Here is a 54,217-nt window from a genome sequence, read left to right as displayed (position 1 = left end):
CGCTCGACAGGCTCGGGTCGGACGCCTGGCGCAAGCGACGCGCCGAGGTGAGCGCGCAGATCGACCAGACCGCCGCACGCCTCGTCGCCCTGGCTGCGGAAAAGGCGAAGGCCGAGGCCGCGCCCATCGTCCCCCCGCGCCAGGCCTATGCCGCCTTTGTGGCGCGCTTCCCCTACCCGGAGTCCGCGGATCAGGCCACGGCCATCGGCGCCGTGCTCGAGGATCTGGCGAGCGGCCGGCCGATGAGCCGGTTGATCTGCGGCGACGTCGGCTTCGGCAAGACCGAGGTCGCCCTGCGCGCCGCCGCCGCCGTGGCGCTCAGCGGTCGTCAGGTGGCCGTCGTGGCTCCGACGACGGTCCTGGCCCGCCAGCACCATGAGACCTTCGTCCGTCGCTTCCGCGACACCGGCCTCCCGGTGGCCCATCTCTCGCGGCTGGTCGACGGCGCGGAGACCTCGGCCGTCAGGGCCGGCCTGGCCGACGGGTCCATCCGCATCGTGGTCGGCACCCATGCGCTCGCGGCCGATACGGTGGCCTTCGCCGACCTCGGCCTGGTCATCATCGACGAGGAGCAGCGGTTCGGATCGAAGATCAAGGATGCGCTGCGGTCCCGGGCCGACCATGCCCTGACCCTGACCGCCACCCCCATACCGCGAACCCTGCAGGCGGCCTTGGTCGGGCTGACCGAGGTCAGCGTGATCGCCAGCCCTCCGGCGCGACGCCGGCCCATCCGCACGGCCCTGACCGACTACGACGCCGCCTCCCTGCGGACCGCCCTGCTGCGCGAAAAGCGCCGCGGTGGGCAGACCTTCGTCGTCTGCCCGCGCATCGAGGACCTCGAGCCGATGCGCGACCGACTCGAAGCGCTCGTACCGGAACTGAGCGTGGTCGCGGCCCACGGCAAAATGCCGGCCGCGGAGGTTGACGAGGCCATGGTCTCCTTCGCCGAGGGCCGGGGCGACATCCTCCTGGCCACCAACATCATCGAAAGCGGTCTGGACGTGCCGCGCGCCAACACCTTGGTGGTCTGGCGTCCGGATCGCTTCGGCCTGACACAGCTGCACCAGCTGCGCGGACGCATCGGACGCGGCCGGGCCCAGGGCTTCGCCTATCTGGTCACCGAGCCGGACGACGACCTCGCCGACGCGACACGGGCCCGTCTCGGGGCGCTCGAGGCCTTCGACCGGCTGGGCTCGGGTTTCGCCCTCAGCGCCCGGGATCTCGACCTGCGGGGCGGCGGCGACCTGGTCGGCGACGAACAGGCCGGCCATATGAAGCTCATTGGCGCCAGCCTGTATCAGCGCGTCCTCGAGCGCGCGGTGCGCACAGCCCGTGGCGAAGAGCTTCCGCCCGATCTGTCGCCCCCGCGCATCGGAGACACGGCCTATCTGCCCGAGGACTTCATTCCCGACGCCACGATGCGCATCAATCTCTATGCGCGCCTGGCCCGCGTCGTCTCCTCGGCGGAGGTCGATGCGTTGGAGGACGAGGTCGGCGACCGGTTCGGCCCGCCACCCCCGCCCGTCACGACCCTGATCGCGGCCACGCGCCTGTCGGCCCTGGCCGCCGAAGCCGGCGTCACCAAGATCTCGACCGGCCCCAAGGCTACCGCCTTCACCCTGTCAGCCGCACGCGCCAAGGTCCTGCGTCCCCGGCTGCCGGACACGGGCGCACGACGCTGGGCGGACGACCGTCTCATCTTCGAGGCGTCCAGCAACGTCGAACACGACCACGCCTTCCTCACCGCCGCCCTGGCCGACCTTGCCGCCTGAACCAACATCCCGCGCCGGTCGGAGAGCCTGCGGGCGCCCGAGCGTCGCCCTCCGGTGCGGGACGCGCGCCTGGAATGCGGGGTCCACCCTCCGCGCAGCCTTTGTCGGAATCTGCGCTCTGAGCTCGCTCCATGTCCGGTTCTGAGCCCCTGATCGTCACCGCCGCCCTGGACGAGCGCTCCTTCGCGCGCTTCGAGGCGCTTCGCCAAGCGCACTTTCCGCGTGAGCGGAACCTTGTCCCGGCGCATCTGACCCTGTTTCACGCCCTGCCCCATGACCAGGAAGATCATGTCCGGCGAACGCTGGACGCGGCCAGCCGATCGCGGCCCTCCCTTCCTCTCGCGGTCCGCGGCCCCTGGTCGCTGGGTCGGGGGGTGGCCTACAGGCTCGCCGGCGGCGAGCTCGATCAGCTCCGCCATGAGCTGGCGGACGCATTCGGCGAATGGCTGACACGTCAGGACCGGCAGCCGTTTCGGCCGCACATCACGGTCCAGAACAAGGTGCGTCCGGAAGACGCCCGCCGTGTTCTGGCGCAGCTGCAGATGACGTTCGAGCCCTTCTCCGTCGTCATCGAGGGCCTGCTGCTCTGGCGTTATCGCGGCGGACCCTGGTCGCTGGTCGAAAGGTTCGACTTCGACCGAGCCGAGTCGTGTGGCCCAGCGTGACGACACCGGACGCCGATAAAGCGTCTCGGGACGCGAGGCCGCTCGGGACTGTGTTCGCCCGACGCCGGGGGCTTATCGTCAGACCGCTAGGGAACATCACCGGCGGGCCGCGGTTGCCGTCCCCTGAAGGGAGACGCTCATGCCGCACCAGAATGTTTCAAGTTCCAACGCCACCGCCCAGAACCAGGCCACCGATCCGGTCCAGCCGAACGATCGCGCCGACGCCTCCGCGCCCCGGGAGCCCAGGTCGTATGTCGATCAGGATTGGCGGCAAGCCAGCGTGGCCGCGCCGGCGGCGGGAGAGTTGGCCGATGACATGGACGAGGGCGATGCGGTCGCCGCGGAAGGCCTGCAGCAGGGTCGGAACCATGTAAATCGGCCCGAGCGCACCGAAGCCTCGCGAGGCCAGGGTCCGAAGACCGCCGCCGCCAACCGGGACCAGCTGAAGGGCGACCGCTAGCCCCTCCTCTGGAGCACTAACGGGTCCGGGTCCCGGCGTACCGGGCCGGACAGGCCGTCTCGGGTCGAGCCGCCCAAGGGACGTCTCTGACCCATCTTCAATGGAGAGTAAGCAATGGATTCCTTCCCCTGGCTCTTTGTCGTCCTCGGGGGCGCGATCCTTCTGGGCATCGCGCTGGCCTGGGGTCAGTTTCAATCGCGAAAGCGCGATGATCAGGTCGACCCCCACACGCCCGGAGACGACCCTTCCAAGGGCCTCTGAAAGCGATAGGCGGAACAGGGTTACGCAGAGCGGGTTGGTCCGCGTGAAAGGAAATCATCATGCCTCGCGGAGACAAGTCGAAATACACTGACAAACAGGAGCGCAAGGCCGATCATATCGCCGAGGGCTACGAGAAACGCGGCGTGTCGGAAAAAGAAGCCGAACGCCGCGCCTGGGCCACCGTCAACAAGGATGACGGCGGCGGTAAACAGCCGGGCGGCTCCGGCCGAGGCAAGAACACCGGTCATCCCGCCGCCAAGACGGGCGGCCGCAAAGGCGGCGACGCCTCGTCGGCGCGATCGAAAGCCGATCGATCGGCCGCCGCCAAAAAAGGCTGGGAAACACGCAGGAGAAAGGCGAATGGCTGAGCGACAGAGCGACGGACGCAAGCGAAACGCAGCCTCGCCAGGCGGCAAGCCGGATCCGACCACCCCGGACAAGGACGTTGTGAAGGTCGGACGCGAGGAAAGACGCTCCGCCGGGCCCGACGGACCGGACGCCACTGAGATCGGCGCCACGTTCAAGAACAGCCCGTAGTTTCCCGATCCCAGGCGCGGCGGATCATCCTCGCTGGACGCATCGGGGCGACAGGATTTCCGTATCCGAAGATGCTCTCGAGGTCCGCCGCGACCGCAGTCGTCCCGGCGGGGAACGGGGTTGAGCCCGCACCGTTCATCCTTCGGAGGTGAACCATGGCCGAAACACGAGGCAAGGGCAGTCACGCCGCCAAGCGCGCCAACGCGGCCGCGAAGAAGGACGGAGAGAGCAATCCGCGGAAGTCTTCAAGGGCGCAGGCCATCCTTGGGAAAAAGGGCGGCAAGACCGGCCGGTGACTGAGGCGACGCCGCCCGTGTTCATCCGGGTCGTTGACCTTGAAACCGCCGGTTCCGGGCCGGATGACGTCTGCGAGATCGGCTGGCAGGACGTGGAGCGAACGCCCTCCGGATGGCGTCTCGCGGACCGGTGCGGTGCCGTCTTCGTCAATCCCGGGCGTCCCATCTCGGCTGACACCATGGCGGTCCACCACATCCTCGACGAGCAGGTGAAGGACGCGCCCTTCTGGCGCGAAACCGCCGACAGTATCCTCCGGCCCGGCGGCGACCTGATCGCCCTCGCCGCCCATCGGGCCAGTTTCGAGCAGCGCTATTGTCGACCCCGGTTCACGGGGGGCGCGCCCTGGATCTGCACCTGGAAATGCGCGCTCCGGCTCTGGCCCGAGCTCCCGCGCTTCTCCAACCAGATGCTGCGCTATCTGCGCCGCCCGGAGGGCCTGGCGCATGAGAGGGGCCTTCCGGCCCACCGGGCCTTCCCGGACGCCTATGTCACCGCCCATCACCTCAGGGACATGCTCAACAGCGTCCCGGTGGATACTCTCATCGCCTGGAGCGGCGAGCCGGGCCTCCTGCCGCGCGTGCCGCACGGGCCCGACCGGGGGCGCTCCTGGGACACGCTCGACAGCAAAGCCCTCGATACCCTGGCGCTCGATCGCGATCCCGATGTCCGCTTCAGCGCCCGGACCGAACGCGCGAGACGCGGGGGTCGGGACGAAACCGAACGGCCGTCAGCCCAAGCCAGCCTGCTCTAGAACGGTCGCTTCGGACCGATGGAGATCACGCGACCGCAGGGATCTGAGGCGCCCGGATCATATCCCAGGGCGAACTGCGCCAGCGGCGGATCGCGATCGGCGACATTTTCGATTTTCGCCCAAAGCGTCTCCGCTCGTCCCAGGGCCACGCCATAGCCCAGATCAAGGCCCGGCCAGGAGCCGATGCGGTCGCGCATGACGCCGCTGCGGCCGTTGCGGTGGCCACGCGTGTAGCGCGCGGTCAGGATCACGCTGTGGCCGGCGCCGTCCCAAGCCAGATCAAGCCGGCCCTGATTGCGAGGCATGGAGCGAGCCAGGGTGTTGAGGTTCGTCGATCCGACCGCCGACTGCAAGGGCGCCCCGTCGGACATGCGGATATCGAATCGATCGATGTGGCAGACGCTCGCCGAGGCGACCCGCGACCGCCCAGCACGCCGCGCTCATAGCGCACCGTCAGATCCCATCCCTGCGCCTTGATCGCCGCGGCGTTGACGAACCTGAGCCGCAGGCCGGTGATCGCACCTCGAAGCCGCCCGTGATGCGGGACTGGGCCTCCGTTCCTTCGCGGCCCGCGAGCGTGTCCGCCCCGGCCTGATCGAGGATGGGCTGGGCCTGTTCGCGAACCATCAGGTCCCGGTAGTCCCCCCACCATCCGTCGAGGCCGACGCCTCGTCCGACCCGGACCTGTCTGAAGCAGGCTCAGCAGGCCTCCGACGGGGATCAGGCCGGCCCCACCGTCGAACTCATCGATCGCTCGGGCTTGAGGGCGGCTCCGCCGCTGGTCAGCCCATTGACGAACACGAAGGCGCCCCGGTCCAGCACGGAGGGCTGGGGCGCCTGCGATCCCCCGGTGACGATCACCGGTGCTCCAAATGATCTCACCAAGCCTGCGTGCAACATCGCGGCCCGGGTCCATGCGACGATTGCGTGGAACCGTCATCCCGGACTAGGCATGGCCCGCGGCTGCGGCCTCCAAGACCGCCAAGGGAAGCTGTCAATGATTGATGCGACACACCGCCCGCGCCTGCCGGGGTCGATCGATCCCGACTTCCTCAAGGGTGTCGGGATCGCGCTCGCGGCGGGTGTGGTGCTGGCCTTCACCGGGGCCTTCGGCATGACCGGAGAAGGGTTCGGTCACAGGCTTCTCTACTGGCTCCCCCTGATGCTGGCCGGCGCCCTGTGGGGTCACCTCTGCGCCCGCCTGCTCGACCGGTGGATCGACAGCGACCGGCGCCCCTGGTTGGCGTCCCTGGCCCTGACCCTGGCCATCGGCCTGCCGCTTACCGTCGTGGTCTGGGGCTACACCGTCTTCCTCTTTCAGGCCGGACGCCACCCCACGGTCGGCCGTCTCATCGCCTTCTTCCCGCCGGTCCTTGTGGTGACGGGCGTCGTCAGCCTGCTGAATGTCTTCCTCCAGCGGAAGCCGATCCAGACCCATGCCGGCGCGCTCGACGCGCCCGCCCCGCGCTTTCTGGATCGCCTGCCGCCCCATCTCCGCGGCGCGAACCTGCGCGCCGTCCAGAGCGAGGATCATTATCTGCGCGTGCATACCAATCGCGGCTCCGACCTGATCCTGATGCGCCTCTCCGACGCCCTCGCCGAACTCGAGGGCCTCGAGGGGGCCCAGACCCATCGCGGCTGGTGGGTGGCCCGGGACGCTGTCCGCCAAGTCGAGCGCGGCGACGGCCGGGCCACCCTCACCCTCGAGGGCGGGGTCAGGGCGCCGGTCAGCCGCCGCTATGCCCGCGCGCTGCGCGAAGCCGGCTGGTACTAGGTCGCCCAGGCGCCATGGAAGCCGGCGGGAAGGGCGACATCGGCCCTCCAGCTGACCACCGGCCCATCGGCGACCCGTCCGGCCTCGAAGGCGTGCAGTTCGGTCACGCCCTCGTCCAGATTGATGGACGGCGCGACCAGCCAGGCGTCGGCTTCGCCGTGCAGACCCGGCTTGGGAACCCAGACCGCCTCCTCCATGATCTGTCGATCGCCGAAGTCGAAGACATCCGAACGCCCGGTCTCCCAGTCCTGCACCGCCAGGCCGGTGGGCAGGGGCCGTCCGCCGGTCTCGCCCGCCACATGCGACGTGAGACGACGCGTCGACCCGGCCAGGCGCGGATTGGCCTTGGGAAACTCCGCCGTCACGCCCGAGGAGACGAACTCGGCCCGCCCGTCGGCGTGAAGCGTCACCAGCGACAGGGTGGCCGGGTCGCCCGGCACGGTCCCGCGCTGCTCGACCAGCACCCGCGCGCCCTCGAGGGCGAAGCGGACGTCGGAGGCGGCCGCCACATCGAAGCGAATCCCGCCCGACCCGTCCTCCCAGGCGTCTCCCAGATGGAAATAGCTGAAGGCCGGAAGCTCGAAGATCCGAGTCCGTGTCACATCCGCCTTGTCGATCACCATCACCTCCGTCCCCAGTTCCGGCTTCCAGGCGAAGCGGGTCATGAAGGGCATGGTGTCGCGGTCGAACACCCAGGGCTGAAGCACCACCACCAGATGGCGCGCCGAGGCGGTGAAGTCGTGCATATAGCTGGCGCGCGGAAGCCGGACGACGTCGGCGGACCTCAAGGTCCCGTCGGCGTTCAGCCTCCAGACGATCATCCGGTCCCCCGCCAGGCCGATGTTCCAGATCGTCCCGTCCGGATCGATGCGCGGATGGGCCTGAAACGGCATCCCCTTCAGGTCGTCGCGCAGGGTGACCACCCCCCGCGTCGTCAGATCGGACGCGTCCATGGCGACCGGCGAGCCGCCTTCCCACAGCGCCCAGACCGCGTCGCCCAGGGGCAGGACGGCGGTGTTCGCCGCATTGGCGTCGTCCGGTCCGCCGACCTGGGCGCGTGCGTCGCCCGCCGTTCCGAAGCCGGGGGTCACGACCGCGTCGAGAGCGGTCTCGTGGCGGCGCTTGGCGGTGTCGGCGAAGCGCGCCTCCAGGCTCGCCTCGCCCTCCCGGATCCGAAAGGCCCGCATCAGGCCGTCGCCGTCGAACCAGTGGGTGGCGCTGCCGCCCGGCCGACGAAACTTGCCGGGCCCGTTGCGGAACAGCGTCCCTTCCAGGCCATCCGGCACGCGTCCGTGGACGCGCCGCATCGCCCGCGGCGCCACATCGCGCTCCAGATCGGCGGTGGCCAGGGCCCAGTCGGCGGTCGCCTCGAGCGCGGCCAGGGCCCGCACCGTCTCCGGGGTGGCCACGGCGGCCGACAGAGCGGCGGCGCCAAGCAGGAAGGCGCGGCGTGACGGGATCATCGAACAGGCTCCTCGCTCAGGGGACGGGTTCAACGCAGCACGATGGTCTGGGCGACCGCGCCGTCGACAGCCACCCGGGCGCGGTCCCAGCTCGCCGGGCCCATATTGCCCACCGCGTTGTTGGTGAAGGCGAAGGGCTCGGTCGGCATGCCGAAGGGATTGCGGCCCATGGCGCCGTCGCCGTCCACATCGTGGAAGGTCTTGGCGGCATAGTCGCCGGCCGGCAGGTCGTCGAAGGCCGCGTCCCGGGCGCCTTCGGCCAGCTCCACCCGGGCGGTGCGGACCGGCTGGCCACCGTCATAGGCCGCCGCGCTGTCGTACAGCGCGACCATGACGACGCCAGCGTCCGTTCCCGTCTCGAAGGTCAGGGCGAGGCTCGACCTTCCCGGTTCGGCGAGCGCCGGAGTGGAGGCGAGACACAGGGCGGCGACGACGGCGGCGAGGCGGATCATGGCGGTCAGTCCCGAAGAAGGCCCCGACGGCCGGGGCTGGCCACACCCGGTCTAGCCGCGCGACTGCCGGCCGCCACCCCGGATGCGGCGTCGACCGCCTTCGTTTCGCCAATGACCACGCGTGACGTCTTGCGAAGCGCGAATGACCACTTCGCCGAGACGTCGAACTCCCGGCGGTGCGTCATGCAACCCGATCGCCCCGCGCCGGTTCTCCTTCGCCACTCGGAGCGCGCCCGCGATGTCCTATTTCTGCCTCGTCAACACGCCCGGCGTCGCCGTGCGGGACATCGTGGCGATCCAGGCGAAGGATGACGGCGCGGCAGAGCGAGAGCTCGCGCGGGTCGCCGGACTCTGGCCCGGCTTCGAGACCATCGCGCTTTACCAGGATGAACGGTCCGTCGCCGTGCTGTCGAACCCGTCGCTCGGTTTTGCGACCGAGGCGCTGGACGTGGGCGACCTCGCCGCTTGACGACGCCGTTGATCACCATGCTGGGCGACTCTCTGACGGCCGGCTACGGGCTCCGTCGCACCGAAGCGCTCCCCGCGCGCCTGCAGGCCGAGATGGAGACACTGGGCCGCCCTTGCGTGATGGTGAACGCCGGCGTCTCGGGAGACACCACGGCGGACGGGCTGCGACGCCTGGACCGCGACGTGCCCTTGCAGACCACCCTCTGCGTGGTCGCCCTCGGCGCCAACGACATGATGCAGATGATCTCGGTCGACCGCATCCGCGCCAACCTGGACGCCATCCTCGACAGGCTCACCGACAGGGGTATCCCAGCGTTCCTGTGCGGCATGCGCGCGCCGCCCTGGCTCGGCGTCTATGCAATGGTCTTCGACGGTCTGTTTCGTGACGCCGCCGACCGTTACGACGTGGCCTTCGATCCCTTCCTGCTGGAGGGCGTCGCTCTCGATCCGCGCTATGCCCTGGCCGACCGCATCCACCCCAATGCGGACGGCGTCGCCCGCATCGCTCGCCGACTGGCGCCCCGCGTCGTTGCGGCCCTCGCGCGCGCGCCCGATCCGATGAAGTAGCGCTCGCTCGATAGCGATCGGCTCGCTCCGACGGCGCCGGACGGCCTCGCCTCCTCGCGCGAGGGTCGGTCTCATGGCGCTGCGAGCGGCGTCGGCACCGGTCGAGAGCCGACACCTCCCAAAACGCCACGTCAGGCCGTGCCCGAGCGCGGTTCGGCAGCTTGCGGTGCTGTTCGGCCAGGACGGCCTGCCGAACTCGCATCGTCCACAGCATGGGAACGTAGCAGGAACATCTCAGCTTGCATCCGAACGGGCGGTCGGCCTATGCGCTCGGCGGGGTCGTGGCGGACCAGCCGGAGCCTGCTCGTGCGTCCTCCAGATAGCCGCCGGATCCCGTGCCCCCGCGCCGAGCGGGCGCGTTGCGATGCGCGCGGAGATATCGCCCCCCTATATCCGCGCTTCGCGCGTTGGCGCGCCGGACACGCCCTTGTCCCCGCCAGGCCGGGCGTGCGGCGCACATTTGGGAACGTGTCGGGCGCCTCGGCCCCCCTCATGGCCGACGGCCTGGGGGTCGAGCGGGGCGTAACAGTGCGGGTCCTGAGTGTCCGCGCGGCTTGGCTAGGGTTCCTGGTCATCGAAGGCGGTCGACCCGGGTTCGACCGTGTCTCCCCGGCCCGTGGAGGCGGATGATCCATGGCCGCCAACCCGTCGCGGGCCAAGCAGCTGTCCCGCGCCGAGGATCGTCGCCTCGCCGGCCTGGCCCGATACCAGGCTCCGGGCTGGCGACTGGACCTCGGACCGCCGGAGCGGTTCGTTCCTGACAAGACGCTGCTGGGCTTCCTGCAGCGGGGCCAGACCGTCCTGCTCAGATGTCAGCGGAAGGATTGCGGGCGGCGGGTCGAGCCGGACATCGAGGCCCTGGTCCGGAGCGGCTATGGCCACCTTTCGAGCGCCGTCCTTCAAGAGGCGCTGTCGTGTTCCCACCCGCTGGGATGCGGCCTGGCGCGGCCGGTCGAGGCCTATCCCAGGGGCGTCCCGCTCATCGCCTATCTGGGGCACGACGGCCTGATGATCTCGATCACGTGCGTCGGCTGTCGCCGCGCCGTCACCCTGACGGTTCCGGCCATGATCGATCGACTGATCGCCAGCGGACGCGGCGACGCCTCCACCGGGATGCAGGAGCTGGCGCGTTGCGTGAGGGGCCCGTGTCGGAACTGCGCCGGCGGGCTGTTCGAACCCGCGCTCCTCTGGCCCCAGGCGCCGGGGTCCGGCGCATGAAAAAGCCCCCACCGATGCGCTCGGCGAGGGCTTCACAGTCTCCAGGTCGAACGGTCGTACGGCTTAGCCGAACACCTTTCCGATCCAGGCCGTCACGCCGTTCGCCGCGCTGGCGGTCGAGCAGCGCTTGTCTGCCTGGGCCTGCCGGATCGCGGTGATGCGCTGAGTGATGGCCTTGTCAGCGTCGGAACGGGCCATCGCGTTCCCAATCCCAAAGTCACCGAGGAATCCGGCTGCCGAGCGCCAGTCGACATTGGCCGTGTCGGCGATCTGGGCCTGCACTTGCTCGGCGCGGATCAGCTCCAACCGGAGGTCGTCGCAATCCATGGCGGCGGCTTCGGCCGGCGTGAAGGTGGTCGCGATCGGATAGCGCTTCGTCGCGCAGGCCGAAACGGAAACGGCCGCGATGACGCAGCTGAGAATGATGGCGGTTCTCATAGATAGCTCCCCAAGCGGCCGCGCCCCCTGCGCGACCGAAATTCGGTGATGCCCGTTATTCGAGAACCTGTCCAGTATGGCCAAGCTTGTGTCCAATGCCCGACGCAAGTGTTCGAAACCGTGCACAAGTGTGATGGCGGCGCCCCTCCGCCCGCCGATTCATGGTTTAACTCACCTACGTAGATTCCCCAGGGAGGCGAACGTGGAGGAGGCGGCTCGGCTATCGCCTCGCGAGCGGGAGGCGCTGACCGGCGTCGTCCAGCTGCTGAAGGTGCTTGAGATCGCCCACCGAATGGGCGTCACCGAAAACACGGTTGAAACCCACCTCCGGAATGCGCGCGCAAAGCTGGGCGCCTCCAGCAGCCGCGAGGCCGCGGCCATGGCCCGGGCCCGCGGCCTCCTCACGGAAAAACCCGTAGCCGGACTTTCCGGGATGGGCGTCGGAGCCGAACCACCGCTGGATCGGGGGGTCCACGGAGAGCCCGATGCTTCAACCGCCCACCCCACCCCAGGAGATGCTCCAGGCCGGCCCCCGACCGGAGGACAGCTATCCTCTCCCGATCAGCTGGGAGGACATCGAGGTCGTTCTGGAGGACATGGCGCCGGAGACGGCCAAGCCGCTCGCGGTCGAGATGGTCCGCAACCTGCGCATGGTCAGCTGGGCGCTCAGTCCCATGGACCTGCTGCAGCAGGTGATCCTGACCGCCCAGGCGGTCTCGACTCCCGAACCGATCTCTCCGGGGGCGTGGGTTCACGCCTTCAAGGAGCCGCCGACGGAGATCCTGCCGCGTCTGCACTGGGACGACATCGAGACGGTCCTGCATCACTCGACGTCGGGCAAGGCTCGGTCGGCGGCCATGGCGCAGTTCAGCCGGATCTTCCAGGAGCGCCACCTGTTCAGCCGCACGAGAGACATGCTGCGCGTGCTTTTCTCGCTGGTCTTCGCCTTGCCGCGCGCCCGGCTCCGCCGGACGAACCCCTCACCCCCGGAACGGCGGCGCGCCGCCTGATCGAGGTCCTGGCGGCCGCCGTGGTCATCGGACTTCTGCTGATCCTGGCGACCGCCCTGACCTACGGACTGATGCGTCTCTTCTAGGTCCGTATTTCCCACAACCCAGCCACCGTCCCGCGTACCCGCGCGGAGGAAGGATGCTCCATGTCCACCGTTACGCCCGCCCCCATCCGTCGCAGCCAGGTCGGCGATCAGATCCTCGCCCAGCTGCTGCAGACCGAGAACGCCATCGACCAGGCCCTGATCGAAACCGCCACCTTCATGCACCTGCTGCCGTCTCTCCGTCTGCAGCAGAACTATTCGGCGGTGCTGGCCGCGCCCGCCATCGCGCGCATCACCCGCGCCGCCCAGGCGCTGAGCGAAAGCCGCACCGAAATGGTGGCCGCGCATGGTGACCTGGCGGCCGCCGCGCCGGCGATCGGCCTCGGCGCGTACGCCATGGGAACGGGCCAGCCCAAGGAGGAGCCGATCAAGACCGGCTTCATCGCCACCGGCTCTGGAGAGACGAGCCTGAGAGCCGTGGGTTGATGTTGCGGCCAGCGCGACCCAAGGTGGCGACCCGCCACCGCGAGGCCACCGATGAATTCGATGATCGGCGTCATCGCCTTCGCGACCGCCATCATCGTGTCCCTGTCGGCGATCCTGGTCGGAGGTCGTCCCCGGCCGGTCGGGATCGTCATCCTGCTGGGCTGGACGGCGACCCTTCTGGTGTCTCGCCAGACCGAGGTGCACCGGGTCCAGGAAGGCGTGCTGATCGTCGACAGCCTGGCCCTGGTCGCGCTGGCCGCCCTCTACATCGCTCGACCGTCCTGGTGGCGACTGATCATCGCCGGCGCCCAGGTGAATGCGGTCCTCAGCCACGTCGTGATCGGACTGGGCACCGGCATGGTCGGCTACGCCTATGGCTCCGCCGTCTGGCTCCTCGGCATTCTGCAGCTGGCGCCGCTGACCGTCGCCGCTTTCCAGACATGGCGGTCCCCACGCGGCCTGACGCGCCGCCCAGGATAGCCGCGCAAAACCATCCATGACCTGCGACCTCGACATCCGGGGCGGGCTCGCCCTCCTGCCCGACGACGAACTGCTGGCGCTTCTGATCTCTCCCGCGGGTCGGGGCGTCCGCGTCGCCCGTCGACTGCTGCGAGACTTCGGCGGCCTGGACCGCCTGGCCGCCGCCCGGCCCAATTCCATTCTCAGGGTGGCGGCGGGCTCGGCCATGGCGCCCGCCCTGATCCAGCGCCTGGCGGTGACCCGCGAGATCGCCAGACGGACGCTGGTGGCGCGCGGGGCACGCAGCCCGGCCCGGCCTGGCCAACGAGAGCTCGAGGCCCTGGCTGTCGAAGCCCTGGCCCATCACCGCGATCGCCGCTTCGTGGTTTTCCACGTGGATGCGACCGGTCAATTGATCAGCCAGCGCATCGAACCCTGGGACTGCGAGTTCGCACTCCATGCCAAGGGGCAGCGCGAGATCCTGGCCTACGCCCTGATGGTCGGCGCCCACGCCGTGATAACGGCCAGCCGGATGCCCTTGAAGACCGACGGAGCCGCCTTCGCAGACGCCCTGGCCGGCCTGCGCAAGGCCGCCGCGCTTTTCGAGATCGCGTTCGACCTTCACATCGCCATCGACGAGGACGGGGCCTGCTCGCGTGTGTGCGCCCAGGCGAACCCGTTCGACGTGTCCGCCGGTCCCTTTCCGCTCGCCGCCTAGCCGTGACCGCCGCGGAGGTCGCGAATAACGGATGGAGGTCAGGTCCAGGCGGGCTCACCTCCGTTCGCCGCCGAACGCCTTCCGGATTGGCGAGGAGACGCGATCGCCATGCCTGAAGAGAAAAAACGATCTCACGATCCGCTCCTTCCCCTCAGCCATCACCGCCTGATCGAATGGTTGGTCGAACCCATGCCGACGGAAGTCTCTCGAGACGAAAAGCGCCGGCTGGCCAGGACCTATTTTCCGGACGAGATGGCCTATGTGTTCCGCGAGGCCGAGCCCGGCCTCTTCACCATCGTATCGCCGATCGTGACCGAGCTCTCCATCACCGGCGTTCCGCCCGAGGTGTTCCGCGACAAGGCGGCGCTGACGTCGGCTCGACCTGTCGAGGACTACATCGACGGCGGGCCCCTCGAACGGGAATGACGGCCATGCGCCTGCGCCCCCCACGCGATCCTCTGGCGGCGCCCATCCTACTGTTCGGGATTACCTGGCTGATCGTTCTGGTCGTCGGACCCTTGCTCGGTCTGGCGTGGCCCTGACGCGGAAAGCGAACACCGCCAAGGTTGGCTAGGGGTGGAAAGCGGATCTCTCAGAAGGCCCGCCTCACCAACGGCTACAGGCCGAAGGTCACCAAGCCTCGCTCATCGATGCGCCATGTCGGGTTGAAAGCGATCTCCCAAGAATGGTTGTCTGGATCGGCAACGTAGCCTCTAAACCCTCCCTGTGGGGGCGCATCCGCCCGGCGAAGGATCCGACCGCCCGAGCTTGCTAGGCGGTCCATCAAGGGGGCGACATCGTCTCGGTTTCTTACGTTATGAGCGAGGCTGAAAGCTCCAGGACGCTTCAGTCCATCCCTCAGCATGTCGCCCTCCAAGCCGCCGTCGAGCCAGGTTCCCAGGATGAGGCCGTTCATTTGATAGAAGACGATCTCCTCGTTCTCGAAGATGGGCGACCATCCAAACCCGACTGAGTAAAATCGTTTCGATCTCGCCAAGTCGGCGACGCCTAGAGTGATGACTGAAATCTGCTGTTGCATGGTCCACGTCCTTTGCTCGCAGCTTGCACCATGCAAACCGCGTTGAAGGTCGGGGGACTCGCCACAAACAGCGACGGACAGACCCGCTTATGCGAGGATCGGGCTAACCACACCGATCTGCCTTTTTCGACGAGCTCACAGTAGTGCAATGGACTGCATGGGCAAAGTCCGCTCGGGGGTCGGACCAGGACATCGGCTCCATGCCTGAAGCCGGACGTTCGGCCCCTGGCCGAAGAGCGGACTTTACAACTTCTGCTGGGGCGAAGCGGAAGCTGCGCGATGCAGCACGAACGTAAAAAATGTTTGACATGCCCATGAATGACAGCCAGATGTGTCGAATATTTTTGACACAAGGGAGGACTGAATGTCGTTCAGGGAAAAGTCGGCCTGGTTTATGGGCGCGCTGATGGTGGGAGCAGGCGCCTTCTACGTGAACATGGCCCTCGCTGTCTCAGGCGAGGTCGGCGCTGCCGCGCCGCCAATAGCCATCTTCATCCCCTTTACGCTTCTAGTCGTGATCGCCTCCGTGGTCGGCCAGACGACCCTCGCCTTGTTGACTCCTCGGGCAGCCAACGCCCCCGCTGATGAGCGAGAGAAGCCATTGCTCGACCGGGCAGGCCATTGGTCCGGGCTCGTTCTGGCCGCCGGTACGGTCACATCGCTGCTTTACTTCTTCGATCATCAGAATGGACTGCTGCTGTTCCATACGATCATGGGCAGCCTGATCGTCGCGCAGATCGCGGAGTATGGGCTTCAGATTGCACTTATTCGTCGACCCTCCTGAGAATGGCCAAACGTCCGCCAATTACAAATCGCGTGAGAGAAATGCGCGAACAGCACGGCAATATCAGCCAGTCCGCGCTTGGAGAGGCAATCGGAGTTACGCGACAGACCATAATAGCAATCGAGCAAGGTCGCTATTCCCCAAGCCTCGAAAGCGCCTTCCGAATATCGAGGCTGTTTGGCGTTGGTGTTGAAGACGTGTTCGGTTGGGGTGAGGACAGAAAGTCGTAGTGACTGAGGGCGTCCGCAATGGGTCGCCATGCGAAGTTGGATCCCACCCCGAAATCGGACACCGGCGGTTAGTGCTGTGACCGGACCTTCCGGACTTCGGGAAGGGGTGGTTAGCGGAACGTCGAACGCTAACGCTGTGTTCTATGTTCGTTGAGACTGAGAGACCGTTCGATGACCAATGACGCCGTTAGGAAGCTGTTCGATAACTACGCCGACGTCTTCAACGCCGCGCTAAGCGGAAAGCCTGACTTAGCTGCCTTGGCTGATCTTTATGAAGACTCATTTATCGGTGCCGCGCCAGCGGGCGTGATGGTGGGTTCAAAAGGCAAGGAGTTCGAGGAGGCTATGTCTGCGGGTTTTGATCGGAGCCGAAAAATCGGCATGAAAAGCATGACCGTCCAGGGGGTGGATGTGGCGGACATCGACCCGATCCACGCCATGGCGCGCGTGGACTGGCAGGCGGCGTACGAGACCAGCACCGACGATACGCTGATCGACTTCACCAACGTCTATCTGGTTCGCGAGATGGATGGTCGCGCCCAGGTTTTTGGTTGGATTACTGGCGACGAAGAGGCCGAACTGAAAAAGCACGGTATCGTCTGATCAGGTTGACCCGCGCAACGTCTGCTTTGGGTCGAAAACAGTCTTTTGCCTGTCGCCGTAAAACGGACACCCCGTCGGCGTGTTGCGCTCGGCGGCTGAGCGGTCCAGCGTCGCATCCGATGTGCAATCTCTACAGCCTCCGCAAAGGCCCCCAGGCGATCCTCGACCTCGCCCGCGCGATGGCTTCGCACGTCGGCAATCTGGAACCCGGTTCGATCTATCCGGACTATGCCGCGCCGATCGTGCGGATGGAGGGCGAGCGCCGCATCCTGACCCGCGCCCGCTGGGGCATGCCGTCGTCGAAGAAGGCGCTGTTCGACGCCGCCACCAAGCGCGCCGACAAGATGCGCGCCAAGGGAGAGGACGTCGACTTTCCGAAATTGCTGGAACTGGAACCCGACAACGGCACGACGAACGTCCGCAACACCACCTCCGCCCACTGGCGGCCGTGGCTGGCGCCGGAGCACCGCTGCCTCGTCCCCTTCACCAGCTTCTCCGAGCCCGGCCGCGATGCCGAAGGCAGGTACCGGCCGGTCTGGTTCCGCCTGGCGGGTGAGGAGCCCGAGCCCTTGGCCTTCTTCGCCGGCGTCCACCTCCGCGACTGGACCTGCGTGCGCAAGAAGAAGACGGGCCTGGAGACCTGCGACCTGTTCGCCTTCCTGACGACCGAGCCATCGGAACCGGTGAAGTCGGTTCACCCCAAGGCCATGCCGGTGATCCTCACCACCGAGGAAGAGCGCGAGACCTGGATGCGGGCGCCCTGGGACGAGGCGAAGGCGCTTCAGAGGGCGCTGCCCGACGACGTCCTCGTGACGGCATGACCCGTCGTCGCTCCTGGCTTCTCGCCGTGGCCGTATGGCTGGTTACGCCCGGGTCGGAACACCCTGCCCTCACCGATCTCGCCTGGGCGGTCTGCGAGGCGACGAGCGGTGACGACAGCTGGCGATGCGAGGACAGCTGGCGCAAGTTCGGGAGCGGCACGCCCCCCTGATCTCAAGGCCGGCGCGGCCCGAAGCCTTCCCACACCCCCTCCGGCATCCCGAAGCCGGGCTTTTGCGCGGCCGCCCCAGGACGGCGCGGGCGACGGGCGCGCCGCCGAGATCGGTCAGCGCGCGCTTTCGCCGACGCTCCTTGTCAGCGCCTCCGCCTCGGCCTCGGGACCCGGGCCGCGTTGCGCCAGGGCGGCGCGGGCGCAGGCCTGCGGCAGAGACGCGGCGCCGGATGCCGGGCCGCCAGCCGGGACGCCCAGAGCGCCAGTTGGGAATGGGCCCCCACAAGCTCCGCCAGCTTCGCCTCTATGCCTCCAGCCGCCTCGCGTAGCGCGCCCCATGACATCAGAAGCTCCAGCCGCAGCCGCCGTTTGAACCCCGCATCACCCTCAGCGGCGACCAGGAGCAGCCTGACCAGTCGCGCCTCGTCGAGGCGCGCGAGATCGGCCTCCGAAACCGTCTTGGTCAGTGGGGGCTGAGCTGGCCATCGACGGCATGGTGGCCCATTCGGACCGCCGATCAACGCCCGTCACGGACACGACCCGCGATTGAACCCTCAGGACCCGCCGGCCATTGTCGAGCGATGCGATACCCCCGGCCTCCCCCGCCGCCCTGCGCGCCGCAGTCCGCGCCGCCGACACGAAGGCTCGGACCGCCGACGAGGCCTGCCACCCGTGGCCAAAGGCCCCCGGGGTGAAGATCGCCAGCTTCAACATCAACGGGATCAACCGCCGACTGCCCAACCTCGTCGCCTGGCTGGAGGAGGCGTCGCCCGATGTGGTCTGTCTCCAGGAGCTCAAGGCTCCCGACGGGCGCTTTCCCGCCGCCCCGCTGGAAGCCGCGGGCTATGACGCCGTGTGGCTTGGGCAGGCGCGCTGGAACGGCGTCGCCATCCTGTCCAGGATCGGCGAGCCCCTCGTCACCCGCCGCGCCCTGCCCGGCCCCCCGGATGGCCAGAGCCGCTACCTCGAGGCGGCGGTGCGCGGCGTGGCCGTCGCCAGCCTCTATGCACCCAACGGCAATCCATGGCCCGGGCCGAAATTCGACGCCAAGCTCGCCTGGTTTCGGCGACTGATCGCCCACGCGGCGGACCTGGCCGCCAGCGGCGTCCCGGTGGTGCTGGCCGGCGACTACAATGTCGTGCCCACCGACCGGGACATCTACAGTCCGCGGTCCTGGAAGGACGACGCCCTGCTCCATCCCGAGAGCCGCGCCGCCTTCGCCCGCCTCATGGAACAGGGCTGGACCGACGCCCTTCTCGAACGGTTTCCGCACGAGCCTCCGTGGACCTTCTGGGCCTATCTGCGCCAGGCCTGGGAGCGGGATGCGGGCCTGCGCATCGACCATCTTTTACTGAGCCCCGCGGCGGCCCGGCGCCTCACCGACGCGGGGGTCGATGCCGCCGTCAGGGGACATCCCGGCGCCAGCGACCATGCGCCGGTGTGGATCGAGCTTTCGGACTAGGCGGCCGGCCGTCACGCCCGCGACCAGTGACGCCGCGTCCCGGCGCTGATCGGATCGCCCTCGCAAAGGGTCTCGATGCGGGTGCGGAAGGCGTCGGCTTCCGCGTCCCCGAGCAGCAACCGGAGGCTTCTGATGATGCGGCTGATGCGCAGATGATTGTGGTCATGCGGGGCTCGCCAGCCGCCCGTCCGCTCATAGAAGCCGAGCATGCGGCGGCTGGACCGGGCCAGGGCCGTCCTCGCCGCCGTCGAGCGTCGGATGCGGGCGACGTCCTCGCCGGCGAGCACCGGAGCCGTCGCGACCGCCCGGCTCGGCGCGTCCAGCGGAAACAGCCACTGGATAAAGTCGTGAGATCGTTCCAGCGCGCCGTCGTCGCTCGCCAGCACCGTCTCAAGATCGCGCCCCGCGGCGTCGACCCCGACGCCTTCCAGGAAGTCCGCGACCGCGCTCACTGCGCGCGCCCCATGGCCCGATGGACCTGGGACAGGACCAGGTCCTCGTCCTCTGGACTGTATTCGATGTGGCCGGTCCCGCCCGCGTCGAGGCCCTCGACGAAGACGTCCTCGCTCACCTCCGCGCCGTCCAGCATGAACCGAACCTGGCCCCGGCCGAGCTCCGGATTACGGACGAGGTCGAGCGTGGCCAAGGGGCTTCTTCCTCAAGGGCGCTGGGCGTCAGGCGACGCCTCCATCCCCTGTCCGGCCTCATCCGAGCGACGCCTCCAAGCGGCGCCGCCCGGTCGCGCGGGCCCCGACGGCCGCGGCCGGCTTTCCCGGGCGCTCCGGTCCATGCTCTATGGCGGTCATGACCCGTGTCCGTCTCGCCGCCCTCCTCGTCGCCTCGATCCTGATCGCGGGCGGCTGCACCGGACCCTCCGCGCCTCTCCACGACAGTCCCATGTCGGCGGGCCTGACGATCGCCGCCTGGAACATGGAGCATCTCGCCGCCGCCAACGGCACGGGCTGCCGGCCGCGCGACGATGCGGACTATGCCGCGATGCGCGCCTACGCCGAGGCGGTGGACGCCGATGTCATCGCCTTCCAGGAGGTGGAGAGCGAGGCGGCCGCCTATCGCGTGTTCGATCCCGCGACCTGGGCGGTGGTGATCGAAGACCGCGCGGGATCCGCCGATCGGCCCGAATGTCGGGGTCGCCCCGGTCTCACCCTGAACGCCCAGCGCACCGGCTTCGCCATCCGGCGCGACCTGCCTTTCGAGCGGCTTCCCGATCTGACGGCGCTGCAGCTGGGAGATCCGGATCTTCGATCCGGAGTCGATATCCGCGTCACCCCCCGGAACGGCGCGCCCCTGAGGCTTCTGTCGGTGCATCTGAAGTCGGGCTGCAGCGCCGGCGCCGACCGGGACGCCTGTCCCGTGCTGTTCGACCAGGCGCCGGTGCTCGAGGCCTGGATCGACGACCGCGCCCGGGAGGACGACCGCTTCGCCCTTCTCGGCGACTTCAACCGGCGCCTCGCCCGACCGGGAGACATGGTCTGGTCGGGATGGGACGACGCCGACCCGGCCAACGCGGATCTCAGGCTGGCGTCCGACGACCGGGGCGCGCGCTGCGACCCGCGCTACGCCGATTTCATCGACTTCATCGTGCTGGACCGGCGCGCGGGCGCGCAGCTGCGGGACTTCCACGAGCACAGGTTCCAGACCGAGCCCCTGAGCGATCACTGCGCGCTCTCGGCCCGGCTGGCGCCCTAGGGACCGTCGCGCCTGACCCGTCCGCCGCCGATCGAAGCCCTCAGCCGCCGTCGCGGAGTTCCGTGGCGAGGTCGAGGATGATCCGCTGCTTGGCCGGCGACAGCCCGCCGACGATCTCGGCGACCTTGATGGCCGTCCGCGACATGGGGCGGAGGTCGCCGGAGGTCTCGCCGTCGCCCGGAAGATCCTGAAACAGCGCGCCGGCCTCGACCCCGAGGAAGGTCGCGGCCTGGGCCAGCTTCGACGCCGAGAACCGGTTGGCCCCGTTCTCGTACTTCTGCACCTGCTGGAAACTGACCCCGATGGCGGCGGCGAGCTGGGACTGCGACAGGCCAGCGCGGATGCGCACCTCGCGCACACGGCGCCCGATCTCGACATCGAAGGGGTGCGGCGACCGCGCCGTGGTCTGGGAAGGGGTGATGACGGCCTCCGTGATGGACGGGAGACCGGTCCGGCCTCTCCCCCGGACAATAGGATGTTCGGCGCCGGGCGGAAGACGTGACGGCCTCCCGGCGCCGTCTCTTCCACTCAATTTTTGCGTCGACGCCGATCCGCCCTAGTCTGGCCTCTCAACCGGAGGTGCGGATGCTCACGCCCCAGGAGACGGAATGCGTGCGGCTGGCGGGGCTTCGGCTCCGCAACAAGGAGATCGCCCGACACCTCGACATCTCCGAGGGCACGGTCAAGAACCATCTGTCCAACGCCTACGCCAAGCTCGGCGTGTCCGGTCGCCTCGCGGCGGCCGGGCGTCTGGGTCTTTTGGATACAGTGCCCGAACGGCCCATGGCGTCCGCCGCCGACGTGTCCGTCTCTGGGGCCGCCGCCGATGAGCCGTCCTCGTCGCCAGGCCATGATCCGACCGGAATCCGGCGGCCTCGCCGCCTGGACCTGGGAGCGCCCCCGCGATGGGGCGGAAGCCGACTGGGTCCCATGCTGTCGCTCGGCGCGCTGATCGCGCTCCTGCTCGGCGTGGCGAGCATGTCGCTGAGATCCTGCGCCGAGCTCGTGGACAGCGCCCTGCGGCGCCCTCTCGCCGTCAGTCAGGACATCGCCCATGACCCCCTCCATCCCGTCCCCTCCCGATCGCGATCGGCTCGCCACGACCGTGGCGGCCGATCTGCGCGCCGTCGAACGCTCCGCGGACGAAACCCTCGCCCGCCTCGGCGCCCTGCTCCAGACCCTGCCCGAAACCCGCCTGGCCGGCGGTCTCGCCTCCAGCGTGGGCCACGACGCCCTGGTGTCGGTGGGAGAAGCCACGCGGGACCTGGTCCGGTTCCGCGGCCGTCTGATCCAGACCCATTCCCGTCTGAGCCGCGCCGCCGGTCTCCTCGGCGCCCGACCGGATCCCGCCGTCCTGGGCCCCCTGTTGGAAAAGGGCGATATCGATGAGATCGGCACCACCCGCCCCCAGGGCGTCCGGAGCCGCCTGGAGGACAGGGGCGAGGTCGATCAGATCGGCGCCGCCCGCCCCCAGGGGGCCGTCGCGGTCCCGTGAGCCCCGGCGGTGAGCCCGGCCCAGTCCGTGATCCTCCTGGGCACGGTCGTGGTGCTCGCGGCCCTGTTCGGGCTTGGCCGCCGCGAAGATCGCGCGGCCGTGCTCGTGCTCGCGGCCGTGGTCCTGCTCGAGCCTCTCGTCCAACCGGTGCAGGTCGGCACCTGGCGAGCGGGCCTGTTCCTCGTCAATCTCCTGGGCCTCGCCGCGCTCTGGACACTGAGCGAGCGCTCGGACCGCTGGTGGATCTTCCTGGCCGGTGCGCTGCAGTCCACCATCGTCTGGACCCATCTCCTGCCGCTCGTGTCTCCGGACCAGTTCAACTGGACCCTGGCGACGGTGCGCCTCGGCCTCTGGTGCCTGATGCTCGCCCTCATGGGCGGCAGGGTCGCGGCGCTCATGCGCGCCGACCGCGAAGCTCAGCCCGTCGAGGCGGCGGAGTCGGACAGGCGACCCGCCGCTTCGATGCGGCGGTCATAGGCGCCCGCCACCGCCGTCCTGGCCTGACCGGTTCCCGCGGCCAGGGCCGCCGAGACCCTGCGATGCTCCTCGACGAGACCGTCGAGCCGGGCGGCCTCGCGGCGACGGACGCGCTCGAGGCGTCCGGTCGAGGCGAGCCAGGCGGCCAGGAGGGCGCGATCCCCCGTGCCGCGCACCACATCGCCCAGCAGTCCGGCCAGGGCTTCCGAGGCCTCTGCCGGAGTCGTGGGCGAGCGCGCCGAGACGGGCGGCGGGGCCAAGGCCAGGGAGGTCGCGACGAGCCGCGCCTGGAAACGATAGTGTTCGGCGATCTCGCCCGCGCCCAGATGGGCGACGCGATAACCGCCCCGGTGCACCCGTCGCACCAGACCCTCGCCCTCGAGCCGCGCCAACGCCTCGCGCAACGGCGTCGGGGACAGGTCGAGAGCCTCCGCCTCCAGCATGACCACGACCGGATCGCCCCCGTTCAGGACGCCGGAGGCGATCCGCTCCCGCAGGGCGGCCAGGGCCTTGGCGTAGGGCTCGTGATCTCTCGCCATCATCATCGGCGCCACGTTGCCCCGTCGATACAGGCTCGTCGCGCGTGGCGCGTCTTTCCGCGCCTTTTCGTCGCCCTCCCCGGCGCGACGCCTCAGGAACCGCGCCGCGGGGCGCCGGTGTGATGGCGCGCAGGCCCCGGCGCAGCGACGCCCAGCTCATCGGAGCCGCCGCCAGGGCCGTACGGCGCGAAAGAAAGCTGACGGTCCGGGAGGTCGCGGCCGCCATGTCTCTACACGAAAGGACCTATGAAAGCTTCGAGGGCGGAGCGAACAGGATCAACCTCGATCATGTCGAGCGGTTCGCCCGGGCCACCAACTCAGACCCCTACGCCCTCCAGGCCGCGCTGTGGATCGGATCGCCCGCCTTCGCCGCCCGCTGCGCCGACAACAAGCTGATGCTGGTGCTGAGCATCGCCCTGCAGCGGCTCGACAAGCGTCTCGGCGACGACCTGCGGACCCTCGACACGCGCCTGCTGATCACCGTCTTCACCGAGGCCTTCGACCGGGTCGCTTCGGAGGCCGTCACCCGCGCCGAGACCGCGCGGGCCTGGATGCGCGAAGGCGAAGCCGACCTGCGGGACGGGCGGCCCACGCCCGGCCGCTGACAATAGTTCAAGTATAGATTGCGGCGGTTCCAGCGGAGGTGTGGTCTGGCGAAGCCTCAATCCTGGGGCGCTTCTCCAAGGAGACACGCATGACCCGTCTTCGCATCATTCGGCTCGGACAGGTGTCCGAACTGACCCGCGGCGGCTTCGACATCACCGTGACGGAAGCCGACCTCCAGCCCTACCGGCCCATGGCCTGACGGGCGCGCAGGCGGGCGCAGGTCGCGCCCGCCTGCACCGGAGACTGCCCATGATCGCGTGGCTCACCGCCCACAGTCACATGGCGCGTTGCGATGACGACCTCATCGTCCTGGACGCCGCGCGCGACGCCTATCTCCAGATACCCGATCCCGGCCGCGCGCTACAGCCGGGCGCCGGCGGCCTGTTGACCGGTCCCGAGGATATCCTGACGGCGCTCGCGGCCGAAGGCCTGGTCTCGCGAAGGGGCCCGGCGCCCCGCCGGCCGCTTCCGCCCCAACCGACGGCGCCCCATCCCGCGATCGTTTCGTGGCGGCTCCCCCTTGATGTCTGGCGGGTCCTCGCGGCTGTCCGCGGCCCGGTCGCCTCCCAAGGCGACATCCCCACCGTTTCGCCGTCCCGCCGCGTGGCCGCCGTCGCCGACAGCGCCCGCACCGCCTCCGTCATCGCGACGTATCAAGGAATGCTTCCCTTCATCACCCCGCAGGGCGAATGCCTGTGGCGCGCCCGCTTGCTTGGCGCGGCCCTGGCCCGCTCGGGCGTGAAGGCGGACTGGGTATTCGGGGTCAAGACCTGGCCTTTCGCCGCCCATTGCTGGCTGCAGATCGGTCCATACGCGCTTGACGACGATCCTGATCGCATCGGCCTCTATACGCCGATCATGGCGGTCTGAACCGGTGCGCTACCTGCATCTCCACGCGCCATCCCCGCGGCGCCTCGACGACCTCATCGACAGGGCCAAGGCCCATGGACTGGTCACCGCCGACCGGGCGGCCTGCGGCTGGCTGGGCTTCAGCGCCTCGTCCCCGCCCCCTCTTACGCGATATCGCGACCTGATCGTGGTCGGCCAGTGGTTCGGCAACGCTCCCATGGCGCCGCCCGCCCAGCCCCGGGACCTGATCGAGCGGGGATGGGGGCGCTATATCGCCATGACGCGCGATGACACCGGCCGTATCGCTTCCGTTCTGCGCGATCCCAGCGGCGCCCTGGAGGCGGCGATCTGGACCGCCGACGATGTCCAGATTGTCGCCGACGCCGCTCCCGACTGGTTGTGGTCCCGCCTCCCCGGCCCCGTCCGGCTCGATCTTTCAGGGGTCGCGACCCTGCTGTCGGACCCGCTGGCCTGTCTGTCGGCGCCCGGCCTCACCGGCATCGCGGTGCTGGACGCGGGCGAAGTCCTCGACACGCGAACCGGACAGCGTCAGCTGGCCTGGAATCCCGTCGACTGGGTCGGTCGTGCGCGCCGCCGCAGCGCCGCAGCCCGCGGCCGCAGGCTGGTGCGACTGGTGGATGACTGCGTCCGAACGCTTCACCCCGACGGTGCGGCCGTCGCCGAACTTTCCGGCGGACTGGATTCCGCCATCGTCGCCAGCGCCCTGTGTCGCGCCGAAAGGCCGCCGAGCCACGCCATCACTGTCTGGGCGGAGGCCCCCGGCGCCGATGAGCGGCGCTGGGCTGGCCTGGCCGCCGATCATGTCGGGGTCGATCTGCGGGAGGTTGCCCGCCCCCTGCGACCTCCGGCCGCCGGCGATCTCATGGCGCTTGGCGGAGACCTGCGTCCGGCTCTCGGCCGGGCCGACGCGGGGTTCGACGCCGCGATCGCCGACGTCCTCACGGATCTCGGCGCCTCGACGCTGTTCACCGGCAAGGGTGGCGACGCGCTCTTCCATCAGGGCTGGGGTCCGGAGGTTCTCGCCGACCATCTCGGGCGGCGCCCGGTGACGGGCTGGATCTCCCGCCTGCCGTGGCGCCTGGCCAGGCTGACCCGCCGATCGATCTTCGATCTCAGCCGCGCGGCGCGGTCGGGCGGGCCGTCTCCGTCACCGCCGTTTGGAAACAGCTCCGGCGCCTCGACGCCCTCCGCTCCGGTCCATCCCTGGCTGCGGGACGAGGACGGCCTCAGCCTGGCGGAGCGCCTGCGTCTGCGCGCCCTGGTGTCCAATCTCGCCTATGTGACCGAGAGCCGGCGCGGCTCGGTGGCCGATGTCATCCATCCCCTGATGAGCCAGCCGCTGCTGGAATGGGCCCTGGCGACGCCGGTCTCGGTCCTCATGGACGGAACCTGCGACCGGAGCCTGGCCCGAGACGCCTTCTCGGCGCGACTGTCACCCCGAACCTTGGCCCGGCAGTCCAAGGGAGATCATTCCATTGTGCAGAGCCGGGAACTGTCCGCCGCCCTGCCGCTGTTCCGGACCCATCTTCTCGACGGGACACTGCGCGCGCTCGGCCTGATCGACGCCGCCGCGGTGGAAGAACAGCTCGACCGCGACCGGCTGGCCTGGCAGGGCGGATCGGCGGCGGTCATGCGGCTGGTCATGGTCGAGAGCTGGGTGCGTCGCTGGTCGGGTCGTCAGGGCCCGGCATCCCGAAGGCCTGTCTGAAGAAGCCGAGGATCTCGGCATGCATGTGGCGGATGTTGGCGGGAGAGGACGGGACATGGCCCTCTCCCCGATAGACGACGAGGCGAACCGGCCGGTTCAGCCGCCAGAGCGCCGAATACATCGCCTCCGCCTGGGCAAGCGCGGGCTCACGGTCGCCGTGCAGCATCAGGAGGGGCGTTTCGATGCGATCGGCCCGAAACAGCGGGCTGGCCCTCACATAGCGCTGCGGATCGGTCCACGGCGGTCCGCCCATCGCGCCCTGGCTCGTCTCGGTCCATCCCTGCTGGAACTGGAAGGAGTCTCCGTGGCGTGGCGCGCCCCGGAACCAGGGCGAGAATTCTCCCCACATGGCGGCCAGGTTCGAGGGCGCGGAGGCGGCGACGATGGCGTCGAACAGGTCTGTCTGGGTGGCGATCTCCAGGCCGGCCCAGCCTCCGAAACTGTGCCCGAAATAGCCGAGCCGGTCGGCGTCGATGACATCCGGGTACTGGCCGATGGCCGCGTCGACGACCGCCGTCAGCTGTGCGGCGAGCTCCGGCCCGGGCTCCGCCGGATAGAAGTCGCGCGGCAGGCCCGGCTTGAGGACGGCGAACCCGGCCGAGGCGAAGAGCTGGGTCTGGCCGATCGGAATCCAAGCCGCCGGGTCCGACGGCGGCCGCACATCCGGACCGTCGAGGGTGTATCCCCCGGGGCCCGGATAGGTCAGGGCGACCAGGGGCGCCGGCCCCGCGACGCCCTTCGCGGGCCAGAGCCAGCTGACGAGCGGCTCGCCGCCCGGACCCGTGTGACGAACCGGAAGGGGCTCTGAAAACGCGATGTCGGCCAGGTCGCGGTTGAGCGTCGCCAGATCCCGGCGATCAGCCTCCGGCCCGACCAGCGCAAGCGAGACCTGCGCGCCCGCGCGCTCGACCTCCAGGCGCCACTCCGGCGTCGCCGCCAGGACAGAGCCTCGGACGGCGCCGCGCGGCTCGGTGCGCGGGTCTCCGCCGTTCCCGCCGGGATGAAGGGCCGCCATCCCCCCAGCCGTCGTCCGGACCACCAGCGGTCCGCGGGTCGGCCGGGGGTTCCAGCGCAGCCGCTGGGCGTCCCAGATGTCGAGGGTGGTCAGGGCGCGAACGCCTGTCGACCCGGGGATCTTCCGTCGTTCACCCGCCCGGAGAGACCATGCCGCGTCATCCGAGAGGACCACCAGCGCGTCTCCCCACTGGGCCTCGAGGGTTCGCGGGACGCTCTTGAAGTCGCCGGTCAGCAGCCGGGGACCTGCGGCCTCGAGCCTGTACCAGTCGGACCGGCCCCGGGAGTCCTCAGCGGCCAGCACCACGGGAGAGCCCGCGTTCCACGACGCCCTGACGGTCGTCAGGCTGGTGATGATATCGGCGCCCGGATCGGGACGAAGCCCGGCGAGCGGCCACCGCGTCACCGCGTCGCCGCCGTCCAGGCTCACCAGGCCGTCGTCCGCCGGGGCGCCGGTCTCGTCCACCGTGTGGACCAGGAGGCGATCGTCGTCGGACCAGCTCATCAGTCCCGCCACCACGGGCGTGTGGCCGAGCGGGCGGGAAACGGCGCCGTCGCGCCGATTGATCAGGGAGATTGTCCGTCTCGCCGGCCGATCGGCGGGGTGTAGGGCCGCGCCCGGCGCGCGGTCGAACCGCTCGCCCGCCTCCATGACGGCGACGACGTCCCCCGACGGCGACAGGGTCATGTCCCAGACCCTACCGCTCCACAGGACGCGCGCTGTCTGATCCTCCGCCGAGAGATCGAGCTCCACCACCCGGGCGACCGGTTTCGACGGCGCGTCGCGATCGTAAGGCGGGACGCCCCAGGCCAGGGCGGTCGGGGACTCTCCCCGCGCCATGTCGGCCCAGGCGGCGGCCGTGGACGCGCGCGCCTCGGGTTCCCAGGTGAAGTGATAGGGCAGCTCGCCGTCCAGCCGATCGACGAGGATCAGGGTGTCGTCATCGGCCCAGATCGCGGTTTCGCCGAAGACCGGCACATCGGGTCTGACCGGCAGGTCTCGGATCGCGCCGCTGGCGACGTCGAGCACGCTGGCCCCGAACCGGCGCCCGGTCAGGGTCCAGACCAGCAGACGACGTCCGGAGGGCGACCACGGCCCCGCCAGACAGCCCGTCCCGCGGTTTCCGCACACCTGCCGTGGGGCGCCGTCTCCATCGACCGGGGCGACCATCAGGCGCCGGGCGATCCAGGGTGTCAGAGGTCCCCGGTCGAAAGGGGCCGCCGTGGTCCAGGGGCCCTGGTGCTCGAACACCAGGTGACGGCCCGACGGATCGATCGACGCGCGTCCGAAACTCTCGGCGGCGAGCATGTGCTCGATCGACCAGAGGCGATCCTCACGCCCCGCCGGCTCGGCATTGACCTGTGCGGGCCAGACCGCGGCCCAGGCGGCCGCCAGCAGGACAGCGACCAGACGGGTCACCAGCGCTTGACCAGGTGCAGCGAGACGGTGCGGCCCAGCGGACTGGCCTGGCCGGCATCGAACCCATACCCGGTCGAGAGATCGACGAAGGGGGGGTCCGCGTCCGTGACATTGGCGACGAAGACCTGTGCCGTGACCCCGTCCCAACGCCCCTGCCCCGTCCACCCCAAACTCACGTCGCCTGTCGTCCAGGCCTCGATGGACTCGCCCTGGAAGTCGTCATAGCCGGCCACATGGCTGATCCCGAGCCGCGCATCCCAGGCGCCCTGGGTCCAGCCGAGAGACGCGCGGGCGCGGAGTTCGACCGGCTGTCCCAGCACCCCGACACGGTCGACCGCCGCGGCGTCCGGGGTGACGCGCCGCTCGTAATCGAAGAGTCGGGTCCCCATCGCTTCCGCGTCGATATCGCCCCATGGTGTCCGCCAGTGATGGCTCGCCGAGATGTCCAGACCGCGGACCCGCAGCTCTCCGGTATTCAGCCATCGCCCGTCGAGGACCGCGGCGAAGGCGGAGGCCGGAAAGGCGCCGGGCAGCAGGAACCGCGGGTCGGTGATGAGGCTCTCGACCAGCGCCAGATCCTCCGGATTGTTCGCGGGATCCACGCGCTGGACGAAGCGCGCCAGGGCCGGATCCGTGAGCGCGTTCAGGATGTTTTCGCCCACGGGCCGGGCGATGCGGTTTTCGAAGGCGATATCGAACAGCGTGGCCGACAGTCTCGGTCCCGTATCCGGTCGCCAGTCGAACCCCAGGGTCAAACTTTCCGCGGTTTCCGCCTCCAGCTCGGGGTTGCCGCCAAGCGTGATCACCGCCAGCCGTGTCACCCCCGCCTCGCGTGTCGTCGTGGGCCCGATCCGCACCGGCTCATTGAGCTCGTTCAGCGAAGGGGCCCTGAACGAGGTCCCCCAGCTGGTCCGGACGTCGAGCCCATCCATTGGCGTCCACGTCACCCCGACCTTGGGATTGGCCGTAGAGCCGAAATCGGAATAGCGCTCGGCCCTTCCGGCCAGGGAAAGGTCCAGGCGACGGAGTCCGGGCCGACCGTTGTCCGGGCCGACCAGCGGCGCCCGGAGTTCGGCGAAGGCCGCGGCGATCTCGCGGCGCCGCTCCGCGAGATTCGTGGTCAGAGGCGTCGTGCCTGAGGCCAGGCTGCGGGTCTCGCCTTCGAAGGTCTCCTCGCGCCACTGGGTCCCGACAGCGAGGCGGATCGGACCGCCAGGACCCTGTAGAAGCTCGCCCTGGGCCACGGCGCTCGCGGTGGTGAGGCCGCTTTCCAGCCAGTTGCGGCTGAAGCCGGAGGTCACGAAGGCGATGGTGTCAGGATCGTTCAGACCCCCGCTTCCGAAGGGATTGAAGTAGGCGTTGCGACCCGGCGACCACGCGGTCGCCGGGTCATCGGGTCGATTGCCGAGCGCTTCGTCAAGGAAGGTCGTGTTGACGAGCGGCGTGTCGCCTTCGCTGCGTTCTCGGCCGTGAGCCACGTAGATCTCGGCGTCCCAGTCCCCCGGGAGCTGGACATCAAGTCCGAGGCTGCCCGCGCGATGATCGACGGATCCGGTCACCCGGGGCTGGGCCATGTCGCCGATGAAACTGTAGGCGATCGCGTGGGCGGACGATCCGTTCGGCGACACGAATTGGGGATTGGCGGCCGTGACCGTCATGATCGGCGCGTGGTGATAGGTGAGGAAGTTGAAGTCGCGACGGCTGAGCCGGAGGTCAGCCCGAAGGTCCACGCGACTGGTCAGTTCCTGGCGAAGCCGGCCGAAGAGCGCCGAGCGCGTCTGGTCGGGAATGATGTCCACGTCCCGACGTCGATGGTCGAGGTTGGCCTCGCCCGCTGCGAAGTCCGCCGGGTCGTCGACGACCCCGTCGGCTCCCGGCCGCAACGCCCAAAGGCTCTCATAGCCTCCAAGAGCCGCGTTGAAGGCGACGATATTGCCGGGCGAGGCGAAGGGCGTTCGCCAGTCGCTTCCTCCATAGTCCCTGAGGTCACCGGTCGCGGTATAGGGACGATCGGAGGCGTTCAGTCCCTTCTGGACACGATGCTCGAGGGAGAACAGCGCCGATCCGGATGACCATTCGGTCCCCGCAAGATGCGAAAGCTGAACCTCCTCGGCGCCGCCCTTCGCCGCCCCGACCCGCAGACGGCTCTCCGCTCCTTCGTAGTCGTCCCTGAGGATCACGTTCACCACCCCTGCGACGGCATCGGAGCCATAGAGGGCGGAGGCGCCGTCCAGGAGCACATCGACACGGTCGACCGCCGCCGCCGGCGCCGCTGACAGGTCGCTGAACTCGCCCTGGCTTCCGCTGCCGGACAGACGGCGGCCGTCGATCAGCACCAGGGTGGCGTCGGGCCCGAGACCCCGCAGGTTCACGCCCGTGCTCAGGGTGGTGTTGGTGCTGCCGGCTTCGATCGAAGAGAGGAAGGCCGCCGGCGTTCCGGTGCCCCCGTAATTCTGCGGCAGAGCCTGGACGGCGTCGGCGACCGAGGCATGGCCCCGGCGATCGAGTTCGTCGAGGCTCAGGGAGACCACAGGCGAACCGACCGGTCCGCGACCCCGCAACAGGGTTCCCGTCACCACGATCTCCTCGAGCTGGGTGGCCTCCGACCGTTCCAGGATCCAGACCCCGGGGCTCGCTCTGCGCGCGACGAGGCCGGTGTCCCGAAGCAGCCGCCGCATGGCCTCGGCGGCCGTCGTCCGCGCCGACAATCCGGGAGTGGTCCGCCCGGCCACCAGACCGGATTCGTAGATGAGGTCGATGCCCGACTGTGCGGCGAGGCTTTCCAGGGCTCGCGACAGGTCCCCGGACGGGACGGTCAGGACCAGAACGTCCTGCGCCTCGGCCCCGGGCGTCCGGGCCTGGGCTTGAGCCTGCGCCGGCGACTGAACGCCCAGGCCCAGGGCGAGGATAACGGCTGCGACGGAGCCTTCGAACCCAGGTGTCATGTCTTCCCCCTCCCGCGACGGAACGGCCGCGTCGGGAGAGAGACGAACAGGCGGGGCGATCCCCCTAACCGGGCGTGAGAAAAATTGTCAGGGCGCCGGAGTCAGGAGGGTCGCGCCCGTGTCGTCGGTGCGCGCCTGCGCCGGAAGCATGGCGGTCAGGGCGCTCACGAAGCCGGCCCGGTCGCCCGCCGAAAAGACACCGCTCACCCGCGTTCGCTCAAGCTCGGGAGACAGCCGCACCGGTCTGTCGAAGTACCGGTTCATCTCGGCCACGACGTCGCGCAGCAAGGCGTCGCGGAACACCATCCGCCCGTCGATCCAGCCCCCGTCCGCCTCAGCCGGCTCCGTCGCGCGGCGGAGGCCTTCGGACGTGGCGACGGCGGCGTCTCCCGGTTGAAGCGACAGGGTCCCGCCGGCCCCCGTGAGAATGACCCGCCCCTCGTAGAGGTTCACCGCGACGCCGTCCGGCCCGAGATCGACGTCGAAGCGCGTGCCCAGCGCCGTGACGGTCACCTCCCCGGCCCGCACCGAGAATGGCCTTGCCGCATCGAAGGCGACGTCGAAATAGGCGCGGCCTTCCCGCAGTTCGATCGTCCTGCCGGTATCACGCAAGCGAACGCGCGCCTCGGAATCGGCGTCGAGCACCAGCGTCGACCCGTCTTCGAGGGTCAGCCGGCGGAGCCCATCCGGCGGACTGGCGTAGGTCTCTCCCCGCGTCCACCAGCCGGCGGCCGCGACCGTCACCAGGACCGTCGCGGCCAGGGCGGCGCCCCCGGAGACCCATCTCAGCTCTGGTCGCTTTCCGCGCGGCCTGAAGAGCGCCTGGCGTGTCAGCGCCTGGATGCCGGCGTCCTCCGACAGACCGCCGGCCGCGTCCCAGACGGACTGGATCTCGGACCAGGCGCGAGCGTTCTCGGCGTTCTCCAACCAGTCTCCGAAAGCGCGGATCTCGTCCGCATCCACCTGCGCCGCAGCCAGGCGCGCGTGCCATTCCGCCGCCTGAAGGCTGGCGTCTGCGGACGTGGATGACCGGCGTCCCTCAGTCATCCCCGCCCCGCATTCGCTCGACGCACCAGGTCAGCGCCCGCGCCAATCGCCACTCCACCGTCTTTTCCGAGATCCCGAGCCGCTGCGCGATCTCCCGATGACGGAAGCCCGCGATCCGGCTGAGCAGGAAGACGTCGCGAAGATGCTCCGGCATGTCGGCGACCACCTCGCGCAGAAGCGTGCTCTCGTACTGGCCCCCGCTGATTCCCTCGGGCTTGAGCCCCTCGGTCCCAAGCGACGGGCTCGCTCGATGGGAGGCGCGGCGCGCGCGGTCGGCGGCGAGGTTGGACGCGATCCTGATCAGAAGGGCCCGTGGCGATCCGATCGACGTACTGTCGTCGTAGCGCGAGAGCCGGACGAACGAATCCTGCACGATATCGTCCGCCTCTGCCCCCCAGCGAGCGCGCAGCCGCCGGACCAGCCAGCCGGCGTGACGCCGGTATAGCTCCGACAGCGTCGCGGACCCTGCCGCCGCCTTGATGTCGCCGGTTTGGTCCGACACGGGCTCGCCTCCGATGGGGAGGCGAGCCCGGCCGATGGACCGGGTGTTGAGAACACGCTTGAGGGCATGCGCCCGCGCCTTGGGTCATTAGACCTGGACATAGCGCGGACCGCCCGGACCGCCGCTCGGAATATCACGTCTCAAGCGAGGTTCTCACGCCTCGGCGCCGCTGACAGGCGCGGGTTCAGCCTCCGACATGAGGCGAGACTTTGCAAGTCCCTCGACCTGAGGTGGCGACGCAGCGCCGCGACAGGGCGGCCGATCGGGGGGGGGGGGGATTCACGGGCATCTAAATGAAGAACGCGCGCCAAACCCCTGAATGACGTCCGATCCGCGCAGATGCCGGCGGTCCGCCAGGAAATGCCCTGGCCCGAGCCATCAGGCCGGCTGATCGGCCAAGGCCGCGAGCTCCTCATAGATTTCATCGCCCGTCCGGCTCGCCGCGTCACGCCAGCGGGTTGCGCTCTCGGCATTGGCCAGCACGCCGTCGGACGTGAGCACCAGCACATTCGGAGAGCCCGGGAGTTCGGCGATCCCGAACCGGCGCGCGATCGCCAGGTTGGGCCTGTCGCCGCCTCTCGGCATTCCAATATCCACGAACACAAGCTCGTATTCGCGCTCGATGAGGTCCGAGAAGCGATCCGTGGCCAGCCAGCCGGCGAGCGCGCGACTGTCGTGGCACCAGTCGGCGCCCATCACCAGAAGGACACGCTTGCCGGACTGTGCGGCCCGCGCGAGCGCGGCGTCGACATCGGCCGATGCGTCATCGCTCGTTCTGTAGGCGCGGGCCTCGGGTGGCGAGCCCGCCACCGTTTCAGGCGTCGCCGCGCATGCGCTCAGAGCCAGGGCGGCGAACAGACTCAGACATCGTCGATGCAATCGGCTGCCTCCCGGGCGATCGAACCACGGTCCTGGCGCCTGGCGCGGATCCGTTGAGACGTTTGCGTCAGTTGCTGACATTGATCGCCCCGAGTCGCACGCATTTTCGTTCGATCGCGCCGCACGGCTTCGGTGCGACGCACGGCGTATCAAGGCTGTTCATCGGGCTCGAGCGCCTGGAGATGGCGCGCCCACAGTTCGAGCGCGTGTCGTTTCTCGGGCATGTAGGTGTGTCGATCATAAACGCTGGTCACGGCCGCCCCTTCTCGCGCTGTGTGGCCGAGCAGCATCCCCACCACCAGCCGCCCGACACCGAGACGGCCGACGAGGGTGGTCGCGCCCGAACGCTTCACATCATGAGGTGAGCCGGCTCCGAGATTATGCCGCCGGCAAATTCGGGCGAAGGCGCGTGTGACGGCCCGCGGCTCGAGGTGTTCGCCGTCACCTTTGGCGGCCGGGAATACGCAGTCGCCGTGAGGATGCAGACGCTTCGCCAGAGACAGCACCTCCAGCACTTCGGGAACGAGCGGGACCACGTGGATGTGGTTGGCCTTCGCACGGTCGCTGGGGATGGTCCATTGGCCGGCCTTCAGGTCGAACTCGCGCCATCGCGCGCCGACGACCTCGGAGCGACGCGTAAGGCTCAGCATCAGCAGGCGTATCGCCAGACCCGTCTCCGGCGCCATGCGAGCATGGATGTCCTCCGAAGGTTCACCGTCTGGGCGGGGCGTGGAGGCAATCATCGCCGCTCGCCAGATCACCGCGAGAGCATGGTCGCTGAACAGCCGCTCACGGGCCTTAAGCGCCAGTGGCCGGGCAAGTCCCACGGCCGGATTCGCCTCCAGTCGCTCCTCGTCCACCGCAAAGCCCAGAACGCCCTGAATGACGGTGCCGACCGACGCGAGGCTTGCCGGAGCGAGTCCGCTCTCCGTGGCAAGCGCCCGCATAAACGCCTTTATGTCGGCCCGGCGAAGCTCCTCGAACCGCCTGGCTCCCAGGGTGGGCGCCACGTGCTTGCGCCACAGACCACGTTCGTTGGCGATCGAAATCGGCCGCTTGGGCCTGCGTCTACCCCCGTGCAGTCCCTTCTCAGAGGCTTTCCAGTAGGTTTCGGCCAGTTCCGAAAGCGTATCGCCGGTTCTGGCCCGTTCCCGCTCTCGTGCGCGATCCTCTGCCGGGTCTTCGCCATTCACGACGCCCACGGACAGCGCCGCAACCGTCGCTTTCGCTTCCGAGAGCGACAGCCCAGGGTACTGCCCTAGTCGATGGCGTCTTCGCGCGCCGCTTCCCGCCACATAGCGATATTCAAACTTCTTGATCCCTGTGGGAAACACACGAACACAAAGGCCGCGGCTCTTTTCCACGGTGACTTCATAAGGTTTCGCGCCGGGTTTGAGCGCCGCGACCTGTCGATCGGTGGAGATTTTGACGGACGCCATCGCTGCCTCATTGCCGTAGCCGAACCGACGACTCTTCGCCCGTTTAGTGGGGCAGTAGTGGGGCAGTCGACGCAGAACTCGGCGCACAGCAGTGAAAACCTAAAGTGGTTTCAGATCAACCCATCATGATGAATTTATTGATTAAAGCTCACTGGAGGGAACAGGTGTAATAACCGGAAAAAGGGTACCTTGAAGGTTCACACCGAGGGGGTCACAGGTTCAATCCCTGTCGCATCCACCATCTCCTCTCCGCTGCACTAAAGGTTGCTCAACCTCTTTCGGCTGAGATGCTCGGCCGTGGGGGGGAAGCGCCGGGTTCATGGTTCGTCGATGCAGTCTTTGGGTCGCTGTCTGGCTGGCTGTCATCATGATCAGTGCGGCCGGGGTCCATGCCCAGGCTCAGGCCGCGCCCTCCGGCGCCGATGGCGGGGCGCTGGCCCGATTCGTGGAGCAGCGCGCGGCGGCGACCAGTTTCGCCGAGCTGGAGGCATTCGGTGAGGCGGCGCTGCTGCGCTCGGACCGCGAAGGCCTGAACCGCGTCTATCACGTCACCTGGACGATCCTGAACCAGGGCGAGTTTGAGCGCGCCGAGGGGTGGAACCGGAGGTTGGCCCTGGCGGCCCGGATTCAGAATGATCCTCGCTATGAGGACATCGCCCGACTGAACGCCCTGACCATTCGCTACGACCAGGGCGAGGTCGCCGTGGCGGCGGAGATGGCGCGCTATGCCGAGCAAGGGCGCGACTGGTTCGTGCGGGCGCACGCGGCGCGGCTGGCGGCGCTGAACCTGATCGATCAGGGTCGGATCGGAGATGGCCTGGGCCTGTTGACGCGGGCCCAGGCCGACATTCCCGAGAACGCGCCGTTCGCCGATACGGCGCGGGGCGGTGTCTGGGAGGTCGTCGGTATGGCGTTGAAGGCCATCGACGACATGGAAGGGGCGACCGCCGCCTTCCGCAAGTTCGAGATCGACTATTCCAATCCGGGCTATCCGCGCCCGGACTTCGACAGCCTCTATAATCTGGCCAAGATGGCGATCCGGGTCGGCGATCTGGATCGCGCCCGCGCCTATGCGGCGGCGCACCACCGGGTCGCCGGCAGCTCCGATTTGCCGACATTGGCCATCTATGACGCCGGCCTGTGCGCTCAGGTCGCCGACGCCGGGAAGAGGTCGGCGCAGGTGCTGGAATGCCTGAGCGGCTATGGAGAAGATTTGGGCGACGCGGCGTTTCTGGCGCTGGACGTCATCCCGGCCCGCGCTCTGGCGCGCGCCCGCACCGGCGATATCGCGGGCGCAAGGCGAGACCTGGCGCGGCTGCGCACGTTGGAGGCGGCGGCGGGCGACGGCTCTCGGGCGGCCGAAGTGGACGCGGCGATCCTGTTCGCCGAGGGGCGCTCGGATGAGGCCTTCGCCCTGCTGGATGCCCATATGCAGCAGCAGCGTGTGGCTGACGCGCGCGCCTTCGCCGCGGGTGTCCATCAGGTCACGGGCGACATGCAGCAACTGCTGGAGGACCGTCGGACCCAGCTGGAGGATGCTCGCGACAAGGCCCGCCTTCAGTGGCTCGTGATCGTGGTCGGCGTCGTCTTCCTCGCCTCGATCGCGGGCGGACTTGCGTGGCAGTTGCGTCAGGGTCGGCGGCTGAAGGCGGCCCAGGCCCGGGCTGAGGCGGCCAACCGCGCCAAGTCCGAGTTCCTGGCCAATATGAGCCACGAAATCCGCACGCCGTTGAACGGGGTGGTGTCCATGGCCGACGCCCTGTCGCGCCATGATCTGGACCCCCAGGCCCGTCAGATGACCAATCTGATCCGGTCGTCGGGCGAGACTCTGGAGCGGCTGCTGACCGACATCCTGGACAGCGCCAAGATCGAAGCCGGGCAGGTCACGCTGGAGACCGCGCCCTTCGACCTGAAACACACGGTCAATGACATCGCCCTGCTGTGGCGCGCCAAGGCGGAGGACAAGGGCGTTGCCCTGGCGCTGGACTATGGACCCGACCTGCCGCGCTGGGTCGATGGCGACGCGGTCAGGCTGCGTCAGGTGCTGACCAATTTGGTGTCCAACGCCGTCAAGTTCACCGACGCGGGCGTCGTGACCCTGGCGGTGAGCGTCGCGGAAGACGGGCGCGTCGGGTTCACGGTGCGCGACACCGGCATCGGCTTCGACGAGGCTCAACGCGCGCGCATCTTCAAGCGCTTCCAGCAGGCGGACGGGTCGATCACCCGCCGGTTCGGAGGCACAGGTCTGGGGTTGGCCATCTCGACCGCGCTGGTCGAGATCATGGGCGGCGACCTCGTGTGCGAGAGCGCGCCGGGCGAAGGCGCCGCCTTCGGCTTCGAGATCGCCCTGCCCGCCGCCGCCGCGCCCAAGACGCCGTGCGCGTCCCTGAGCGCGGGCGCCGAAATCGCCGCCCTGCCCCTGCGTGTACTTCTGGCCGACGACCATCCGGCCAACCGCAAGGTGATCGAGATCATGCTGGCGGCGACCGCCATGGAGCTTGTCACCGTGGAGAATGGGCGCGAGGCGGTCGAGCGGTTCCAACAGGAGTCCTTCGACCTGATCCTGATGGACATGCAGATGCCCGTGCTGGACGGTGTGTCGGCCACCCGCGAAATTCGGTCTTTCGAGGTTGCTCACGCGCGCGAACGCACCGCGATCCTGATGCTGACGGCCAACGCCATGGCCGAACACGTCGCCCAGGGACGGGCGGCCGGCGCCGACGGCCATCTGGCCAAGCCGATCACCCTGGCGGCCCTGTTCAACGCCATGACGGAGGCTTTGGGAGGCGTCGGTGATCGCCAGGCGGCTTGACCCGGGCCGCCCTCTCCACCATTTCGCCGTGATCCCAATCCATAGGCCCGCCGTCCGCCGCTTCCCGCGCCGACATCCCGCGCGCTGAACGCCTCTCTCTTATTCCGGACCGCCCCATGCCCTTCCCCGCCAGCCATCCCGCGCTCGACCGCGCCCTGTCCGACCGCGGCTATGCCGAACCGACGCCGGTTCAGGCCGCTGTTCTCGAGGCCGAGCAGGGCCGCGACCTGCTGGTCTCGGCCCAGACCGGCTCGGGCAAGACGGTGGCGTTCGGCTTGGCCCTGGCGCCGACCCTGCTTGGCGAGGCCGAGCGGTTCGACCAGGCCGCCGCGCCCCAGGCCCTGGTTATCGCCCCCACGCGGGAGCTGGCGTTGCAGGTGGCCAGCGAGCTGACCTGGCTCTACGCCGCCGCCGGCGCCCGCGTGGTCGCCACCGTCGGCGGCATGGACCCCCGCGCCGAGCGCCGGGCCCTGGAGCGCGGGGCCCATATCGTGGTCGGCACGCCGGGACGTCTGCGCGACCATGTGGAGCGTGGCGGGCTAGATCTGTCGCAGCTGCAGGCCGTGGTGCTCGACGAGGCCGACGAGATGCTCGACATGGGCTTTCAGGAGGACCTGACCTTCCTGCTGGACGCCGCCCCGGCCGAGCGGCGGACGCTGCTATTCTCCGCCACCCTGGCGCGCGACATCGTGCAGCTGGCCAAGACCTATCAGCGCGACGCCGTGCGGATCGACACGACGGCGTCGAACGCGCCGCACGGCGACATCGAGTACAAGGCCATCCGCGTGGCCCCCAATGAGGTCGAGCACGCGGTCGTCAACGTGCTGCGCTATTTCGAGGCGCCGGGCGCGCTGGTGTTCGCCAATACGCGCGAGCGGGTGAAGCACCTGACCGCCTCGCTGCGCGAGCGCGGCTTTTCCGTGGTCGGCCTGTCGGGCGAACTGACGCAAGGCCAGCGGTCCGAGGCGCTCCAGGCGCTGCGCGACGGTCATGCGCGCGTGTGCGTGGCCACCGACGTGGCGGCGCGCGGCCTGGATCTGCCGGATCTGGGCCTGGTGGTCCATGCCGAGATCCCGGTGAACAAGGCCGGCCTGCTGCACCGCTCGGGCCGCACCGGACGCGCCGGCAAGAAGGGCGTGTCGGTTCTGCTGGTCAGCTATACGCGCCGCCGCAAGGTCGAGCTGATGCTCCAGTCGGCCTCGATCCAGGCCGAGTGGTCGGGGCCTCCCTCGGCCGAGGAGATCCGCGCCAAGGACCGCCAGCGCATGCTGACCGATCCGGTCCTGACCGCGCCGGCCGACGAGGAGAGCCTGGAGCTGGGCCGGGCGCTCTTGGAGAAGTCGTCCGCCGAGCAAGTGGCCGCCGCCCTGATCCGCCTGTATCGCCAGAAGCTGCCGCCGCCCGAGGACGTCTATGACGACGAGCGGATGAAGCGTCAGCAGCAGACCGGCCGCAACGACAAGGGCCAAGCCGACGTGCCCTTCACCGACTTCGCGCGCGGCGGGGACATGGCCTGGTTCCGCATCAATATCGGCCGCGAGAAGAACGCCGATCCCAAGTGGCTGATGCCGATGATCTGTCGCCTCGGCCATGTGACCAAGCGCGACATCGGCACGATCCGCATCTTCGACCGCGACACCAAGTTCGAGATCACCCGCGAGGCCGAGGCCAAGTTCAACGCCGCCATCGCCGGGGGGCTGGAAGATGGGATCACCATCGAAACCACCGTGGCGCCGGGGCCAAAGGAAAAACCCGCGCCGCGCTGGGACAAGCCGCCGCGCGCCAACGCCGGCAAGCCGCGCCCCTCGCGCGACAACGCCGACAAGCCCGCCTGGAAGCCGCGCGAGGACCGGCCCGACGCCGGCAAGAAACCTTGGGTGAAGCGTGATGCGCCGAGTGAGGCCGCGACGGGGGACAAGAAGCCCTGGGTGAAGCGCGACGCTCCCTCGACCGACACCGCACCCGCAGGCGGCAAGAAGCCCTGGGTCAAACGGACCGAGGCGGACGCCACACCGCCGGGCAAGAAGCCTTGGGTGAAGAAGCCCTATGCCGGCAAGCCGGGCGCCAAACCCGACTGGACGCCGCCGTCGGACGCCTCGCCGGCGCCCTCGGCGGGTGACAAGCCGTGGAAGGGCAAGCCCAAGGGCGGCGACCGCCCCTGGGCTCCCAAGGATGCACGCGGCAAACCGCACGCGGCCAAGCCTGGCAAGCCGTTCAAGAAGAAAACTCCGAGAGGCTAAACCTCCGCCAGCCCGCGCAGATAGTCCGCATAGCCGCCGCCCATCCGATCGGCCGACGCCTTCAGTTCTTCGGCGTCGATCCAGCCGGCGGTGAAGGCGATCTCCTCGACACAGCCGATGCGCAGGCCCTGGCGGTGCTCGAGGGTGCGGACGAACTCGCCGGCCTGGATCAGGCTGTCGTGAGTGCCGGTGTCGAGCCAGGCGAAGCCCCGGCCCAGCTGTTCGACGTGCAGCGACCCCTCCTGCATATAGAGACGGTTGAGGTCGGTGATCTCCAGCTCGCCGCGCGGCGAGGGCTTGAGAGCGCGCGCCTTCTCCGAAGCCGTGCCGTCGACGAAATACAGGCCCGTGACCGCCAGGTTCGACCGCGGCTGGGCCGGCTTTTCCTCCAGGCCGACGGCGCGACCGTCGGGGCCGAGTTCGACCACGCCGTAGCGACGGGCGTCGGCGACCGGATAGCCGAACACGGTGGCCCCCTCGGCGCGGGCGTCGGCGCGCTGCAGCATGCCGGTGAAACCGCCGCCGTAGAACAGGTTGTCGCCCAGCACGAGCGCGCTGGGCCGGCCGTCGATGAAGTCCTCGCCCAGGATGAAGGCCTGGGCCAGGCCGTCGGGGCGTTCCTGGACCTGCCAGACGATCTTCATCCCCAGGCGCGAGCCGTCGCCGAGCAGGCGCTGGAAGGCCGCCTGGTCGTCCGGGGTGGTGATGACCATGACCTCGCGGATCCCGGCCAGCATCAGCACCGACAGGGGATAGTAGATCATCGGCTTGTCGTAGACGGGCAGCAGCTGTTTCGACACGGCCAGGGTCAAGGGGTGCAGTCGCGTCCCCGCCCCGCCCGCCAGAATGATGCCGCGCCTGTCGCTCATGCCCGCTCCCTGATCCGTCCGACCGTTTCGGCCACGGCCTCGCGCCACGGTCGGGGCGTGACGCCGAAGGTCCGCTCGACCTTGCCCGTGTCCAGCACCGAGTTGAAGGGGCGCCGCGCCGGGGTGGGCCAGTCGGCGGTCGTGATCGATTCGACCGGCGTCGCGATCCCGGCTTCGGCCAGAGCCGCCTCGGCCAATCCCGCCCAGGTCGTTGCCCCGGCGTTGGCGAAGTGGAAGGTCCCGTAGGCTTCGGCGTCGCCCTCGGCCCAGCGGGGCGCGGCGTCCAGCAGGAAGCGAGCGAGGTCGTCGGCCAGGGTCGGGCGGCCGTGCTGATCGGCGACCACACGCAAGGTGTCGCGCTCGGCGCCCACCCTCAGCATGGTGGTCAGGAAATTGCCCGGCCGTTCAGACACCACCCAGGAGGTGCGGATCACCGCCGCCCGGTCGGTGGTGCGCCAGATGGCCCCCTCCCCCTCCAGCTTGGTGCGGCCGTAGACATTGAGCGGGCCGGTCGGATCGTCCTCGCGCCACGCCTCCTCGCCGGAGCCGTCGAACACATAGTCGGTGGAGACATGGACCAGGGGCACGTCCGCGCGGGCGCAGGCGCCGGCCATCTGGCGCGGGGCGGAGGCGTTGATGGCGCGGGCGCGGTCCGGCTCGCTCTCGGCCCGGTCCACGGCGGTAAAGGCGGCGGCGTTCAGCACCAGATCGTGGGTTCCGACGTCCGACAGCGCCTCGGCCAGGGCGGCGGGGTCGCCGATGTCGACCTCGTCCGAGCCACGTACGGTCAGGGCGATGTCGCGCCCGTCCGCCGCCCGGATCAGGGCGCGGGCCAGCTGGCCGCCGGCGCCGAACTGAAGAATGCGCAGGGTCACCCCAGCCCCAGCCGGTCGCCGCCAAAGCCGCGGGCCCGCCAGCTGTCGACCCAGGCGGGGTTGTCGAGATACCAGGCCACGGTGGCGGCGATGCCGTCCTCCAGCGTCGTGGCCGGACGCCAGCCCAGATCGCGGTCTATCTTCGTGATATCGATGGCGTAGCGGCGGTCGTGGCCCGGGCGGTCGGTGACGAATTCGATCAGGCGGTCGTGCGGCGCGCCATCCGGGCGGAGACGATCCAGCTCTGCGCAGATCAGGCGCACCAGGTCGATATTGGTCCGCTCCGCCGCGCCGCCGACGCCATAGGTCTGGCCGACCCGGCCCCGCTCCAGCACCGTCAGCAGAGCCTCGGCGTGGTCGTCGACGTGCAGCCAGTCGCGGATGTTGGTTCCCTGGCCATAGACGGGGATGGGGCGCCCGGCGGCGGCGTTCAGGATCACCGTCGGGATCAGCTTTTCGGGATGCTGGCGCGGGCCGTAGTTGTTGGAGCAGTTGGTCAGCAGGGTCGGCAGGCCGTGGGTCTCGCGCCAGGCCCGAACCAGCATGTCCGAGCCGGCCTTGGACGCCGCATACGGGGAGTTGGGCTGGTAACGGCTGTTCTCGTCGAAGGCGGGATCGCCCGGCTCCAGCGAGCCGAACACCTCGTCGGTGGAGATGTGCTGGAAGCGGAAGCGCTCGGCGCGGTCGCCGGGCAGGGCCTGCCAATAGCGGCGCGCGGCCTCCAGCATCACGGCCGTGCCGGTGACATTGGTGTGCATGAAGGCCAGGGGGCCGTCGATGGAGCGGTCGACATGGCTCTCGGCGGCCAGGTTTAGGATGGCGTCGGGCTGGTGTTTGTCCAGGATCGCCGCGACGGCCGGGGCGTCGCTGATGTCGGCGTGTTCGAAGGCGTGGCCGAGTTGATCCCTGACCTCGGCCAGGTTCTCCAGACTGCCGGAATAGGTCAGGGCGTCCAGGGTCACGACCGACAGGCCGCGATCCAGCGCGCGGCGCACCACGGCCGATCCGATGAAGCCGGCGCCGCCGGTGATCAGGAGCTTCATGCGTCGCTCCATGCCCGGATCTTGAACGGCGAGGTCCAATCGCGGAAGGCCGGCGCCGCCGCGTCCTTGGCCGAGACCACGGCCGTGGCCGGGTCGATCCCCCAATCGATGCCGAGGTCCGGGTCGTCCCAACGCACGGCCCCGTCAGCCGCTGGGTCGTAGGGCGCCGACACCTTGTAGAGCACGCGGGTGTCCGGCTGGGTTGTGACGAAGCCGTGCAGGTAACCCTCGGGGACCAGCAGTTGCTCACCGCCCTCGGCCGTCAGGTCGACCGCCAGCCAGCGCCCGTAGGTCGGCGAGCCGACGCGCACATCCACAACGGCGTCGCGGATGGCGCCGTTCAGGACCATGACCAGCTTGGCCTGGGCGCTGGGCGGCGCCTGATAATGCAGTCCGCGCACCGTGCCGACGGCGGCGGAATAGGAGACATTGTCCTGGACGAAGGTCGTCGTGATGCCCGCGCTCTCCAGCGATCGCGCCGACCAGGTCTCGCTGAACCATCCGCGCGCGTCGCCATGCCGCGCGGGCTTCAGCCGCATCACGCCTGAAAGGGACAGGGCCTCGATATCCATACGGCCCTGCTTAGGGGAGCCTCGAGCAGGTGGCTAGGCTGTCAGAGGTCGCCCGGAGTCAGGCCGGTTGATCGCGCGATCCGCGCCAGCATGCGCGGTCCGACCTCATCGCCGTCGTGGAAAGCGAAAACGACATCCGGCCAGCCCTGCCGGGTCAAGGTCCGATGTGATCCCGAGCGTCGCTTCTCCGTCCAGCCAATCCGCTCAAGCGCGGCCAGCAAGCGTCGCGCCTTTACGGATGGCCAGGTGCTCACGCGGCCTGAAACAGGGCCGTGAGTTCCGGCGCGCGTTCACCATTGTCGAGCCGTTCGGCGATGACCCGCAACGCCAGCGCTTCGACCTTGGCGACTGCCTCAGCCTGCGTGGCGCCATAGGCTAGAACGCCCGGCAGTTCCACGATCTCCGCGATCCAGCGGCCGTCGTCTTCCTGGTCCACCTCGATCTTCATCTGCTGAAGATCGGTCGCCGTCGCCGAAATGTCGAGTCACGCCGCCCGGTTGGTCCCCTCCGGCGCGGTCCAGCGGAGGACCGGCGAGCGGGCGGCGCGGGTCTCGTCCAGGCGGCGCATGGGGGCGTGGAAGGGCGCGCCCTTGAAGCGGTCGACGTCGCCGGCTTTCGCGGCGCCGGCCAGGGCGCGCATGGCGGCGATGAACCGGTCCAGCTCGGCCTTGGATTCCGTCTCGGTCGGCTCGATCAGCATCGCGCCGTGGACCACCAGCGGGAAATACATGGTCATGGGGTGGAAGCCCTCGTCGATCATCGCCTTGGCGAAATCGAGCGTGGTCACATCCGTGCCCTTCAGCCACGTATCGTCGAACAGAGCCTCGTGCATGCAGGGGCCGTTGGGGAAGGCGGCGCTCATCACGTCCGACAGCCGGGCCTTGATGTAGTTGGCGTTCAGCACCGCGTCCTCGGCGACCTGGCGCAGGCCGTCCGAGCCGTGGCTCATCATGTAGCTGAGCGCGCGCACATACATGCCCATCTGGCCCTGGAAGGCGCACAGGCGGCCGAAAGCCTGGGCCGCGTCGCCCTCCTCTCGCTCGATCAGCCTGAAGCCGTCCTTGCCGCCGACGACCCAGGGGGCCGGGGCGAAGGGCGCCAGGGCCTCGGACAGCACCACCGGACCCGCGCCCGGACCGCCGCCGCCGTGGGGCGTGGAGAAGGTCTTGTGCAGGTTGATGTGCATGGCGTCGACGCCGAGGTCGCCGGGGCGGACCCGCCCGACGATCGCGTTGAAATTGGCGCCGTCGCAGTAGAAATAGGCCCCCGCCTCGTGGGTCAGGCGGCTGATCTCCAGGATGTCGCGCTCGAACAGGCCGCAGGTGTTGGGGTTGGTGACCATGATGGCGGCCACGTCGTCGCCCAGCTTGGACGCCAGATCAGCCACGTCGACGCGGCCGTCGTCTGTCTGTTTCACCTCGACCACCTGATAGCCGACAAAGGCGGCGGTGGCGGGGTTGGTGCCGTGGGCGCTGGTCGGGACCAGCACCTTGTTGCGCGGATTGTCCGAGCGCAGGCCGTGGCCGGCGGCGCGGTGGGCGGCGCGGATGGCCATCAGGCCGCACAGCTCGCCGTGGGCGCCGGCCTTGGGCGACAGGGCCACAGCCGGCATGCCCGTGAGGGTCGTCAGCCAGTGGGACAGGCTGTCCATCAACTCCAGCGCGCCCTGCACCGTCGATTGCGGCTGCAGCGGATGGATGTCGGAAAAGCCCGGCAGGCGCGCCATCTTCTCGTTCAGGCGCGGGTTGTGCTTCATGGTGCACGAGCCCAGCGGATAGACGGCCAGGTCGATGGCGTGGTTCTTCTGGCTCAGACGCACATAGTGGCGCATGGCCTCGGGCTCGCTGAGCCCCGGCAGGCCGATCGGATCGGCGCGGACCAGATCGCCCAGATCGCCGCCGTCCGTCTTCGGCTCAGGCAGATCGACGCCCGTCTTGCCCCAGCCGTCGCTTTCGAAGATCAGCGCCTCGTCCTGCAGCAGTCCGCGCGCCCCGGTCAGGGTGGCGGGCTTCTCGGAGACGGCGTTCGGGGTGGTCGGACGACCGACGGTGTTCATGGTGCTCATCACAGGACCTCCGCGAGGGCGGACTTGAGGGCCGAAATGTCGTCGTCGGTGGTGGTCTCGGTCGCGGCGATCAGCAGCACGTCTTCCATGCCGGCGCCCGGGTTCAACCGGCCATAGGGCACGCCGGCGAGGATGCCGCGCTCGGCCAGTTGATCAACCACCTCGGTCGCGTCACTGGGCAGGCGCACCGCGAACTCGTTGAAGAAGCGCGGGGTCAGCACCTCGACCCCCGGCACGGCCGCCACGGCGTCGCGCGTGGCCACGGCCTTTTCGTGGTTCAGCAGGGCCAGGCGGCGCAGGCCGGTCTCGCCCAGCAGGCTCATATGCACCGAGAAGGCCAGGGTGCAGAGACCGGAGTTGGTGCAGATGTTCGAGGTCGCCTTGTCGCGACGGATGTGCTGCTCGCGGGTCGACAGGGTCAGGACGAAGCCGCGCCGCCCCTCGGCGTCCACCGTCTCACCACAGTAGCGACCGGGCGTCTGGCGCACCAGCTTGTCGCGGGTGGCGAACAGCCCGACGTAGGGGCCGCCGAAGTTCAGCGCATTGCCGATCGACTGGCCCTCGGCCGCGACGATATCGGCCCCCATCTCGCCCGGCGATTTCAGCAGGCCCATCGACGCCGCCTCGGTGACGACGACGATCAGCAGCGCGCCGGCCGCCTGCGCCGCCTCGGCGATCTTGGAGACGTCCGTGGCGGTGCCGAAGATGTTCGGCGTCTGCACCACCACACAGGCCGTGTCCGGTCCGATCTGGCCGATGACCTCGGCTTCGCCATCGACGGCGGGGGCCAAGACCTGAGTCTCGACGCCCATGGCGTGGACCACGGTCTCGGTGGCGGCGACATAGTGCGGGTGCACCCCGCCCGAGATCACCGCCTTGTTCCGGCGCGTCACCCGCGTGGCCATCAGGACGCCCTCGGCCATGGCGGTCGAGCCGTCATAGAGCGAGGCGTTGGCCACGGGCATACCAGTTAGGTTCGCGACCTGGGTCTGGAATTCGTAGAGGTACTGGAGCGTGCCCTGGGCGATCTCGGGCTGATACGGCGTATAGCTGGTCAGGAATTCCGAGCGCTGGATGATGTGATCCACGGTCGCCGGCACATGGTGGCGATAGGCGCCGGCGCCGCAGAAGAAGGGGACGTCCCCGGCCACGGTGTTCTTGCCGGCCATGCGCTTCAGGGCGCGCTCGACCTCGAGCTCGCCCATCACGCGGGGCAGGTCGACGACGCCGTCTCTGCGCGCCGCCTCGGGCACGTCCACGAACAGGTCGTCGACCGACTTGGCCCCGATGGCGGCTAGCATGGCCGTGCGGTCGTCGGGCGTCAGGGGGAGGTAGCGCATCGATTTGGCCGTCTCCCCGGCGAAGGCCGGGGTCCAGGAGTGAAAGGGTGTTGTCGTCAGGCTCTGGCGCGCGCGGCTCTGGGCCCCGGCCTTCGCCGGGGAGACGGAGCCAGTCGCGGGTTTACAGCGTGCTGACGTACTGGTCGTAGGTCGCGCGATCCATCAGGGCCTCGACCTCGGCGGGGTCGGCGACCTTGATCTTGGCGAACCAGCCGTCGCCCTCGGGGTCGGCGTTGACCGTCTCGGGACCGCCGGCCAAGGCGTCATTGCCCTCAACCACCTCACCGGAGACCGGGGCATAGACGTCGGACGCCGCCTTGACGCTCTCGACCACGGCGAAGCTGTCGCCCCTGTTGACCGACTTTCCGGCCTCGGGGGTTTCGACGAAGACCACGTCGCCCAGTTGGTCGGCGGCGTGTTTGGTGATGCCCACGACGGCGATGTCGCCTTCGAGGCGGACCCATTCGTGATCCTTGGTGAATTTCATGGCGGCTCTCTCGGCTCGGAAGTCTGGGTTCGAAACGGGTGTCAGGCGGGTTTGCGGTAGTATTTGGACGGCACGAAGGGCGTGGCGACCACCTCGGCGGCGGCGGGACGGCCACGCACGATGACGGTCAATTCGGTCCCGAGCTCGGCATGCGACGGCGGCACGAAGCCCAGGGCGATGTTCCGGCCCAGGGTCGGCGACGGGCCGCCCGAGGTGACCCGGCCGATGACGGTTCCGTCCGCGTCGGCGATCTCGGCGCCCTCGCGGGCCGGGGCGCCTTCCTTGACGATCAGCCCGACCTTCTTGCGCGCCGGCCCGTCGGCCAGCTCCTTGAGGATGCGGTCGGCGCCGGGGAAATCGCCGCGCTCGCGGCGGGCTTTGGGCAGGCCGAACATCAGCCCGGCCTCGACCGGAGAGGTGGTCTCGTCGATGTCATGGCCGTGCAACGGCAAGCCGGCTTCCAGACGCAGGCTGTCACGCGCGCCCAGACCGATCGGCTTGACCCGGGCGTCCTGCAGCAGGGTGTTCCAGATCCGCTCGGCCTGATCCGCCGGGACCGAGATCTCATAGCCGTCCTCGCCGGTGTAGCCCGAGCGGGAGACGAAACAGTCGGCGCCGAAGAGCATCAGCCGGGCGCTGTCCATGAAGCCCATCTCGGCCAGCACCGGCTCGTGCGCCGCCATGACCTCGGCCGCCTCCGGTCCCTGGATGGCCAGCAGCGCCCGGTCGTCGAAACGGATCAGCCGCGCGTCGCCTTCAAGCCCGGCCTCCAGCAAGGCGAAGTCCTTGTCCTTGTTGCCGGCGTTCACGACGACATAGAGCCCGTCGTGGTCGGGGCGGCCGGCCATCAGATCGTCGATGACGCCGCCCTGCTCGTTGAGTAGCAGGCCATACTTCTGGCGGCCCGCCTTGAGGCCCTGGAAATCGTTGGAGACGAAGCGTTCGAACTGGACGGCGGCGTCCTCGCCCGTGATCCGCGCCTGGCCCATGTGGCTGACGTCGAACAGACCGGCGTGCTCGCGCGTCCAGCGGTGTTCGGCCAGCACCCCCTCGTACTGCACCGGCATGTCATAGCCGCCGAAGCCGACCATTCGCGCGCCCAGCGCGCGGTGCGCGGCGTTTAGGGGCGTGGTCTTGAGGTCGGTGTTCGCAGCGTCGGCCATGGAAATCTCGGGGTCGCGTCGGGAGGCGGAAGCTCCGCCGTGGTCGCGCCCCCGCTGTCTGGGAAGCCTGAGAGATTCCGGCGCCGACACTATGGCCGGGCCTTGCTCCGTCGGCGCGCCCGCATTCCAGTCAGACTGGCAGGGCGACTTTCCAGCGATCCTCAGCCCGCGCGGTCCTTTTGCCTGAGCGTTTCCGGGGCGGTTGCGCCTTCGGCTCCGAGCCCGCCGAAACGGCCCCGATCTCTCCCGCGAGAGCGCCGGACCCTGTGAACGACTCCGGCCGGAAGTCAAGCAAGGGAGGAACAGGACCGGGTTTGGGCGGTTGTTCTGTCGCCTCCCCGACAACAGGATACAACTCCATGTCTATTCTCGACAAAATCCTCGGAAACGATGATCCCAAGACCTCGCCGGCCAAGGCCGACGGCCAGATGCAAAAGGTCCTCGACAAGCAGACCGAGCTCGGCGCCAAGCCGATCGAGACCCTGAGCCCCGAAGAGGCCCGCCGCCAGCCGACGCCGACGGACGCTGTCAAAAAGCTGCTGAGCGAGCAGGGCCGCGATCCGAACGACGACCTTGGCGTCGCCACGCGCGACTTCACCATTCCCGGTCCCGGCGGTCCGCTGCAGGCGCGCCTCTACGGCACGCAGCAGGACAAGGACGACGGCAAGCTGAGCCCCGTGGTCGTCTATTTCCACGGCGGCGGCTTCGTCATCGCCGATCTGGACGTCTACGACGGCGGCCCGCGCGGCACGGCCAAGATGGCCGACTGCATCGTGGTGTCGGTCCACTATCGCCAGGCACCCGAGAACAAGTTCCCCGCCGCCCATGAAGACGCCGTGGCCGCCTACAAGTGGGTGCTGGAGAATGCCCAGACCTTCGGCGGCGACCCGCAGAAGGTGGCGGTGATGGGCGAGAGCGCCGGCGGCAACCTGGCCATCAATGTCTCCATCGCCGCGCGCGATCAGGGCCTGCCCGCCCCCGTGCACCAGGTGCTGGTCTATCCGCTGGTCGGCAACGACCTGGACAACGAGAGCTATGTCGAGAACGCCCAGGCCAAGCCGCTGAACAAGGCGATGATCGAATGGTTCGTGAAACACACCTTCAACGACGAGTCCGAAACCGAGGACCCGCGCGTCAATGTGGTGGGCGCCGCGAACGTGTCGGGCCTGCCCTCGACCACCGTCATCCTGGCCGAGATCGACCCACTGCGCACCGAGGGTGAAAAGCTGATCGACAAGCTGGAGGCCGCCGGCGTCGATGTCCGCCACAAGACCTGGCACGGCTCGACGCATGAGTTCTTCGGCATGGCCCTGGCCGTCCCCGACGCCATGGCCGCCCAGACCTTCGCCGCGCACGAACTGAAACGTGCGTTTGGAACGGCTATCCTGCCGATCTGACGTGTGTGACGCAGCCCGTCAGCCTCACGGGCTGCGTCATGTCGTCCCGCCCGCAACGCCGGCGACCGCTGGTCGTTAAAATGGCGTCTCGAACTTCAGGATGCCGATCATGATCACCTCTTTCGCCCTCGCCGCCTCGCTTGCCGCAGCGTCCTTTGCCCAGCCTGCCGATATCGGGATGGATCGGGCCGTCGAAATCGCGCGCGAAAACGGCATAGCTCGGGTTACGGACGTCGATACCGAAGACTACGGCTGGGAGATCGAAGGCTGCACCGCCGACAATTTCGAAATCGAGATCGAGATCGACCGCAGCGGGCGTGTCCGGGATATCGACCGGGATGACGACCGCTGCGATCCGGATCGCTGGAACCGGGGCGCCTAGGTCCGATCAAATCGAAATGAAAGGGGCCGGACGATCGCTCGTCCGGCCCTTGTTCTGTCCAGCGCTGGCCGATCAGCAGCTGTAGTACATGTCGAACTCGACCGGATGGGGATGCAGTTGCAGACGCATCACCTCCTCCATCTTCAGCGCGATGTAGCTGTCGATGAAGTCATCATCCATGACGCCGCCCTTCTTGAGGAAGGCCCGGTCCTTGTCGAGATTCTCCAGGGCCTCGCGCAGCGAGCCGCAGACCTCGGGGATCGATCCGCGCTCCTGCGGCGGCAGGTCATAGAGGTTCTTGTCGGCGGCGGCGCCCGGATCGATGCGGTTCTCGATGCCGTCCAGGCCGGCCATCAGCAGCGCCACGAAGGTCAGGTAGGGATTGCCCATCGGATCGGGGAAGCGCGCCTCGATACGCTTGGCCTTGGGCGACGACACCCACGGGATGCGGATCGAGGCCGAGCGGTTGCGCGCCGAATAGGCCAGCTTCACCGGCGCCTCGTAGCCGGGCACCAGGCGCTTGTAGGAGTTGGTGGTCGAGTTGGCGAAGGCGTTGATGGCCTTGGCGTGCTTGATGATGCCGCCGATGTACCACAGGCACTGTTCCGACAGGCCGGCGTACTTGTCGCCCGCGAACTGCGGCTTGCCGTCCTTCCAGATCGACATGTGCACGTGCATGCCCGAGCCGTTGTCGGCGAACATGGGCTTGGCCATGAAGGTCGCTGACTTGCCGTAGGCCGCCGCCACGTTGTGGATCACGTACTTATAGAGCTGCAGCCGGTCGGCCATCGTCAGCAAGTCCGAGAACTTCAGCCCCAGCTCGTGCTGGGCCGGCGCCACTTCGTGGTGGTGCTTCTCGGGCTCCAGACCGAGGTCGGACATGACGCTGAGCATCTCGCCGCGCAGGTCCTGGCCGGAGTCGACCGGATTGACCGGGAAATAGCCGCCCTTGGCGCCCGGGCGGTGACCCATGTTGCCCTCGGCATACTCCGAGCCGGTGTTGGCCGGCAGCTCGATCGAGTCGAAGGCATAGCCGGTCTCGTGCGCGGCGGTGGACCAGCGCACGTCGTCGAACACGAAGAACTCCGCCTCGGGCCCAAAATAGACGGTGTCGCCGACGCCCGCGCTTTCGACATAGGCCAGGGCCTTCTTGGCCATGGAGCGGCTGTCGCGGTTGTAGGGCTCGCCCGTGTCGGGGTTCAGCACATCGCAGAACAGGAACAGCGTCGTCTGCTGGTAGAAGGGATCGACATAGGCGGTGCTGAGGTCCGGCTTCAGCAGCATGTCGCTTTCATTGATGGCCTTCCAGCCGGCGATGGAGGAGCCGTCGAACATGGTCCCCTCCTCCAGGAAGTCCTCGTCGATCTGGCTGATGTCGAAGGTGACGTGCTGCATCCTGCCGCGCGTGTCGGTGAAGCGGAGATCGACGTAGCGGACGTCCTTGTCCTTGATCTCGGCGAGGATCTTCTTGGCGCTCATTCTGGGCTTTCCTGGTCGGGGAGGCGGAAAAGAAAACCGGCCGCCTGGATCGGGCGGCCGGGGTGTCGGTCAGATGGCCTGGGGGCCGGTTTCTCCGGTGCGGAGGCGGATCACTTCGTCGATGGTCGAGACGAAGATCTTGCCGTCGCCGATCTTGCCGGTGCGGGCGGCGGTCTGGATGGCCTCGACCACGCCGGGGGCCATGTCGTCGGACACCACCACCTCGATCTTGATCTTGGGCAGGAAGTCGATGACGTACTCGGCCCCGCGATAGAGCTCGGAATGGCCTTTCTGCCGGCCATAACCCTTGGCCTCCAGCACGGTCATGCCCTGGACGCCGATGTCCTGCAGCGCCTCCTTCACCTCATCGAGCTTGAAGGGTTTGATGACGGCTTCGATCTTCTTCATCGGCGGTCCCGAAACGGCGCCCCGGAAGCGAGGCCACGGCGCGGCGCGCCGGTATCGGCGACACTCTAGCGTGGCCAGGGGGTTCGGGCGAGCATCCCATCGTGCATCGCAGCATAAGGCAAGAGCGTTTTGCCTCCGGACACGGAGTGTGACCAGATTCCCCCATGAGCCGTGACATTCCTGTCGAAGCCGAGACCAATCATCCGGACCTGTGGCGCGCGGGCTTTCCGTGGCCTCGCGCGGACAGCCACAAACATGCTCGCGGGCGGCTGGGCGTCGTTTCGGGCGGGCCGTTCAGGACCGGCGCCGCGCGACTGGCGGCGCGGGCGGGCCTGAGGGTCGGAGCTGGTCTCGTTCGGGTGCTGGCGCCACGGGACGCCGCGCCGATTCTGGCCCCGACACTGGAAGCGGTCATGTTGGACCCGTTCCATTCGCCGGATCAGCTGGCCGATCTGGCCGATTCGCTGGACGCCGTCGTGATCGGCCCGGCCGCCGGTCTGGACGAGGCGACGGTGGCCAATCTGGAGGCGCTCCAGACCACCGGCGCGGCCCTGGTCGTCGACGCCGACGCGCTGAGCGTGTTCAAGGGCCGGCCCGAGGCGCTTTTCGACCTGATCGACCGTGACGACGTGCTGACCCCGCATGAGGGCGAATTCGAGCGGCTGTTCCCCGGCCTGCTGGATCAAGGGCGCGAGGCGGCGGCGCGCGAGGCGGCCAGGCGCGCCGGCTGCGTGGTGATTCTGAAAGGCCACGAGACCCTGATCGCGGCGCCGGACGGACGGCTGCGTCTCAATCCGAACGGATCACCCTGGCTGGCGACGGCCGGGACCGGCGATGTGCTGGCCGGCATGATCGGCGGACTGCTGGCCCAGCGCATGGACAGTTTCGACGCCGCCTCGGCGGCGGCATGGCTACATGCTGAGGCGGCGGCGGCCGTGGGACCGGGATTGATCGCCGAGGATCTGCCGGACGCTTTGCCTGCCCGGTTGCGGGCGCTGAGGGGCTAAACCGGCCTAAATTCCGAGCGGGCCATACAGCCAGGTCAGCCACAAGCCCACGGCCAGAAACACTCCGAACGGCAGGCGGTCCGCGCCGCTGACCTTGCGCCGGACGATCAGGCGGGCGGCGATGACGCTAAAGGCGGCCGCGGAGGCCCAGACCAGGACGCTGGGCAGGCCCAGCCAGCCGACCCAGGCGCCGGCCCCCGCGAACAGGCGCGGATCGCCGCCGCCCAGACCCTCGCGTCCCCTGCCCCGCCGGTAGGCCCAAGCCAGGACAGCGAGGGTGACGAAGCCAGCGACGGCCCCGATCAGCCGCGCGACGAGCTCCTGTGGCGCCGTCAGCCAGGCGGCCAGCAGTCCCGCCCCGATCAGCGGCAGGGTGAAGCCGTCGGGCAGCCAGAAATGCTCGCCGTCGACGGTGGCGATGAGGACCAGCGCCCATCCCAGCGCGGCCGTTAGCAAGGCCGCTCCCTCGCCGTCGTGGTGC

General features: G+C 69.0%; 61 protein-coding genes, 2 pseudogenes and 1 riboswitch (2 of these 64 cut by a window edge). Of the genes and pseudogenes, 34 read left to right on the top strand and 29 right to left on the bottom strand.

Annotated features, from left to right (window positions below; all coding sequences use genetic code 11):
• The 6 genes from EES48_RS03715 to EES48_RS03695 all read left to right on the top strand — a co-directional run.
• A protein-coding gene (locus tag EES48_RS03715) for a DEAD/DEAH box helicase (protein ID WP_122464999.1) crosses the window boundary here: on the top strand, positions 1–1,772 show its 3' portion. It extends 1,525 nt beyond the left edge of the window; only the last 1,772 of its 3,297 coding nucleotides appear in the window; its start codon lies off the left edge, out of view; its stop codon occupies positions 1,770–1,772.
• 131 nt (positions 1,773–1,903) lie between these two features.
• The gene (locus EES48_RS03710; RefSeq protein ID WP_122464998.1) at positions 1,904–2,437 is read left to right on the top strand and encodes a 2'-5' RNA ligase family protein; all 534 of its coding nucleotides are present in this window, start codon (positions 1,904–1,906) and stop codon (positions 2,435–2,437) included.
• A gap of 139 nt (positions 2,438–2,576) precedes the next feature.
• Positions 2,577–2,897: a hypothetical protein gene (locus EES48_RS03705; RefSeq protein ID WP_122464997.1), complete on the top strand. Its 321-nt coding sequence runs from the start codon at positions 2,577–2,579 to the stop codon at positions 2,895–2,897.
• A 320-nt stretch (positions 2,898–3,217) separates the two neighbouring features.
• Entirely contained in the window at positions 3,218–3,526 is a 309-nt protein-coding gene (locus EES48_RS03700; protein ID WP_122464996.1) for a plasmid stabilization protein, read from the top strand.
• A complete protein-coding gene (locus tag EES48_RS14980; protein ID WP_205679331.1) occupies positions 3,519–3,695 on the top strand; it encodes a hypothetical protein in 177 nt (58 codons plus the stop codon). Before EES48_RS03700 ends, EES48_RS14980 begins: the two co-directional genes overlap by 8 nt.
• A gap of 292 nt (positions 3,696–3,987) precedes the next feature.
• Positions 3,988–4,743, top strand: a complete 756-nt coding sequence (locus EES48_RS03695) for a 3'-5' exonuclease (RefSeq protein WP_122464995.1) — start codon at positions 3,988–3,990, stop codon at positions 4,741–4,743.
• Here the strand turns inward: EES48_RS03695 and EES48_RS03690 are convergent.
• On the bottom strand, positions 4,740–5,114 hold the full coding sequence (locus tag EES48_RS03690) for a hypothetical protein (protein ID WP_122464994.1): 375 nt from the start codon (positions 5,112–5,114) through the stop codon (positions 4,740–4,742). The genes EES48_RS03695 and EES48_RS03690 overlap by 4 nt on opposite strands.
• A 349-nt stretch (positions 5,115–5,463) precedes the next feature.
• Positions 5,464–5,604, bottom strand: a complete 141-nt coding sequence (locus EES48_RS14745) for a hypothetical protein (RefSeq protein ID WP_162997992.1) — start codon at positions 5,602–5,604, stop codon at positions 5,464–5,466.
• Positions 5,605–5,740: 136 nt separating this feature from the next.
• Between EES48_RS14745 and EES48_RS03685 the strand changes: the two genes are divergently transcribed.
• A complete protein-coding gene (locus EES48_RS03685; protein WP_122464993.1) occupies positions 5,741–6,517 on the top strand; it encodes a LytTR family DNA-binding domain-containing protein in 777 nt (258 codons plus the stop codon).
• Here the strand turns inward: EES48_RS03685 and EES48_RS03680 are convergent.
• A complete protein-coding gene (locus tag EES48_RS03680) occupies positions 6,514–7,980 on the bottom strand; it encodes a carotenoid oxygenase family protein (RefSeq protein ID WP_122464992.1) in 1,467 nt (488 codons plus the stop codon). The two genes, EES48_RS03685 and EES48_RS03680, sit on opposite strands and share 4 nt — an antisense overlap.
• Before the next feature lie 29 nt (positions 7,981–8,009).
• Entirely contained in the window at positions 8,010–8,432 is a 423-nt protein-coding gene (locus EES48_RS03675) for a DUF2141 domain-containing protein (RefSeq protein ID WP_122464991.1), read from the bottom strand.
• A gap of 142 nt (positions 8,433–8,574) precedes the next feature.
• Between EES48_RS03675 and EES48_RS03670 the strand changes: the two genes are divergently transcribed.
• The 3 genes from EES48_RS03670 (at position 8,575) to EES48_RS03660 (ending at position 10,685) form a co-directional block, all read left to right on the top strand.
• Positions 8,575–8,901 (top strand): hypothetical protein, encoded by a 327-nt coding sequence (locus EES48_RS03670; protein WP_240623198.1) that lies wholly within the window; start codon positions 8,575–8,577, stop codon positions 8,899–8,901.
• The gene (locus tag EES48_RS03665; RefSeq protein WP_122464989.1) at positions 8,898–9,467 is read left to right on the top strand and encodes an arylesterase; all 570 of its coding nucleotides are present in this window, start codon (positions 8,898–8,900) and stop codon (positions 9,465–9,467) included. Before EES48_RS03670 ends, EES48_RS03665 begins: the two co-directional genes overlap by 4 nt.
• Before the next feature lie 633 nt (positions 9,468–10,100).
• Complete coding sequence (locus EES48_RS03660) at positions 10,101–10,685, top strand: hypothetical protein (protein ID WP_122464988.1); 585 nt, start codon at positions 10,101–10,103, stop codon at positions 10,683–10,685.
• 63 nt (positions 10,686–10,748) lie between these two features.
• On the opposite strand, the gene EES48_RS03655 is transcribed toward EES48_RS03660, so the two are convergent.
• Entirely contained in the window at positions 10,749–11,207 is a 459-nt protein-coding gene (locus EES48_RS03655; RefSeq protein ID WP_162997991.1) for a hypothetical protein, read from the bottom strand.
• Here EES48_RS03655 and EES48_RS15300 point away from each other — a divergent pair.
• The 6 genes and pseudogenes from EES48_RS15300 to EES48_RS03630 all read left to right on the top strand — a co-directional run.
• Positions 11,200–11,496, top strand: a pseudogene (locus EES48_RS15300) (response regulator transcription factor); the annotation flags it as partial. The gene EES48_RS03655 and the pseudogene EES48_RS15300 sit on opposite strands and share 8 nt — an antisense overlap.
• A gap of 112 nt (positions 11,497–11,608) precedes the next feature.
• Complete coding sequence (locus EES48_RS15090; protein WP_240623197.1) at positions 11,609–12,133, top strand: hypothetical protein; 525 nt, start codon at positions 11,609–11,611, stop codon at positions 12,131–12,133.
• Positions 12,134–12,279: 146 nt separating this feature from the next.
• Complete coding sequence (locus tag EES48_RS03645; RefSeq protein ID WP_122464985.1) at positions 12,280–12,663, top strand: hypothetical protein; 384 nt, start codon at positions 12,280–12,282, stop codon at positions 12,661–12,663.
• 51 nt (positions 12,664–12,714) lie between these two features.
• Positions 12,715–13,143: a hypothetical protein gene (locus EES48_RS03640; protein ID WP_122464984.1), complete on the top strand. Its 429-nt coding sequence runs from the start codon at positions 12,715–12,717 to the stop codon at positions 13,141–13,143.
• Positions 13,144–13,159: 16 nt separating this feature from the next.
• Positions 13,160–13,840, top strand: coding sequence for a JAB domain-containing protein (locus EES48_RS03635; RefSeq protein WP_122464983.1), 681 nt, complete (start codon positions 13,160–13,162; stop codon positions 13,838–13,840).
• Positions 13,841–13,948: 108 nt separating this feature from the next.
• A complete protein-coding gene (locus EES48_RS03630; RefSeq protein ID WP_122464982.1) occupies positions 13,949–14,266 on the top strand; it encodes a hypothetical protein in 318 nt (105 codons plus the stop codon).
• Positions 14,267–14,456: 190 nt separating this feature from the next.
• On the opposite strand, the gene EES48_RS03625 is transcribed toward EES48_RS03630, so the two are convergent.
• Entirely contained in the window at positions 14,457–14,879 is a 423-nt protein-coding gene (locus EES48_RS03625) for a VOC family protein (protein ID WP_122464981.1), read from the bottom strand.
• 364 nt (positions 14,880–15,243) lie between these two features.
• On the opposite strand from EES48_RS03625, the gene EES48_RS03620 reads away from it, so the two are divergent.
• The 6 genes from EES48_RS03620 to EES48_RS03600 all read left to right on the top strand — a co-directional run bounded on the left by EES48_RS03620 (position 15,244) and on the right by EES48_RS03600 (position 18,949).
• A complete protein-coding gene (locus EES48_RS03620; RefSeq protein WP_205679330.1) occupies positions 15,244–15,663 on the top strand; it encodes a hypothetical protein in 420 nt (139 codons plus the stop codon).
• A 2-nt stretch (positions 15,664–15,665) separates the two neighbouring features.
• Positions 15,666–15,893 carry a helix-turn-helix transcriptional regulator gene (locus EES48_RS03615; RefSeq protein ID WP_122464980.1) on the top strand — a complete coding sequence of 76 codons (228 nt, stop codon included), beginning with the start codon at positions 15,666–15,668 and terminating at the stop codon, positions 15,891–15,893.
• 171 nt (positions 15,894–16,064) lie between these two features.
• On the top strand, positions 16,065–16,496 hold the full coding sequence (locus EES48_RS03610) for a nuclear transport factor 2 family protein (protein WP_122464979.1): 432 nt from the start codon (positions 16,065–16,067) through the stop codon (positions 16,494–16,496).
• A 119-nt stretch (positions 16,497–16,615) separates the two neighbouring features.
• Positions 16,616–17,317: an SOS response-associated peptidase family protein gene (locus tag EES48_RS03605; RefSeq protein ID WP_122464978.1), complete on the top strand. Its 702-nt coding sequence runs from the start codon at positions 16,616–16,618 to the stop codon at positions 17,315–17,317.
• The gene (locus EES48_RS14740; protein ID WP_162997989.1) at positions 17,314–17,487 is read left to right on the top strand and encodes a hypothetical protein; all 174 of its coding nucleotides are present in this window, start codon (positions 17,314–17,316) and stop codon (positions 17,485–17,487) included. Before EES48_RS03605 ends, EES48_RS14740 begins: the two co-directional genes overlap by 4 nt.
• Positions 17,488–18,178: 691 nt before the next feature.
• Complete coding sequence (locus tag EES48_RS03600; protein ID WP_122464977.1) at positions 18,179–18,949, top strand: exodeoxyribonuclease III; 771 nt, start codon at positions 18,179–18,181, stop codon at positions 18,947–18,949.
• An 11-nt stretch (positions 18,950–18,960) separates the two neighbouring features.
• On the opposite strand, the gene EES48_RS03595 is transcribed toward EES48_RS03600, so the two are convergent.
• Complete coding sequence (locus EES48_RS03595) at positions 18,961–19,401, bottom strand: opioid growth factor receptor-related protein (RefSeq protein WP_162997988.1); 441 nt, start codon at positions 19,399–19,401, stop codon at positions 18,961–18,963.
• Positions 19,398–19,595, bottom strand: a complete 198-nt coding sequence (locus EES48_RS03590; RefSeq protein ID WP_122464975.1) for a hypothetical protein — start codon at positions 19,593–19,595, stop codon at positions 19,398–19,400. Before EES48_RS03590 ends, EES48_RS03595 begins: the two co-directional genes overlap by 4 nt.
• 158 nt (positions 19,596–19,753) lie before the next feature.
• Between EES48_RS03590 and EES48_RS03585 the strand changes: the two genes are divergently transcribed.
• A complete protein-coding gene (locus tag EES48_RS03585; RefSeq protein WP_122465122.1) occupies positions 19,754–20,656 on the top strand; it encodes an endonuclease/exonuclease/phosphatase family protein in 903 nt (300 codons plus the stop codon).
• 40 nt (positions 20,657–20,696) lie between these two features.
• Here EES48_RS03585 and EES48_RS03580 read toward each other — a convergent pair whose 3' ends face one another.
• A complete protein-coding gene (locus EES48_RS03580; RefSeq protein ID WP_420807941.1) occupies positions 20,697–21,188 on the bottom strand; it encodes a helix-turn-helix domain-containing protein in 492 nt (163 codons plus the stop codon).
• Between the two features lie 53 nt (positions 21,189–21,241).
• Here EES48_RS03580 and EES48_RS15295 point away from each other — a divergent pair.
• The 3 genes and pseudogenes from EES48_RS15295 to EES48_RS03570 all read left to right on the top strand — a co-directional run.
• A pseudogene (locus EES48_RS15295) lies at positions 21,242–21,340 on the top strand (LuxR C-terminal-related transcriptional regulator); the annotation flags it as partial.
• A 370-nt stretch (positions 21,341–21,710) separates the two neighbouring features.
• Positions 21,711–22,151: a hypothetical protein gene (locus EES48_RS15080; RefSeq protein WP_240623213.1), complete on the top strand. Its 441-nt coding sequence runs from the start codon at positions 21,711–21,713 to the stop codon at positions 22,149–22,151.
• Between the two features lie 9 nt (positions 22,152–22,160).
• Positions 22,161–22,628, top strand: a complete 468-nt coding sequence (locus EES48_RS03570; RefSeq protein WP_122464973.1) for a hypothetical protein — start codon at positions 22,161–22,163, stop codon at positions 22,626–22,628.
• On the opposite strand, the gene EES48_RS03565 is transcribed toward EES48_RS03570, so the two are convergent.
• Positions 22,568–23,173, bottom strand: a complete 606-nt coding sequence (locus EES48_RS03565; RefSeq protein WP_122464972.1) for a GntR family transcriptional regulator — start codon at positions 23,171–23,173, stop codon at positions 22,568–22,570. The genes EES48_RS03570 and EES48_RS03565 overlap by 61 nt on opposite strands.
• A 218-nt stretch (positions 23,174–23,391) precedes the next feature.
• Between EES48_RS03565 and EES48_RS03560 the strand changes: the two genes are divergently transcribed.
• The 3 genes from EES48_RS03560 (at position 23,392) to EES48_RS03550 (ending at position 26,351) form a co-directional block, all read left to right on the top strand.
• Entirely contained in the window at positions 23,392–23,772 is a 381-nt protein-coding gene (locus EES48_RS03560; RefSeq protein WP_162997986.1) for an XRE family transcriptional regulator, read from the top strand.
• Positions 23,773–24,022: 250 nt separating this feature from the next.
• Positions 24,023–24,643 carry a lasso peptide biosynthesis B2 protein gene (locus EES48_RS03555; protein ID WP_122464970.1) on the top strand — a complete coding sequence of 207 codons (621 nt, stop codon included), beginning with the start codon at positions 24,023–24,025 and terminating at the stop codon, positions 24,641–24,643.
• A 4-nt stretch (positions 24,644–24,647) separates the two neighbouring features.
• Complete coding sequence (locus EES48_RS03550) at positions 24,648–26,351, top strand: asparagine synthase-related protein (protein ID WP_122464969.1); 1,704 nt, start codon at positions 24,648–24,650, stop codon at positions 26,349–26,351.
• On the opposite strand, the gene EES48_RS03545 is transcribed toward EES48_RS03550, so the two are convergent.
• The 6 genes from EES48_RS03545 to EES48_RS03520 form a co-directional block, all read right to left on the bottom strand.
• Positions 26,284–28,785, bottom strand: coding sequence for an alpha/beta hydrolase family protein (locus EES48_RS03545; RefSeq protein ID WP_122464968.1), 2,502 nt, complete (start codon positions 28,783–28,785; stop codon positions 26,284–26,286). The genes EES48_RS03550 and EES48_RS03545 overlap by 68 nt on opposite strands.
• A complete protein-coding gene (locus tag EES48_RS03540; protein WP_122464967.1) occupies positions 28,782–31,730 on the bottom strand; it encodes a TonB-dependent receptor in 2,949 nt (982 codons plus the stop codon). The genes EES48_RS03545 and EES48_RS03540 overlap by 4 nt, the downstream gene beginning before the upstream one ends.
• An 87-nt stretch (positions 31,731–31,817) precedes the next feature.
• The gene (locus EES48_RS03535) at positions 31,818–32,777 is read right to left on the bottom strand and encodes a FecR family protein (RefSeq protein WP_122464966.1); all 960 of its coding nucleotides are present in this window, start codon (positions 32,775–32,777) and stop codon (positions 31,818–31,820) included.
• A complete protein-coding gene (locus tag EES48_RS03530; RefSeq protein WP_162997985.1) occupies positions 32,770–33,279 on the bottom strand; it encodes an RNA polymerase sigma factor in 510 nt (169 codons plus the stop codon). The genes EES48_RS03535 and EES48_RS03530 overlap by 8 nt, the downstream gene beginning before the upstream one ends.
• A 378-nt stretch (positions 33,280–33,657) precedes the next feature.
• Positions 33,658–34,089 carry a thioredoxin family protein gene (locus EES48_RS03525; RefSeq protein WP_205679329.1) on the bottom strand — a complete coding sequence of 144 codons (432 nt, stop codon included), beginning with the start codon at positions 34,087–34,089 and terminating at the stop codon, positions 33,658–33,660.
• Between the two features lie 218 nt (positions 34,090–34,307).
• A complete protein-coding gene (locus EES48_RS03520) occupies positions 34,308–35,597 on the bottom strand; it encodes a tyrosine-type recombinase/integrase (protein ID WP_122464963.1) in 1,290 nt (429 codons plus the stop codon).
• 367 nt (positions 35,598–35,964) lie between these two features.
• On the opposite strand from EES48_RS03520, the gene EES48_RS03515 reads away from it, so the two are divergent.
• Positions 35,965–38,409, top strand: coding sequence for a hybrid sensor histidine kinase/response regulator (locus EES48_RS03515; RefSeq protein ID WP_162997984.1), 2,445 nt, complete (start codon positions 35,965–35,967; stop codon positions 38,407–38,409).
• A gap of 116 nt (positions 38,410–38,525) precedes the next feature.
• The gene (locus tag EES48_RS03510) at positions 38,526–40,649 is read left to right on the top strand and encodes a DEAD/DEAH box helicase (RefSeq protein WP_122464961.1); all 2,124 of its coding nucleotides are present in this window, start codon (positions 38,526–38,528) and stop codon (positions 40,647–40,649) included.
• On the opposite strand, the gene rfbA is transcribed toward EES48_RS03510, so the two are convergent.
• From rfbA to gcvT, 10 genes are all read right to left on the bottom strand, one after another.
• Positions 40,646–41,518 carry a glucose-1-phosphate thymidylyltransferase RfbA gene (rfbA, locus tag EES48_RS03505; RefSeq protein ID WP_122464960.1) on the bottom strand — a complete coding sequence of 291 codons (873 nt, stop codon included), beginning with the start codon at positions 41,516–41,518 and terminating at the stop codon, positions 40,646–40,648. The genes EES48_RS03510 and rfbA overlap by 4 nt on opposite strands.
• Entirely contained in the window at positions 41,515–42,393 is an 879-nt protein-coding gene (rfbD, locus tag EES48_RS03500; protein ID WP_240623195.1) for a dTDP-4-dehydrorhamnose reductase, read from the bottom strand. The genes rfbA and rfbD overlap by 4 nt, the downstream gene beginning before the upstream one ends.
• The gene (rfbB, locus tag EES48_RS03495) at positions 42,390–43,436 is read right to left on the bottom strand and encodes a dTDP-glucose 4,6-dehydratase (RefSeq protein ID WP_122465119.1); all 1,047 of its coding nucleotides are present in this window, start codon (positions 43,434–43,436) and stop codon (positions 42,390–42,392) included. Before rfbB ends, rfbD begins: the two co-directional genes overlap by 4 nt.
• Positions 43,433–44,008 carry a dTDP-4-dehydrorhamnose 3,5-epimerase gene (gene rfbC, locus EES48_RS03490; protein WP_122464959.1) on the bottom strand — a complete coding sequence of 192 codons (576 nt, stop codon included), beginning with the start codon at positions 44,006–44,008 and terminating at the stop codon, positions 43,433–43,435. The genes rfbB and rfbC overlap by 4 nt, the downstream gene beginning before the upstream one ends.
• 41 nt (positions 44,009–44,049) lie before the next feature.
• The gene (locus EES48_RS15235; protein WP_122464958.1) at positions 44,050–44,262 is read right to left on the bottom strand and encodes a type II toxin-antitoxin system HicA family toxin; all 213 of its coding nucleotides are present in this window, start codon (positions 44,260–44,262) and stop codon (positions 44,050–44,052) included.
• A complete protein-coding gene (locus EES48_RS03480; RefSeq protein WP_122464957.1) occupies positions 44,259–44,456 on the bottom strand; it encodes a type II toxin-antitoxin system HicB family antitoxin in 198 nt (65 codons plus the stop codon). Before EES48_RS03480 ends, EES48_RS15235 begins: the two co-directional genes overlap by 4 nt.
• Before the next feature lie 36 nt (positions 44,457–44,492).
• Positions 44,493–46,073 (bottom strand): aminomethyl-transferring glycine dehydrogenase subunit GcvPB, encoded by a 1,581-nt coding sequence (gcvPB, locus tag EES48_RS03475; protein ID WP_162997983.1) that lies wholly within the window; start codon positions 46,071–46,073, stop codon positions 44,493–44,495.
• Positions 46,073–47,413: an aminomethyl-transferring glycine dehydrogenase subunit GcvPA gene (gene gcvPA, locus EES48_RS03470; RefSeq protein ID WP_122464955.1), complete on the bottom strand. Its 1,341-nt coding sequence runs from the start codon at positions 47,411–47,413 to the stop codon at positions 46,073–46,075. The genes gcvPB and gcvPA overlap by 1 nt, the downstream gene beginning before the upstream one ends.
• A gap of 121 nt (positions 47,414–47,534) precedes the next feature.
• Positions 47,535–47,900, bottom strand: coding sequence for a glycine cleavage system protein GcvH (gene gcvH / locus EES48_RS03465; protein ID WP_122464954.1), 366 nt, complete (start codon positions 47,898–47,900; stop codon positions 47,535–47,537).
• Positions 47,901–47,941: 41 nt separating this feature from the next.
• Positions 47,942–49,063 carry a glycine cleavage system aminomethyltransferase GcvT gene (gcvT, locus tag EES48_RS03460; RefSeq protein ID WP_122464953.1) on the bottom strand — a complete coding sequence of 374 codons (1,122 nt, stop codon included), beginning with the start codon at positions 49,061–49,063 and terminating at the stop codon, positions 47,942–47,944.
• Positions 49,064–49,224: 161 nt separating this feature from the next.
• Positions 49,225–49,322: riboswitch (glycine riboswitch) on the bottom strand.
• Positions 49,323–49,422: 100 nt separating this feature from the next.
• Here gcvT and EES48_RS03455 point away from each other — a divergent pair.
• Complete coding sequence (locus tag EES48_RS03455) at positions 49,423–50,460, top strand: alpha/beta hydrolase (protein ID WP_122464952.1); 1,038 nt, start codon at positions 49,423–49,425, stop codon at positions 50,458–50,460.
• Positions 50,461–50,560: 100 nt separating this feature from the next.
• Positions 50,561–50,842 carry a PepSY domain-containing protein gene (locus EES48_RS03450; RefSeq protein ID WP_122464951.1) on the top strand — a complete coding sequence of 94 codons (282 nt, stop codon included), beginning with the start codon at positions 50,561–50,563 and terminating at the stop codon, positions 50,840–50,842.
• 72 nt (positions 50,843–50,914) lie between these two features.
• Here EES48_RS03450 and glnA read toward each other — a convergent pair whose 3' ends face one another.
• Positions 50,915–52,321, bottom strand: a complete 1,407-nt coding sequence (gene glnA / locus EES48_RS03445) for a type I glutamate--ammonia ligase (protein WP_122464950.1) — start codon at positions 52,319–52,321, stop codon at positions 50,915–50,917.
• A gap of 69 nt (positions 52,322–52,390) precedes the next feature.
• Positions 52,391–52,729, bottom strand: a complete 339-nt coding sequence (locus EES48_RS03440; RefSeq protein ID WP_122464949.1) for a P-II family nitrogen regulator — start codon at positions 52,727–52,729, stop codon at positions 52,391–52,393.
• A gap of 164 nt (positions 52,730–52,893) precedes the next feature.
• On the opposite strand from EES48_RS03440, the gene EES48_RS03435 reads away from it, so the two are divergent.
• The gene (locus tag EES48_RS03435) at positions 52,894–53,736 is read left to right on the top strand and encodes an NAD(P)H-hydrate dehydratase (RefSeq protein WP_122464948.1); all 843 of its coding nucleotides are present in this window, start codon (positions 52,894–52,896) and stop codon (positions 53,734–53,736) included.
• 6 nt (positions 53,737–53,742) lie between these two features.
• On the opposite strand, the gene EES48_RS03430 is transcribed toward EES48_RS03435, so the two are convergent.
• Positions 53,743–54,217, bottom strand: the 3' portion of a protein-coding gene (locus tag EES48_RS03430) for a prepilin peptidase (protein ID WP_122464947.1). Its footprint extends 197 nt past the window's final position; 475 of the gene's 672 nt are visible here — the last part of the coding sequence; the start codon falls outside the window, past its right edge; it ends in the stop codon at positions 53,743–53,745.

Source organism: Brevundimonas lutea (assembly GCF_003704105.1).
GTDB classification, from domain to species: domain Bacteria; phylum Pseudomonadota; class Alphaproteobacteria; order Caulobacterales; family Caulobacteraceae; genus Brevundimonas; species Brevundimonas lutea.
Note: the sequence above shows the minus strand (reverse complement) of the source record. Positions and strands in the feature narration are given on the sequence as shown.

Bases quoted from the DNA above. Each gene is read 5' to 3' on its own strand.
- EES48_RS03710 (WP_122464998.1), top strand. From the start codon at position 1,904: ATGTCCGGTTCTGAGCCCCTGATCGTCACCGCCGCCCTGGACGAGCGC.
- EES48_RS03705 (WP_122464997.1), top strand. From the start codon at position 2,577: ATGCCGCACCAGAATGTTTCAAGTTCCAACGCCACCGCCCAGAACCAG.
- EES48_RS03700 (WP_122464996.1), top strand. From the start codon at position 3,218: ATGCCTCGCGGAGACAAGTCGAAATACACTGACAAACAGGAGCGCAAG.
- EES48_RS14980 (WP_205679331.1), top strand. From the start codon at position 3,519: ATGGCTGAGCGACAGAGCGACGGACGCAAGCGAAACGCAGCCTCGCCA.
- EES48_RS03690 (WP_122464994.1), bottom strand. From the start codon at position 5,114: ATGTCCGACGGGGCGCCCTTGCAGTCGGCGGTCGGATCGACGAACCTC.
- EES48_RS03685 (WP_122464993.1), top strand. From the start codon at position 5,741: ATGATTGATGCGACACACCGCCCGCGCCTGCCGGGGTCGATCGATCCC.
- EES48_RS03680 (WP_122464992.1), bottom strand. From the start codon at position 7,980: ATGATCCCGTCACGCCGCGCCTTCCTGCTTGGCGCCGCCGCTCTGTCG.
- EES48_RS03675 (WP_122464991.1), bottom strand. From the start codon at position 8,432: ATGATCCGCCTCGCCGCCGTCGTCGCCGCCCTGTGTCTCGCCTCCACT.
- EES48_RS03670 (WP_240623198.1), top strand. From the start codon at position 8,575: ATGACCACTTCGCCGAGACGTCGAACTCCCGGCGGTGCGTCATGCAAC.
- EES48_RS03660 (WP_122464988.1), top strand. From the start codon at position 10,101: ATGGCCGCCAACCCGTCGCGGGCCAAGCAGCTGTCCCGCGCCGAGGAT.
- EES48_RS15090 (WP_240623197.1), top strand. From the start codon at position 11,609: ATGCTTCAACCGCCCACCCCACCCCAGGAGATGCTCCAGGCCGGCCCC.
- EES48_RS03645 (WP_122464985.1), top strand. From the start codon at position 12,280: ATGTCCACCGTTACGCCCGCCCCCATCCGTCGCAGCCAGGTCGGCGAT.
- EES48_RS03640 (WP_122464984.1), top strand. From the start codon at position 12,715: ATGAATTCGATGATCGGCGTCATCGCCTTCGCGACCGCCATCATCGTG.
- EES48_RS03635 (WP_122464983.1), top strand. From the start codon at position 13,160: ATGACCTGCGACCTCGACATCCGGGGCGGGCTCGCCCTCCTGCCCGAC.
- EES48_RS03630 (WP_122464982.1), top strand. From the start codon at position 13,949: ATGCCTGAAGAGAAAAAACGATCTCACGATCCGCTCCTTCCCCTCAGC.
- EES48_RS03625 (WP_122464981.1), bottom strand. From the start codon at position 14,879: ATGCAACAGCAGATTTCAGTCATCACTCTAGGCGTCGCCGACTTGGCG.
- EES48_RS03620 (WP_205679330.1), top strand. From the start codon at position 15,244: ATGTCGTTCAGGGAAAAGTCGGCCTGGTTTATGGGCGCGCTGATGGTG.
- EES48_RS03615 (WP_122464980.1), top strand. From the start codon at position 15,666: ATGGCCAAACGTCCGCCAATTACAAATCGCGTGAGAGAAATGCGCGAA.
- EES48_RS03610 (WP_122464979.1), top strand. From the start codon at position 16,065: ATGACCAATGACGCCGTTAGGAAGCTGTTCGATAACTACGCCGACGTC.
- EES48_RS03605 (WP_122464978.1), top strand. From the start codon at position 16,616: ATGTGCAATCTCTACAGCCTCCGCAAAGGCCCCCAGGCGATCCTCGAC.
- EES48_RS14740 (WP_162997989.1), top strand. From the start codon at position 17,314: ATGACCCGTCGTCGCTCCTGGCTTCTCGCCGTGGCCGTATGGCTGGTT.
- EES48_RS03585 (WP_122465122.1), top strand. From the start codon at position 19,754: ATGACCCGTGTCCGTCTCGCCGCCCTCCTCGTCGCCTCGATCCTGATC.
- EES48_RS15080 (WP_240623213.1), top strand. From the start codon at position 21,711: ATGACCCCCTCCATCCCGTCCCCTCCCGATCGCGATCGGCTCGCCACG.
- EES48_RS03565 (WP_122464972.1), bottom strand. From the start codon at position 23,173: ATGATGATGGCGAGAGATCACGAGCCCTACGCCAAGGCCCTGGCCGCC.
- EES48_RS03560 (WP_162997986.1), top strand. From the start codon at position 23,392: ATGTCTCTACACGAAAGGACCTATGAAAGCTTCGAGGGCGGAGCGAAC.
- EES48_RS03555 (WP_122464970.1), top strand. From the start codon at position 24,023: ATGATCGCGTGGCTCACCGCCCACAGTCACATGGCGCGTTGCGATGAC.
- EES48_RS03540 (WP_122464967.1), bottom strand. From the start codon at position 31,730: ATGACACCTGGGTTCGAAGGCTCCGTCGCAGCCGTTATCCTCGCCCTG.
- EES48_RS03535 (WP_122464966.1), bottom strand. From the start codon at position 32,777: ATGACTGAGGGACGCCGGTCATCCACGTCCGCAGACGCCAGCCTTCAG.
- EES48_RS03520 (WP_122464963.1), bottom strand. From the start codon at position 35,597: ATGGCGTCCGTCAAAATCTCCACCGATCGACAGGTCGCGGCGCTCAAA.
- EES48_RS03515 (WP_162997984.1), top strand. From the start codon at position 35,965: ATGATCAGTGCGGCCGGGGTCCATGCCCAGGCTCAGGCCGCGCCCTCC.
- EES48_RS03510 (WP_122464961.1), top strand. From the start codon at position 38,526: ATGCCCTTCCCCGCCAGCCATCCCGCGCTCGACCGCGCCCTGTCCGAC.
- rfbA (WP_122464960.1), bottom strand. From the start codon at position 41,518: ATGAGCGACAGGCGCGGCATCATTCTGGCGGGCGGGGCGGGGACGCGA.
- rfbB (WP_122465119.1), bottom strand. From the start codon at position 43,436: ATGAAGCTCCTGATCACCGGCGGCGCCGGCTTCATCGGATCGGCCGTG.
- rfbC (WP_122464959.1), bottom strand. From the start codon at position 44,008: ATGGATATCGAGGCCCTGTCCCTTTCAGGCGTGATGCGGCTGAAGCCC.
- EES48_RS03480 (WP_122464957.1), bottom strand. From the start codon at position 44,456: ATGAAGATCGAGGTGGACCAGGAAGACGACGGCCGCTGGATCGCGGAG.
- gcvPB (WP_162997983.1), bottom strand. From the start codon at position 46,073: ATGAGCACCATGAACACCGTCGGTCGTCCGACCACCCCGAACGCCGTC.
- gcvPA (WP_122464955.1), bottom strand. From the start codon at position 47,413: ATGCGCTACCTCCCCCTGACGCCCGACGACCGCACGGCCATGCTAGCC.
- gcvH (WP_122464954.1), bottom strand. From the start codon at position 47,900: ATGAAATTCACCAAGGATCACGAATGGGTCCGCCTCGAAGGCGACATC.
- gcvT (WP_122464953.1), bottom strand. From the start codon at position 49,063: ATGGCCGACGCTGCGAACACCGACCTCAAGACCACGCCCCTAAACGCC.
- EES48_RS03455 (WP_122464952.1), top strand. From the start codon at position 49,423: ATGTCTATTCTCGACAAAATCCTCGGAAACGATGATCCCAAGACCTCG.
- EES48_RS03450 (WP_122464951.1), top strand. From the start codon at position 50,561: ATGCCGATCATGATCACCTCTTTCGCCCTCGCCGCCTCGCTTGCCGCA.
- glnA (WP_122464950.1), bottom strand. From the start codon at position 52,321: ATGAGCGCCAAGAAGATCCTCGCCGAGATCAAGGACAAGGACGTCCGC.
- EES48_RS03440 (WP_122464949.1), bottom strand. From the start codon at position 52,729: ATGAAGAAGATCGAAGCCGTCATCAAACCCTTCAAGCTCGATGAGGTG.
- EES48_RS03435 (WP_122464948.1), top strand. From the start codon at position 52,894: ATGAGCCGTGACATTCCTGTCGAAGCCGAGACCAATCATCCGGACCTG.